Annotated in this window: 52 protein-coding genes (2 of these 52 running past the window's edge); 32 read left to right on the top strand and 20 right to left on the bottom strand. The window is 67.5% G+C overall.

Features of this window, described 5'->3' with window-relative positions:
• The 3 genes in view from wecB to J7346_RS01090 are tightly spaced (at most 24 nt apart) and all read left to right on the top strand, a layout consistent with a single transcriptional unit that may run on beyond the window.
• Window positions 1-1,060 carry the 3' portion of a UDP-N-acetylglucosamine 2-epimerase (non-hydrolyzing) gene (gene wecB / locus J7346_RS01100; protein WP_209116903.1) on the top strand. The gene continues 68 nt to the left of window position 1, outside the view, so only the last 1,060 of its 1,128 coding nucleotides appear in the window; its start codon lies off the left edge, out of view; its stop codon occupies window positions 1,058-1,060.
• Between the two features lie 24 nt (window positions 1,061-1,084).
• Window positions 1,085-2,362, top strand: coding sequence for a Vi polysaccharide biosynthesis UDP-N-acetylglucosamine C-6 dehydrogenase TviB (gene tviB / locus J7346_RS01095; RefSeq protein ID WP_209116901.1), 1,278 nt, complete (start codon window positions 1,085-1,087; stop codon window positions 2,360-2,362).
• Window positions 2,363-2,371: 9 nt separating this feature from the next.
• Complete coding sequence (locus J7346_RS01090) at window positions 2,372-4,330, top strand: acyltransferase family protein (protein WP_209116899.1); 1,959 nt, start codon at window positions 2,372-2,374, stop codon at window positions 4,328-4,330.
• On the opposite strand, the gene J7346_RS01085 is transcribed toward J7346_RS01090, so the two are convergent.
• From J7346_RS01085 to J7346_RS01060, 6 genes are read right to left on the bottom strand one after another with little or no spacing between them, the layout of a single operon-like run.
• Window positions 4,301-6,247 carry an HAD-IIIC family phosphatase gene (locus J7346_RS01085; protein WP_209116897.1) on the bottom strand — a complete coding sequence of 649 codons (1,947 nt, stop codon included), beginning with the start codon at window positions 6,245-6,247 and terminating at the stop codon, window positions 4,301-4,303. The genes J7346_RS01090 and J7346_RS01085 overlap by 30 nt on opposite strands.
• Window positions 6,244-6,669, bottom strand: a complete 426-nt coding sequence (locus tag J7346_RS01080; protein ID WP_209116895.1) for a MaoC/PaaZ C-terminal domain-containing protein — start codon at window positions 6,667-6,669, stop codon at window positions 6,244-6,246. Before J7346_RS01080 ends, J7346_RS01085 begins: the two co-directional genes overlap by 4 nt.
• A 2-nt stretch (window positions 6,670-6,671) precedes the next feature.
• A complete protein-coding gene (locus J7346_RS01075) occupies window positions 6,672-6,920 on the bottom strand; it encodes an acyl carrier protein (RefSeq protein WP_209116893.1) in 249 nt (82 codons plus the stop codon).
• Between the two features lie 13 nt (window positions 6,921-6,933).
• Window positions 6,934-7,860 (bottom strand): class I SAM-dependent methyltransferase, encoded by a 927-nt coding sequence (locus J7346_RS01070; RefSeq protein WP_209116891.1) that lies wholly within the window; start codon window positions 7,858-7,860, stop codon window positions 6,934-6,936.
• Window positions 7,844-8,992: a hypothetical protein gene (locus tag J7346_RS01065; RefSeq protein ID WP_209116889.1), complete on the bottom strand. Its 1,149-nt coding sequence runs from the start codon at window positions 8,990-8,992 to the stop codon at window positions 7,844-7,846. Before J7346_RS01065 ends, J7346_RS01070 begins: the two co-directional genes overlap by 17 nt.
• A gap of 2 nt (window positions 8,993-8,994) precedes the next feature.
• Window positions 8,995-10,575 carry an MBOAT family protein gene (locus tag J7346_RS01060; protein ID WP_209116887.1) on the bottom strand — a complete coding sequence of 527 codons (1,581 nt, stop codon included), beginning with the start codon at window positions 10,573-10,575 and terminating at the stop codon, window positions 8,995-8,997.
• A gap of 298 nt (window positions 10,576-10,873) precedes the next feature.
• On the opposite strand from J7346_RS01060, the gene J7346_RS01055 reads away from it, so the two are divergent.
• From J7346_RS01055 to J7346_RS01030, 6 genes are all read left to right on the top strand, one after another.
• Window positions 10,874-11,539 (top strand): class I SAM-dependent methyltransferase, encoded by a 666-nt coding sequence (locus J7346_RS01055; RefSeq protein WP_209116885.1) that lies wholly within the window; start codon window positions 10,874-10,876, stop codon window positions 11,537-11,539.
• Window positions 11,540-11,589: 50 nt separating this feature from the next.
• Window positions 11,590-12,705, top strand: a complete 1,116-nt coding sequence (locus J7346_RS01050) for a glycosyltransferase family 4 protein (RefSeq protein ID WP_348521435.1) — start codon at window positions 11,590-11,592, stop codon at window positions 12,703-12,705.
• 110 nt (window positions 12,706-12,815) lie between these two features.
• Window positions 12,816-13,814, top strand: a complete 999-nt coding sequence (locus tag J7346_RS01045) for an NAD-dependent epimerase/dehydratase family protein (protein ID WP_209116881.1) — start codon at window positions 12,816-12,818, stop codon at window positions 13,812-13,814.
• A gap of 5 nt (window positions 13,815-13,819) precedes the next feature.
• Window positions 13,820-15,181 carry a GNAT family N-acetyltransferase gene (locus J7346_RS01040; RefSeq protein ID WP_209116880.1) on the top strand — a complete coding sequence of 454 codons (1,362 nt, stop codon included), beginning with the start codon at window positions 13,820-13,822 and terminating at the stop codon, window positions 15,179-15,181.
• Window positions 15,178-16,194 (top strand): GNAT family N-acetyltransferase, encoded by a 1,017-nt coding sequence (locus tag J7346_RS01035; RefSeq protein ID WP_209116878.1) that lies wholly within the window; start codon window positions 15,178-15,180, stop codon window positions 16,192-16,194. The genes J7346_RS01040 and J7346_RS01035 overlap by 4 nt, the downstream gene beginning before the upstream one ends.
• A gap of 33 nt (window positions 16,195-16,227) precedes the next feature.
• Entirely contained in the window at window positions 16,228-17,409 is a 1,182-nt protein-coding gene (locus tag J7346_RS01030) for a DegT/DnrJ/EryC1/StrS aminotransferase family protein (protein ID WP_209116876.1), read from the top strand.
• Here the strand turns inward: J7346_RS01030 and J7346_RS01025 are convergent.
• The 8 genes from J7346_RS01025 to J7346_RS00990 all read right to left on the bottom strand — a co-directional run bounded on the left by J7346_RS01025 (window position 17,400) and on the right by J7346_RS00990 (window position 26,561).
• On the bottom strand, window positions 17,400-18,737 hold the full coding sequence (locus tag J7346_RS01025; RefSeq protein WP_245157535.1) for an MFS transporter: 1,338 nt from the start codon (window positions 18,735-18,737) through the stop codon (window positions 17,400-17,402). The two genes, J7346_RS01030 and J7346_RS01025, sit on opposite strands and share 10 nt — an antisense overlap.
• A gap of 63 nt (window positions 18,738-18,800) precedes the next feature.
• Window positions 18,801-19,808 (bottom strand): sugar phosphate nucleotidyltransferase, encoded by a 1,008-nt coding sequence (locus tag J7346_RS01020; protein WP_209116874.1) that lies wholly within the window; start codon window positions 19,806-19,808, stop codon window positions 18,801-18,803.
• Window positions 19,805-21,739: an acetate--CoA ligase gene (gene acs, locus J7346_RS01015; protein WP_209116872.1), complete on the bottom strand. Its 1,935-nt coding sequence runs from the start codon at window positions 21,737-21,739 to the stop codon at window positions 19,805-19,807. Before acs ends, J7346_RS01020 begins: the two co-directional genes overlap by 4 nt.
• Window positions 21,740-21,816: 77 nt before the next feature.
• Window positions 21,817-22,911: a sugar kinase gene (locus J7346_RS01010; protein WP_209116870.1), complete on the bottom strand. Its 1,095-nt coding sequence runs from the start codon at window positions 22,909-22,911 to the stop codon at window positions 21,817-21,819.
• Window positions 22,908-24,188 carry a TRAP transporter large permease gene (locus J7346_RS01005; protein WP_209116868.1) on the bottom strand — a complete coding sequence of 427 codons (1,281 nt, stop codon included), beginning with the start codon at window positions 24,186-24,188 and terminating at the stop codon, window positions 22,908-22,910. Before J7346_RS01005 ends, J7346_RS01010 begins: the two co-directional genes overlap by 4 nt.
• 2 nt (window positions 24,189-24,190) lie before the next feature.
• Window positions 24,191-24,688 (bottom strand): TRAP transporter small permease, encoded by a 498-nt coding sequence (locus J7346_RS01000; RefSeq protein ID WP_209116866.1) that lies wholly within the window; start codon window positions 24,686-24,688, stop codon window positions 24,191-24,193.
• 35 nt (window positions 24,689-24,723) lie between these two features.
• Complete coding sequence (locus J7346_RS00995) at window positions 24,724-25,725, bottom strand: TRAP transporter substrate-binding protein (RefSeq protein ID WP_209116864.1); 1,002 nt, start codon at window positions 25,723-25,725, stop codon at window positions 24,724-24,726.
• Window positions 25,722-26,561, bottom strand: a complete 840-nt coding sequence (locus tag J7346_RS00990; protein WP_209116862.1) for a 2-keto-4-pentenoate hydratase — start codon at window positions 26,559-26,561, stop codon at window positions 25,722-25,724. Before J7346_RS00990 ends, J7346_RS00995 begins: the two co-directional genes overlap by 4 nt.
• A 185-nt stretch (window positions 26,562-26,746) precedes the next feature.
• Here J7346_RS00990 and J7346_RS00985 point away from each other — a divergent pair, with 185 nt between their 5' ends.
• From J7346_RS00985 to J7346_RS00970, 4 genes are all read left to right on the top strand, one after another.
• Window positions 26,747-28,105 (top strand): pectate lyase, encoded by a 1,359-nt coding sequence (locus tag J7346_RS00985; protein ID WP_209116860.1) that lies wholly within the window; start codon window positions 26,747-26,749, stop codon window positions 28,103-28,105.
• A 90-nt stretch (window positions 28,106-28,195) separates the two neighbouring features.
• Window positions 28,196-29,239 (top strand): LacI family DNA-binding transcriptional regulator, encoded by a 1,044-nt coding sequence (locus J7346_RS00980; protein ID WP_348521430.1) that lies wholly within the window; start codon window positions 28,196-28,198, stop codon window positions 29,237-29,239.
• A gap of 60 nt (window positions 29,240-29,299) precedes the next feature.
• On the top strand, window positions 29,300-30,007 hold the full coding sequence (locus J7346_RS00975) for a hypothetical protein (RefSeq protein ID WP_209116858.1): 708 nt from the start codon (window positions 29,300-29,302) through the stop codon (window positions 30,005-30,007).
• Complete coding sequence (locus J7346_RS00970; RefSeq protein WP_209116856.1) at window positions 30,007-30,477, top strand: hypothetical protein; 471 nt, start codon at window positions 30,007-30,009, stop codon at window positions 30,475-30,477. Before J7346_RS00975 ends, J7346_RS00970 begins: the two co-directional genes overlap by 1 nt.
• Window positions 30,478-30,492: 15 nt before the next feature.
• On the opposite strand, the gene J7346_RS00965 is transcribed toward J7346_RS00970, so the two are convergent.
• Window positions 30,493-31,134, bottom strand: coding sequence for an RpiB/LacA/LacB family sugar-phosphate isomerase (locus tag J7346_RS00965; protein ID WP_209116854.1), 642 nt, complete (start codon window positions 31,132-31,134; stop codon window positions 30,493-30,495).
• 223 nt (window positions 31,135-31,357) lie between these two features.
• Here J7346_RS00965 and kduD point away from each other — a divergent pair, with 223 nt between their 5' ends.
• Entirely contained in the window at window positions 31,358-32,116 is a 759-nt protein-coding gene (kduD, locus tag J7346_RS00960; protein WP_209116852.1) for a 2-dehydro-3-deoxy-D-gluconate 5-dehydrogenase KduD, read from the top strand.
• Here the strand turns inward: kduD and J7346_RS00955 are convergent.
• Window positions 32,113-33,519: a pectate lyase gene (locus J7346_RS00955; RefSeq protein WP_245157534.1), complete on the bottom strand. Its 1,407-nt coding sequence runs from the start codon at window positions 33,517-33,519 to the stop codon at window positions 32,113-32,115. The two genes, kduD and J7346_RS00955, sit on opposite strands and share 4 nt — an antisense overlap.
• A gap of 159 nt (window positions 33,520-33,678) precedes the next feature.
• Between J7346_RS00955 and J7346_RS00950 the strand changes: the two genes are divergently transcribed.
• Complete coding sequence (locus tag J7346_RS00950) at window positions 33,679-36,642, top strand: TonB-dependent receptor (protein ID WP_209116850.1); 2,964 nt, start codon at window positions 33,679-33,681, stop codon at window positions 36,640-36,642.
• An 82-nt stretch (window positions 36,643-36,724) separates the two neighbouring features.
• Here the strand turns inward: J7346_RS00950 and J7346_RS00945 are convergent, their stop codons facing one another.
• Genes J7346_RS00945 through J7346_RS00935 form a run of 3 tightly spaced genes read right to left on the bottom strand, consistent with a single transcriptional unit; the run spans window position 36,725 to window position 42,615 of the window.
• Window positions 36,725-38,173 (bottom strand): TolC family protein, encoded by a 1,449-nt coding sequence (locus J7346_RS00945; protein WP_209116848.1) that lies wholly within the window; start codon window positions 38,171-38,173, stop codon window positions 36,725-36,727.
• On the bottom strand, window positions 38,170-41,391 hold the full coding sequence (locus J7346_RS00940) for a multidrug efflux RND transporter permease subunit (protein WP_209116846.1): 3,222 nt from the start codon (window positions 41,389-41,391) through the stop codon (window positions 38,170-38,172). Before J7346_RS00940 ends, J7346_RS00945 begins: the two co-directional genes overlap by 4 nt.
• A 21-nt stretch (window positions 41,392-41,412) precedes the next feature.
• The gene (locus tag J7346_RS00935; protein WP_209116844.1) at window positions 41,413-42,615 is read right to left on the bottom strand and encodes an efflux RND transporter periplasmic adaptor subunit; all 1,203 of its coding nucleotides are present in this window, start codon (window positions 42,613-42,615) and stop codon (window positions 41,413-41,415) included.
• 176 nt (window positions 42,616-42,791) lie between these two features.
• Between J7346_RS00935 and J7346_RS00930 the strand changes: the two genes are divergently transcribed.
• From J7346_RS00930 to J7346_RS00860, 15 genes are all read left to right on the top strand, one after another.
• Window positions 42,792-43,367, top strand: a complete 576-nt coding sequence (locus tag J7346_RS00930) for a TetR/AcrR family transcriptional regulator (RefSeq protein WP_245157533.1) — start codon at window positions 42,792-42,794, stop codon at window positions 43,365-43,367.
• Between the two features lie 59 nt (window positions 43,368-43,426).
• Window positions 43,427-43,678 carry an aa3-type cytochrome c oxidase subunit IV gene (locus J7346_RS00925; protein ID WP_209116840.1) on the top strand — a complete coding sequence of 84 codons (252 nt, stop codon included), beginning with the start codon at window positions 43,427-43,429 and terminating at the stop codon, window positions 43,676-43,678.
• Window positions 43,679-43,783: 105 nt separating this feature from the next.
• Complete coding sequence (locus J7346_RS00920) at window positions 43,784-44,914, top strand: Re/Si-specific NAD(P)(+) transhydrogenase subunit alpha (protein WP_209116838.1); 1,131 nt, start codon at window positions 43,784-43,786, stop codon at window positions 44,912-44,914.
• Window positions 44,915-45,099: 185 nt separating this feature from the next.
• Complete coding sequence (locus J7346_RS00915; RefSeq protein ID WP_209116836.1) at window positions 45,100-45,474, top strand: endonuclease domain-containing protein; 375 nt, start codon at window positions 45,100-45,102, stop codon at window positions 45,472-45,474.
• Window positions 45,475-45,813 carry an NAD(P) transhydrogenase subunit alpha gene (locus J7346_RS00910; protein WP_209116834.1) on the top strand — a complete coding sequence of 113 codons (339 nt, stop codon included), beginning with the start codon at window positions 45,475-45,477 and terminating at the stop codon, window positions 45,811-45,813.
• A gap of 4 nt (window positions 45,814-45,817) precedes the next feature.
• Window positions 45,818-46,099 carry a hypothetical protein gene (locus J7346_RS00905; RefSeq protein WP_209116832.1) on the top strand — a complete coding sequence of 94 codons (282 nt, stop codon included), beginning with the start codon at window positions 45,818-45,820 and terminating at the stop codon, window positions 46,097-46,099.
• The gene (locus J7346_RS00900; protein WP_209116831.1) at window positions 46,096-46,431 is read left to right on the top strand and encodes a nucleotidyltransferase domain-containing protein; all 336 of its coding nucleotides are present in this window, start codon (window positions 46,096-46,098) and stop codon (window positions 46,429-46,431) included. Before J7346_RS00905 ends, J7346_RS00900 begins: the two co-directional genes overlap by 4 nt.
• Window positions 46,395-46,775 (top strand): HepT-like ribonuclease domain-containing protein, encoded by a 381-nt coding sequence (locus tag J7346_RS00895; RefSeq protein WP_209116829.1) that lies wholly within the window; start codon window positions 46,395-46,397, stop codon window positions 46,773-46,775. Before J7346_RS00900 ends, J7346_RS00895 begins: the two co-directional genes overlap by 37 nt.
• Complete coding sequence (locus J7346_RS00890; RefSeq protein ID WP_209116827.1) at window positions 46,772-48,187, top strand: NAD(P)(+) transhydrogenase (Re/Si-specific) subunit beta; 1,416 nt, start codon at window positions 46,772-46,774, stop codon at window positions 48,185-48,187. The genes J7346_RS00895 and J7346_RS00890 overlap by 4 nt, the downstream gene beginning before the upstream one ends.
• 2 nt (window positions 48,188-48,189) lie before the next feature.
• Complete coding sequence (locus J7346_RS00885; protein WP_209116825.1) at window positions 48,190-48,432, top strand: DUF4160 domain-containing protein; 243 nt, start codon at window positions 48,190-48,192, stop codon at window positions 48,430-48,432.
• Complete coding sequence (locus tag J7346_RS00880) at window positions 48,407-48,664, top strand: DUF2442 domain-containing protein (protein WP_209116823.1); 258 nt, start codon at window positions 48,407-48,409, stop codon at window positions 48,662-48,664. The genes J7346_RS00885 and J7346_RS00880 overlap by 26 nt, the downstream gene beginning before the upstream one ends.
• Window positions 48,665-48,794: 130 nt before the next feature.
• Window positions 48,795-49,700, top strand: coding sequence for an alpha/beta hydrolase (locus J7346_RS00875; protein ID WP_209116821.1), 906 nt, complete (start codon window positions 48,795-48,797; stop codon window positions 49,698-49,700).
• On the top strand, window positions 49,697-50,122 hold the full coding sequence (locus J7346_RS00870) for a cupin domain-containing protein (protein WP_209116819.1): 426 nt from the start codon (window positions 49,697-49,699) through the stop codon (window positions 50,120-50,122). Before J7346_RS00875 ends, J7346_RS00870 begins: the two co-directional genes overlap by 4 nt.
• 104 nt (window positions 50,123-50,226) lie before the next feature.
• Window positions 50,227-52,797 (top strand): TonB-dependent receptor, encoded by a 2,571-nt coding sequence (locus J7346_RS00865; RefSeq protein WP_209116817.1) that lies wholly within the window; start codon window positions 50,227-50,229, stop codon window positions 52,795-52,797.
• Window positions 52,798-52,806: 9 nt separating this feature from the next.
• The gene (locus J7346_RS00860; RefSeq protein ID WP_209116815.1) at window positions 52,807-54,498 is read left to right on the top strand and encodes an alkaline phosphatase D family protein; all 1,692 of its coding nucleotides are present in this window, start codon (window positions 52,807-52,809) and stop codon (window positions 54,496-54,498) included.
• Window positions 54,499-54,505: 7 nt separating this feature from the next.
• Here the strand turns inward: J7346_RS00860 and J7346_RS00855 are convergent, their stop codons facing one another.
• Complete coding sequence (locus J7346_RS00855) at window positions 54,506-54,751, bottom strand: hypothetical protein (RefSeq protein WP_209116813.1); 246 nt, start codon at window positions 54,749-54,751, stop codon at window positions 54,506-54,508.
• A gap of 105 nt (window positions 54,752-54,856) precedes the next feature.
• On the opposite strand from J7346_RS00855, the gene J7346_RS00850 reads away from it, so the two are divergent.
• Both J7346_RS00850 and J7346_RS00845 read left to right on the top strand, forming a co-directional pair.
• Window positions 54,857-55,846: a WYL domain-containing protein gene (locus J7346_RS00850; RefSeq protein ID WP_209116811.1), complete on the top strand. Its 990-nt coding sequence runs from the start codon at window positions 54,857-54,859 to the stop codon at window positions 55,844-55,846.
• 66 nt (window positions 55,847-55,912) lie between these two features.
• Window positions 55,913-56,522: the 5' portion of a hypothetical protein gene (locus J7346_RS00845; protein ID WP_209116809.1), read on the top strand. It continues 827 nt past the right edge of the window; 610 of the gene's 1,437 nt are visible here — the first part of the coding sequence; its start codon is at window positions 55,913-55,915; the stop codon falls past the right edge of the window.

Below are 56,522 nucleotides of genomic sequence, written 5' to 3'. Positions count from 1 at the left end.
GGCGGCGCTGGACCGTCACTGCGACCATGTGATCGTCCACACGGGCCAGAACTACGACTATGAGCTGAATGGCGTCTTCTTCGAGGACCTCGGCCTTCGCAAGCCGGATCACTTCCTCGAGGCCGCGGGCGCCACGGCGGCCGAGACCATCGGCAATGTCATCGCCGCCTCCAGCCGCATTCTGGCCGAGACGAAACCCGACGCCATGCTGGTGCTGGGCGACACCAACAGCTGTCTGGCGGTGATCGCCGCGAAACGCCTCAAGATCCCGACCTTCCACATGGAGGCCGGCAACCGCTGTTTCGACATGCGCGTGCCCGAAGAGATCAACCGCCGCATCGTCGACCATGTGTCGGACATCAACCTGACCTACAGCGAGATCGCCCGCGAATATCTGCTGGCCGAGGGGCTGGACCCGCAGCGGGTCATCCGCACCGGCAGCCCCATGTATGAGGTGCTCAGCCACTATCGCCCGGGCATCGACGCCGCCGATCCGCTGCCGACGCTGGGCCTCAAGCCGCACGACTATTTCCTCGTCAGCGCGCACCGCGAGGAGAACATCGAATCCGATGTCCAGTTCAACGGCCTGATCCAGATCCTGAACGGTCTGGCCGAGCGGTTCGACAAGCCGGTCGTGCTGTCGACCCACCCGCGCACCCGCAAGAAGATCGAGGCCTCTGGTGCGAAGCTGGATGATCGCGTCATGCAGATGAAGCCGTTCGGCTTCCTCGACTATGTGCAGCTGCAGATGAAGGCCCGGGCCGTCCTGTCCGACAGCGGCACCATCACCGAGGAGTCCTCGATCCTGAACTTCCCGGCGCTCAACATCCGCGAGACCCACGAGCGTCCCGAGGGCATGGAGGAGGGCGCCGTCATGATGGTCGGCATGAACCCCGAGCGCGTCTTCCAGGGGCTCGAAATCCTCGAAAGCCAGCCGCGCGGCGACGAGCGCCTGCTGCATGTTGTGCGCGACTATGACGTCGACAACGTCTCGGAAAAGGTGGTGCGGATCATCGTCAGCTACACCGACTTCGTGAACCGCGTCGTCTGGCGCAAATAGATTCCTCTCCGGTCCGGACTTCCCATGATCACCCTCGACACCACCCGCATCGCCATCATCGGCCTGGGCTATGTCGGCCTGCCGCTGGCGGTCGAGTTCGGAAAGCGCTTTCCGGTCGTCGGCTTCGATATCAACGCGGCCCGCATCGCCGAGCTGGAGTCCGGTCACGACAGCACGCTGGAGGTCGAGCCCGCGGAACTGGGTCAGGCCACCCATCTGACCTATGCGTCGGACCCGGCGGCCCTGGCCGACTGCAACGTCTATATCGTCACGGTCCCGACGCCGATCACCGAGAGCAAACAGCCCGATATCACCCTGCTCAAAAAGGCGTCCGAGACCATCGGCCGGGTGCTGAAGCGCGGCGATATCGTCATCTATGAATCGACCGTCTATCCGGGGGCGACCGAGGAAGACTGCGTGCCGGTGCTCGAAGCCACCTCTGGCCTGACGTTCAACGCCGACTTCTTCGCCGGCTACAGCCCCGAGCGGATCAACCCGGGCGACAAGCAACACCGGCTTCCCGAGATCATGAAGGTCACCTCCGGCTCGACCCCCGAGGTCGCCGACTATGTCGATGCGCTCTATTCCAGCATCATCACCGCTGGCACGCACAAGGCCTCCAGCATCCGTGTGGCCGAGGCCGCCAAGGTGATCGAGAACACCCAGCGCGACCTGAACGTCGCCCTGATCAATGAGCTGGCCATCATCTTCAACCGCATGGGCATCGACACCGAGGCGGTGCTCAAGGCGGCCGGCACCAAGTGGAACTTCCTGAACTTCCGGCCCGGTCTGGTGGGGGGGCACTGCATCGGCGTCGACCCCTACTATCTGACGCACAAGGCCGAGGCGGTCGGCCACCACCCGCAGATCATCCTGTCGGGGCGGCGCGTGAATGACGGCATGGGCCAGTATGTCGCCGACCAGATGGTCAAGGCGCTGATCGACCGGAAGATCCATGCGAAGGGCGCGCGCGTGCTGATCATGGGGCTGACGTTCAAGGAGAACTGCCCCGACGTACGCAACACCCGCGTGGTCGATGTGCGTCAGTCGCTCATCGACTGGGGCCTTGAGGTCGACGTGTTCGATCCATGGGTCGCCGCGGAAGAGGTCCGCCACGAATACGGCTTTGACGTCATCGGCGCGCCGCAGGCCGGCGCCTACGACGGCATCATCCTGGCGGTCGCCCATGATGATTTCCGCAAGCAGGGCGCCGCCGCCTTCCGCAAGCTGGGCAAGCCCGACCACGTCCTCTACGACCTGAAGTATCTGTTCGACGCCGCCGACACCGACGCGCGTCTTTAGGGGGCGAGCATGGGCGGGCGTGAGGATCGGTTCGACATTCAGGTCATGCGGGGCGTGGCTGTGCTGGCCGTGGTGCTGTTCCACGCCTTCCCTGCCGCGTTCGATGCCGGTTTTCTGGGTGTCGACGTGTTCTTCGTGCTGTCCGGCTTCCTGATCACGGGCATCATCCTGCGCGGGCTGGAGCGCGGGGATTTCAGCTTCAGGGCCTTCTATGTCCGCCGGGCCAAGCGTCTGCTGCCGGCCAGTCTGACGACGCTCGGCGCCACCGCCCTGCTGGCCATGGTGTTCCTCACGCGATCGCAGATGGCCGACTTCGCCGAACAGCTTCTCGGCTCCCTCGCGTTCGTGGCCAACTTCGTTCTGGCGACCCAGACCGGCTATTTCGAAGGTGCCGCCGAGACCAAGCCCCTGCTGCACATCTGGTCCCTGTCGCTTGAGGAACAGTTCTATTTCGTCGCGCCCTTCCTGCTGTGGCTGACGCCGCTGCGCGCCCGACCGTGGCTGCTGGTTACGGGGCTGATCCTCAGCTTCGCCCTGTGCTTCGTGCTCATGACCGGCCCGTCATGGCTGCCCTTCAGCGCCAAGGGCGCACAGAAGATGGCCTTCTTCATGCTCCCGCCCCGGGCCTGGGAGCTGTTGTTCGGGGCGGTCTGTGCCTGGGTAATGATCCGCCGCCCTGACCTGACCGTTCCCGGCTGGCTCAAATTGGCCGCGCTCGCCGCCATCATCGCCACCTGCGCCATCGGCTTCGACCCCGTCCATCCGCGCTGGGACGCCGTGATCGTGGTGGTGGCGACGGGCGTGATCCTGCTCGGTCGCGACGGATGGCTGCCGAAGACGCCCCTTCAGCCGGTCAAGGTGGTGGGCGACTGGTCGTACAGCCTCTACCTCATCCATTGGCCGCTGTTCTCCTTTGCCTATGTCGCCTGGGGTCAGCACCCGCCGATGGCCGTCATGGTCGGGCTGGCCCTGCTCGCGACCGGTCTGGCTTGGCTGCAGTACCGGTTCGTGGAGCAGACCTTCCGGGGAGACTGGTCGGGCTTTCGCGTCAGCCCGGCGTGGGGCATCGGCGCTGCATCCGCGGCCATCGTCGCCCTGGCGGTGCCGTCCCTGGGTGTGACCAGCCCCGTGGCCGAGGTGCTCAAGCCCAATATCGGCCTCGACCCGAGCTGCGACCAACGGACCGGCCAGTGGATTGACCTGCCCGCCTGTCGCACCTCGGACGAACCCCGCGTCGCCGTCTGGGGCGACAGCTATGCCATGCACTGGGTGGCCGGGCTGGAAGGCATACCCCTCGTCCAGATGACGAAGAGCGCCTGTGCGCCGCTCCAGGGCGTCGCCCATACCTCGGACCGCTACACCGCCAGCTGGTCGAGAGAATGCGTGGGCTTCAACGCCACCGTTCTGGACGCCATCGAGAACATGCCGTCGGTCCGTTATGTCCTGATCAGCTCGCCGTTCGCCCAGGTCCTGGTCGAGGGTGACCAGCGACTCTACGTCGATGGGGAGGTTCAGCCGTTCAGCGACGCGGGTCTGCGCGGCCTGGTGCAGGCGCTGGAGCGGCTGATCGCGGCCGGCAAGACGCCGATCATTCTCGCCCCGCCGCCGCGGGCGCCGTTTGACGCAGGGCGCTGCAATGAGCGGCTGGCCGAGGGGCGCCCGATCCTGGGGCAGCAGGGCTGTGACATTTCCCGCGCCGTCGCGAAGACCGAGAACCTCGGCGTGTGGGACATGCTGGCCGAGGTGGGTCAGCAAACGGGCGTGCAGATCGTCTATCCGGCTGATGTGCTGTGCGACGCAGAGCGCTGCCAGACCCGCGAGGGCGACACCATCCTCTACGTCGACAACGGCCACATGACCCGCGAAGGCGCCCGGCATGTCATCGACCGCCTCGGCTTCAGGGAGACCCTCGCCCGCCAGGGAGAGGGGGCTGAACCGTCAGCCGGCCGGATCCTGCCCGCCGGCTAGCGCGATCTTGTGCTCCTGCCGCGGCCAGGTGCCCGGCTCGGCCACGAACAGCGCGCCCGTATCCGTCTCTTCCAGTCGCTCAAACCCGAGTTTCGGATAGAAGTCGGCGACCATGCCGTTTCGCGCGGTCCGGACATATTCGCCGATGACGGTCCGCACGCCCAACCGGACAGCCTCGTCCATCACGACGTTCATCAGGGCCGCCTCGACTCCGCGCTCCAGCACCCGGCAGGACTGAAGCCAGGTGTCGATCCGCAGATCGGTCCCCCCGCCGTCCACGCTCTCCTGCAAGCGGGCGATGATCACCGCGATCATGCCATGGTCGCTGAAACGGTCCGACAGGCGCGCCTGGAACGTCAGTGTGCCGTCGTCCGCCATTTTCCGGACATCCGCTTCCGAGTACCGGCGCGTGGTCAGGTTGAACTGGTTGGACTTGTTGATCAGCTGCGCGATGCGCGGCAGGCCGACGTCATCAAAGGCCGAAACGGCCAGTGTCATGTCGAGGGATTCGAGGTAGCTGTCGTAGTTGCCCAGCTTCTCGGACAGCTCCAGCCGTTGTGCCTGGGCCCCATAGGCGTCTGCGCGCTTCAGGTCCTCGTCGGTCAGGGGCAGGTGTTCGAACAGGCGGCTGGCCACCAGACGCGGCGTATAGTCGGCCGGGTCGTCGCCGATCTCCGGCACATGGACGGCGGGCAGTTCCTGACGGACGCGGGCGCGTTCGGCGGGGTTGTCGTCCACGAAGACGAAACTGCCGGTTCCGAGGGTGAGGTTGCTGGCGATGGTGGCGATGTTGGTCGCCTTGTCGTTCCAGTTCGCCTGGAGCACGGCGAAATGCTCCTCCTTAAGGACCATGTCGGGGTGGGTCCGGAACGGCTCGCGGGCCACCGCGTCATCGTTCTTCGATGAGGCCGTCAGGACCAGTCCGCGTTCGCGCAGGCCCAGCAGGAATTTCTGGAACTGGGCATAGGCCTCGCCCTCGCTGGAGCCGGACCCGATGCGGATGCCCGCCACGCCGTCGTCGCCGATGACGCCCCCCCACAGCGTATTGTCGAGGTCGAGAACCAGCCCCCGGGGAGCCACGCCGAACTTCGCCGCCAGCACAGCAGACAGGTGGTCCCCCGCCATGTGCGACAGGTCCACCCGGAAGGGCGCCTTGGCATGATGATAGCCGACCGGGTCGAGCCAGCGGTTCAGGCCGACCCGAGCCGCCAGTTCGGCCATGTCCCACAGCAGCCACCGCCGGGCCGCTGCGCCCTCCGCGATGACCTCATTGAGGCGGCGTCTGAGCCGGAGTTTCGATCCGGGCAGGGTCCAGTCGGCGGACGAGACGCTGCCGGCGGCTTCCGGCTGGGTCGCGACGACCAGGGCGGCCCCGTGGGTCTCGGCCATGGTATCGGCCAGGGCGCCCAGCAGGGTCTCGAAAGCCCTGACGGCGGCATCGGCACCGTCCTGATCCGTCAGGGAGACAGGGGCGCCCACGGCGGCCTCGTCCGCGAGGACGACAAGCGCGTCCAGGCCGTCGGGGAAAAAGCCCCTGCCGCCCCCATGCGCCAGCGGCTGAAGGGAGCCATAGGGGGCCTCGGCGGCCTCGATGCACAGGCCGCGTGCCAGACCCGCTCCGGGCAGGGCCCCGGCCAGGAATGACACATTGGCCGACCCCGCCAGTCCAATACGGACCGGGCGAAGCGGCAGGGCCTGCGGCGGCAGCTGTCGCAGCTTGCGGGCCAGCCGGCCGAGACGCATCTGCTCGCGGGGCGACGGCTCTATCCCCGCCACCTGCCGCACCAGATCGCCGATCCGCGCGTCCGCCTCGCCGCCCGACAGGGCCGCGTCCACCATCGCCTGCAGGCGCGCAAACTGATCCGGCCAGGTGTCGTCTGGCCGGGGTAGCCAGGGCATCAGTTGATCGGCCGTCATTCGCCCTGCGATCCCTCGTAGGGGGTGTCCGCCGGCAGAATGCTCTGGGTGGAACCGGTCGCGATCACGCGACCCCCGGAGACGATACGGAAGGACATCTCCATGACGCCGACAGCCGGCGAGACGTGGGTCACCTCGCACGAAAGCTCGGCCGTCTCGCCCACATAGAGCGGGCGCCGGTAGTTGATGCTCCACTTCAGTGACGTGCCGTAGCGACCGGGCAGCAGGCGTCCGAGCACGGACGACAGATGCGCCAGCATCAGTCCGCCATAGACGATCACATCGTCGAAGCCGCGGGAGCGGGCGAACGCCGCGTCCGTGTGAACAAGGCTGTCGTCACCGGTATAGGTCCGGAAGGCCTCCATTGCCGCAGCGTCGATCACGAACTGGTGCTTCGCTGTCTCGCCGACCGCAGGGAGCATGATCAGGCCTGCTTGGCCGCGATCACCTGGGCCATTTCGCCCAGATTGCGGAGCTTCTCGATCTCGGACGTCGAGAAGCGCACGCCGAAGGTCTGCTCGACCATGACGATGAACTGGACATTGGCGAGGCTGTCCCACTGCTCGATGTCGGCGGCGGAGGTCTGCGGGCCGATGGGGCCGTCGTACTCGTCGAACAGGTCCCGCATCAGGGGTTCGATCTTCGCGAGGATATCGGCTTCGGAGCCACTCATGGTCACTTCTCCATTATTCCGGTTTGGTGCCGATCACGGCGACGGAAATTGTCAGGCCCAGACGACGGGCGCGGTCCAGGGTCGCGCCCGTGCAGGGCGCGAACAGGGTCTGCTCGATCTCGAAGCCGCCTTCCTGAACCATGTCCACGACCTGCTCGGGATTGGAGAACAGATAGAGGTGGTCGGGGGCCGGCGAGTTGACGGGCGCATTGATGAAGATGCGACCGCCGGGGCGCACCCGCTGGTACAGGGCGCGGACGGCCTCCAGCGGCTGTTCCAGGTGTTCCAGCACTTCCGAAAACACCACGGCATCGAACGCCACATCGGGCGCATCAAAGATGTCGACGCGCTTCAGATCGATGCGGCTGATGTCGGCGCCGATCTGGCGAAGCGAGTCCTGGGTGTTGGCCAGGCTGGCCTCGCTGATGTCCCAGCCCTCGGCCTTGACGCAGTGCGGCGTACGGGTGGCCATGCCCAGCAGCAGGCCGTGGCCCGGCCCCACTTCCAGGTGGGAGAAGTCGCGCTTGAACCCACCCAGGAAGGCGTCGCGGTAGAAGCCCATGACGGCGGTGTGGTTGCGCCACCAGACCTGGGACATCAGCAGGCCGTTCATATAGCGCGACATATATTCACGCTGGGAGTAGACCTGATCGTACGCCTCCTGGAAGGTCGTCAGCCGGTAGCGACCGTTGCGGCGGAAGAACAGCTCCTCCTCGAGCACGATCTCGCTGAGCCAGGCGTAGTCGCGGCAGTAGGTCTCCAGATCGTCGCCCGCGATCTGACAGATGCGCGCCGCGATATCGTCGGCAAGAGCCATTTCCTCGGCACTGTCGCCGGCAAACCGCTTCTCCAGATAGGCCGCATGTGCCGGAAACACCCGGAGCTGGGTGTCGATCAGTGTGGAGAGGCCCGCAAGCCCGGAATCAACGATCATCGCCATAGCCAAGCACCGAGTTGAAGGGTTTGTAGGAGAGCGCCCGGTCGCGCAGCGTCGCCAGATAGGGATCGACGTTTGTGCGCGTGAGGCGGAACGCCGGATTGTCGAGGTTCTGGAACATGAAGCCTGCGGCCTCCGGATCGTGAAGGTGAACGGGATCACGGTAGCGGCCCATGTCCCCCGTAATCCACTCTTCATTTTCAAAAGCCACGACTTTCACGCCGGGCGTGTCGTCCAGCAGGGTGACCACGCAGCGCCTCGCGGCCAGGTCGCGCTCCATGAAATTCGCCGGATACCGGCCCAGGACGTCCGGCATTGTGGCCCAGTTGCCATACATGGCCACGGAGTAGGCGGGCATCATGATGTCGACGCGGACACCCCGTCGCGCCATCCGGCGGGCAAAGGGGACCAGCACATCCGTTACCGCCGGATAGGCGCTGCAGGAGCGGGGGGCAGGACCGGTCAGGGTCGGCTGCCCCCGCTCAAGACGACCGGCCAGATCGTCCATGGCGGCGGCGGTCTGGAAGTCGCGGTACTTGTCCTCGCGCCGCTGGTCCTCGGACCGCTGCACGGGCGAGTCTCCGTAGGGGGGGCGACCCGCCAGTACATCGCCGGCCAGGGAAACGGAGTGGGGACTGACCAGCTGCAGGTCGTTCAGCCAGTCGTCGTCCAGCAGGTGGACGGGAAAGCCGGATCGCATGCCGCCGCGCGGCTCGGTATAGGAGATGTGATAGGTGATGATGATGTGCCGGGCGTACGAGTGTTTCTCGATCAGGTCCAGCAGCATCTCCTGGTCCCCCGTCCTCGGCGAATAGTAGCTGAGGTTGGCGGGGTTTCGGGTCAGGCCCGGCATCCAGTCCCGAAGCTGACCTTCCGTATAGCCGGCGGTGGTCGAGCCACCGACCAGCAGCAGATCAACCGACGGATCCCTGACGATTGCGGCCAGCAGGTCCTCGTGCGCTTCGGCAGTGGAGCCCGCGCCCCGCGTCACCGGCTTGCCCCAGGGGTAGATGTCCAGCGGATCGACGCCGATCACGAAGGCCGCCGCGGCCCAGTAGCCCGCCATGATGACGAGGAAAACGGTTGTGACCGGTCCCAGCCAGCCGCGGGAATGACGGGATTTGGGGGAACGCATCGTCAGAACCCCTGATACAGGAACGGCGTCTGCCGTGACGTGAAGTAGAGGGCGACCAGCATCGCCGTGCCCGCGAACATGGCCCAGCGCCAGTCGGGCTGCCACTTCAGCCATCTCAGCCACGACGGCCCGGGGTCGCCGCGGTGTTCCGTGAAGGTGTAGATGCCGGGACGATAGTTCCTCAGCAGCTGCATGCTGTTGGGGGCGAGGTAGACGATCAGGGCGGCCATCAGCAGGGCAAACCGGTCTACGAGCGTCGCCCGGAAGAACAGCCCTTCGGCGTCCAGGCCGAACATGACCGACAGCAGCCTCTGATACCCGTCCAGGCTTTCGGCCCGGAACAGCGCGAAGGTCAGGACCATGGGGCCGACGAAGATCGCCCGTCCCAGCAGGGTCCGCAGCCAGTCAGGCGACTCGCGCCGCCACGACTTGAAGGCCTTGGTCCCGCGCGCCTCGGTCTCGGCCACGAACCACAGGCCGTGGATGATGCCGAACAGGATGAATGTGGAATGGGCCCCGTGCCACAGGGCGATGATCTCGAAATTGATCAGCAGGGGTAACCAGATGCTGAGGCCCCGTCGCACACTCTTGGGCAGCCGCTGGCGCGTGGCCATCCGCGTGCCTGACAGGGACAGTGGTGTATAGACGAACCGGACGATGACCCGCGTCAGCGTCATGTGCCAGCGCCGGTAGAAGTCGATGATGCCCACCGCCTTGAGCGGGGAAAAGAAGTTCATCGGATACCGGATGCCGACCAGCCGGGCGAGGCCCAGCGCCACGTCGGAATAGCCCGAGAAATCGAAGTAGAGCTGGAAGTAATAGGCAAATGCGCCGCCCCAGGCTGTGCCCATGCCCAGGGCCGCGCCCATCTCCGCGGCCGAGAAGACGCTCGTGGCCAGTGGCTCCAGATTGTCGGCAATGACCAGCTTCTTGAACAGGCCGATGGCGATCAGGGTCAGCCCGACATCGAAGTCGATACGGCGCGGCTTGCCGAAAGTGTTGCGTTCGACCTGCGGATAGAATTCGCGGAAATAGGTGATGGGGCCGATCACGAGCTGCGGGAAGAAGGTCACGAACGCCGCATAGCGGACATACGAGGCGAAAAATCCGCGCACCGAGCCGACCGCGCTCATCAGCTCCGAGACGGTGGTCTCGCGGTCCCGGGCGTCCGCGAGGAAGGCGGCCTGGTGGAAGGTGTAGAAGGAGATGCCCGCGGGAATGGCGGCCATGACGAACGTCTGGGCCGGAGACGAAGCGCCGTGGAGGATCAGCTGGATGAGCTGGTACTTGAACCAGATCAGGACCCCGAAATTGAATGACTGGCCGCCGAGGTAGAGCGCATTGCGCCCCCTGGCGTTGGTGATGGCCCAGGGTGCGGCCAGCAGCATGCCGATTACGAAATTCAGGGTGATCGAGCCGATCAGCAGCGCCGCCGGCCACACGCCCCAGGGCAGGTAGCAGATCAGCGAGGCGATCAGCAGTGCCGCGATCGCCGCATTGCGGCTCAGCCGGGCGAACAGGAAGAAGAACAGACAGGCTGCGGGCAGGAAGACAAACAGGAAGAGGGGGTTTGTAAACAGCATCCGCGGACCGTCGAGGCAAAGGGCGAGAGGGGCTCAGACAGCAACCGCGACGCAAACCTGCTGAGACCGGTGTCTGTTCGACAATCCAGCGACAGGTTCCGCCCAACTCCCCCGGACCCGATATGCGCTTAAAGCATCACAAGGCGTCGCGGCAAGCTGTCTGGTCGGTTCTGCGCGGGTCAGGCGCCTCCGGCGCGAATGTGACCATGCCTGCGCGAGTCGGATCGCATCGCCGGCAGAAGTGGTCTAAGACCCCGCAGAAACCATACTGCGCGCCGATCCAGGGGGACGCCCGATTATGTCAAATGCTGAAATGGTCAGCGATCACTATGACGCGCGCTATTTTGCGCGGCAGGTCGAGATCGGCACCTTCGGGGGTTGGGCCAACCGGACCAAATTCCAGTCGGAAATCCGGCCGACCGACGATGTCCTCGACTTCGGATGCGGCAGCGGATTCCTGCTCAAGGGCCTGACCTGCGGATCGCGATCGGGGATCGAGATCAACCCGGCCGCCGTGCCGGTGGCCCGGGAAAACGGCGTCACCGTCTACACCTCGGTCGAGGAGGCGCCCGAGGGCGCCTTTGACGTGATCATCTCGAACCATGCGCTCGAACACACCCTGCGCCCGCTGGACAATCTCAAGCAGCTGCGCACCAAGCTGAAGGTCGGCGGCAAATTGGTGCTCGTGGTTCCCTGCGAGGGGCTGTCGAACCATTGGGCACCCGGCGACGTCAACAACCACCTCTATACCTGGAACCCCATGACCCTGGGCAATCTGGCCGCCGAGGCCGGGTTCCAGGTGCGGGAGTGCAAGGCCTATGTCCACAAATGGCCGGTCGGATGGCGCAAGCTCAAGGGCGTCTATCTTCGCAACCGCTGGCTCTTCGACATCCTGTCGCGCATTCGCGGCCAGCTCCACCGCAGCTATTCCCAGGTGCGGCTGGTGGCCGTGCGGGCGGATTGATCGCCCATGATCCGGGTTGAGAATTGACCGCCGCAGGAAAGTCCGGCCCCGTGCATGTGCTCGTGCTCGCCTCGTTCGCGCCTTCGCTCACCGGGTTCCGCGGGCCGCTGATTGCAGAAATGGTACGTCGGGGCTGGCGCGTCACCGCAGCGGCCCCCGACTTTGATGCGGCCAGCCGCGCGGCGGTGACAGCCCTGGGAGCGCGACCGGTCGAGGTCCCCATGGCCCGCACCGGAATGAATCCGCTGGCCGACCTCGCCTATCGCCGCACCCTGATCTCGCTGCTCCGGCGCGAACAGCCCGATGTCCTGCTGGCCTATACGATCAAGCCGGTGATCTGGGGCCTGCTCGCGGCGCGAGCCGTCGGGGTGCCGCGATCGGTCGCCCTGATTACCGGCCTCGGCTATGCCTTTACCGATGGAACCGGGGGCGGCCTGAAGCGGACGATCGCGGGCGTCATGGCCTCGACCCTCTACCGGCTGGCGCTGCGGCACGCCGACCGGGTCCTGTTCCAGAACCCCGATGACCGGGACCTCTTCATGACGCAGGGCCTGTTGAGGGACCGTGGCCAGATTGCCGTGGTCGACGGTTCCGGAGTTGACCTCGACCATTACAGCCCCGCGCCCCTGCCCGAAGCCCCGGTCTTTCTCATGATCGGAAGGCTGCTGGGGGCCAAGGGGGTCCGGGAATACGCGGCGGCGTCCATGGCGTTGAAGGCGCGCCATCCCGGGGCTCGCTTCCAGCTGGTCGGCTGGCGCGACCCGGGACCCGACACCGTGACCGAGGCTGAACTGCAGGGCTGGATCGACGGGGGGATCGAATATCTGGGCCGGCTCGAGGATGTGCGGCCGGCCATCGCGGACGCCCGCGTCTATGTCCTGCCCTCGTATCGCGAGGGCACGCCCCGGTCCGTACTGGAGGCGATGGCCATGGGGCGCCCGATCATCACCACCGATGCTCCCGGCTGCCGCGAGACGGTGGTGTCAGGCGAAAACGGGCTGCTGGTTCCGCCTCGCGATGCCGCAGCGCTGGAGGCCGCGATGGAGCAATTGCTGACCAATCCCGCGCAGACTGCGGCCATGGGGCGGGCCTCCCTGGAATGCGTCCGCGCCCGCTACGACGTACATCGCGTCAACGACCAGATCCTGTCCGCCGTGCCCGACTGACGACACGACGGCTTTCCCCTCCCGTGACACTGGCCCCCCGTCAGGGGGTTTGGTAAGCACGGACCGACGTTCGCCTGCTCGCCGAGGAGCGGGCCGAAGAGGACGACTTCATGCGATTTTTGATCACCGGCACGGCCGGCTTCATCGGCTTCCATCTGGCCCGCCGCCTGCTGGAGGACGGCCATGAGGTCGTCGGCGTCGACAATTTCTCGGACTATTACGACCCCGCCCTGAAGGACGGTCGCAACGCCATCCTCGAGGGCTACGAGGGCTTCCGCGTCGAGCGTGTCGCGCTTGAGGATGCCGAGGCCCTGAACGCCGCCTGGGCAAAGGCGAAGCCCGAGGTGGTGGTCCACCTGGCCGCCCAGGCGGGCGTCCGCTACAGTATCGACCACCCCGAGGTCTATGTGGCCTCGAACCTCGTCGGCACCTTCAATGTGCTGGAGTGCGCGCGCCGGCATCCGGTCCGGCACCTGCTGGCCGCCTCGACCAGCTCGGCCTATGGCGCCAACACCGAAATGCCGTTCCGCGAGACGGACAAGGCGGTGCACCCCATGACCCTCTATGCCGCGACCAAGAGCGCGACGGAGCTGATGGGTCACTCGTACGCCCACCTGTTCGGCACGCCGACGACCTTCTTCCGCTTCTTCACCGTCTACGGCCCCTGGGGCCGGCCCGACATGGCCCTGTTCAAGTTCGCCAAGCTGATGCTCGAGGGCAAGCCCATCGAGGTCTATGGCGAGGGGAAGATGTCGCGCGACTTCACCTTCGTCGACGATCTGGTGGAAGCGATCGTCCGGCTGGTCCCCGTGGTGCCCGGGACAGCCCCGCCGGTCGAGGGCGACACCCTGTCTCACGCCGCCCCATTCCGGCTCGTGAACATCGGCGGCGGCAAGCCCAGCCCGCTGATGGACTACATCGCCGAGCTCGAGAAGGCGCTGGGCAAGCAGGCCGACAAGCAGTTCCTGCCGATGCAGGACGGCGATGTGCCGGATACCACCGCTGCGCCCGACCTGCTGGAGCGCCTGACGGGGTACAAGCCGGAAACGCCGATCAGCGTCGGCGTGCCGGCTTTCGTCGGCTGGTTCCGTCAACGCTATAATCTGTGATGCCGATGGCCGCAGGCAGACCGGTGCGCCCCGCGCCGCTCAAGCGTCTGATCGATGTCGTGGCGTCGGCCGGGGGACTGCTGGTGCTGTCGCCGGTGATGCTGGTCCTGTGGTGGATGGTGCGCCGACGCATGGGCAGCCCGGCCCTGTTCCGCCAGGTTCGCCCGGGCCTTCACGGCCAGCCGTTCGAGATGATCAAATTCCGGACCATGCGCGATGCCACGGCGCCCGACGGCCGGCCCCTTCCCGACGCGGAGCGGCTGACCGATTTCGGGCGCTGGCTGCGCGCCACCAGCCTGGATGAACTGCCCGAGCTCTGGAATGTCCTGAAGGGGCAGATGAGCCTGGTCGGCCCGCGTCCCCTGCTGATGGCCTACGGGCCGTTCTTCACGCCCGAAGAGCGTGAGCGCCAGGATGTCCGGCCCGGCATCACCGGCTATGCGCAGATCATGGGACGGAACACCGCGTCCTGGCAGAGCCGCCTGGCCAATGACGTGTGGTACGCCCGCAACCGGACCGTCCTGCTGGATTTCAGGATCATCTTCCGGACTCTCGCGGCGGTCTTTGCCCGCGAGGGGGTCTCCATCGATCCGCGCGCCGCAATGCTGGACTTCAACGTCGAGCGGGCCGGCCAGCTTCCCGTGCTGCCTCTGGCGGAGGATGATGCGGCCGAAATCGCCGACCTTTTCCGGCGCTGCCTCGCGGGCCCCGCGCGCTGGGGTACGGCGCTGGGGTCGGACCGGTTCCTGGACTTCATAGCCGGTGTCGCAATGCCACAGGACACATTCCTCGGCATACGCTGCAATGGAGCGCTGGTCGCCGCCGTGCATCTGCGCCGCCTGCCGGAGGCCCTGCACATCAACGACATTGCCGTGGACGAGTCCTTCCGGGGATCCGGTCTGGCGCAGCGCCTGATCCGGCATGCCGCTGAAGCCAGCGCGTCCCTTCCGCTCTCGCTTGATGTCGATGCAGCCAACCCGGCGGCCCTGCGGCTCTATGAGGGCCTCGGTTTCAAGGTCGAGCATGAAACGACGCGGGTGGTGCTGCGTCGGGAGGCGACCGTGCCGGACACCGGGGCCGACGACACCCCCACCCTGTCGATCATGGACGACGCCTTTTTCCGCACCTACGGTATCGGATACCTGACCCTGTCCGGTCGAGAGGAGCGGATCACCATCGTCCAACCTGCCCACCTGCGCCTTCCCGACCCGGTTCCCGCAGACCTTGTTTCGGCGGCCCGGGAATTTCCGTATCACTCCGTCCAGGTCAGCCGGACGCTGGCGGACCAGTTCGAGGGCGAGATCGTCTCGACATTTACGACCCTGAGAATGACCCGGGACCCGTCTGCGGGCACGCGGACCGCATGACATTGACTGTCGAAGCCGTCACAGACCCGGCTCGCTGGCGTCAGCTGCTGGCCTGTATGGCCGATCATGACTTCACCCACACCTATGACTTCCACCGCATCAGCGAGCGGAACGGGGAGGGGCTTCCGGTGGCCTTCGTCGTCCTGGACGCGCAGGGCCGCCCCCGGGCCTTCTGGCCCCTTCTGCGGCGGCCGATCGAAGGCACCGGGGATTTCGACTACACCAGTGTCTATGGCTATGCGGGGCCGCTGATCGCGGCGGATGCCTCTGCGGACGAGGCGATGCAGGCTCTGCGGGATCATATCTCGGGGGCCGGCGCCGTGTCCCTCTTCTCCCGGACCCACCCCCTTCACATCGATGCCCTGCCGGAAAAAGAGCGGGGGAAACGTCTCAGCGATGTGGTCGTCATCGCCGTCGGCAATGACGACGATGTCATGACCGCCTACAGGGGCAGCCATCGACGCGAGGTCACCAAGGCGCTCAAGGCCGGGCTGGTCATCGAAACCGGTCACAGTCCCCGCGACGTCGATCAATTCCACGCCCTCTACATGCCGGCGATGAAGGATCTCGGGGCAAAGAATTTCTACCTGTTCGAAAAGTCCTACATCGCCTCCATGGTCGAGGCCGGGGACTTCGAGACGATCTTCCTGACCGCCTGGTTTGAAGGCACCCCCATCTCCTCCGCCATGTTCATCGTGACGGGCCAGACCATGCAGTATTATCTCAGCGGCACCGACAACACCTATCGGAAGCTCTCTCCGGCCAAGGCCATCATCGCCGAGGCGCACAGGATCGCGGTAGAGCGGGGCTTGCGACATCTGGTGCTCGGCGGCGGCGTGGGCTCCTCCCGCGATCCCCTGTTCGAGTTCAAGGCCGGCTTTTCGGACCTGACCCTGCCGTTCCACGTGATTCAGTGGATCATCGATGCTGAGCGCTATCACGACCTTCGGGAACGCGCGGGCGTCTCCCGGACCGAAGCGTTTTTCCCCGCCTATCGCGCGGACGCGAGCTAGAATGGTTCATCGCCCCTTCCGAGGCATACGCTGATGCTGAACACCCCCTTTTCCCCCTGGCCCAGCTTCAGCCCCGACGAGGTCCGGGCCGTCGCCGATGTGCTGGCCTCCAACCGCGTCAACTACTGGACCGGCGACCGGGGCCGCACCTTCGAGAAGCGCTTCGCCGAATGGGCCGGCACCCACCACGCTATCGCGCTGGCAAACGGCACCGTCGCGCTCGATCTCGCGCTGAAGGCGCTGGGCATCGGCCCGGGGGACGAGGTCATCACCACGCCGCGGACCTTCCTCGCCTCTGCCTCCTCGATCGTGACGGCCGGGGCTGTGCCCGTCTTCGCTGACGTCGACCCGGACAGCCAGAACATCACCGCCGACACCATCCGGGCCGTACTGACCGACCGGACCAAGGCGGTCATCTGCGTGCATCTGGGTGGCATGCCCTGCGACATGGACCCGATCATGGCCCTCGCCGAGGAGCGCGGCCTCAAGGTCATCGAGGACTGTGCCCAGGCCCACGGCGCGCGCTACCGCGGCCGCAGCGTCGGCTCGATCGGTCACATCGGGGCCTGGTCCTTCTGTCAGGACAAGATCATGACCACCGGCGGCGAAGGCGGCATGGTCACGACCGACGATCCCGATCTGTGGTCCTTCATGTGGTCCTACAAGGACCACGGCAAGAGCTGGGAGGGCGTCTACGAGCGCCAGCACCCGCCCGGCCCGCGGCTGGTGCACGACAGCTTCGGCACCAACTGGCGCATGATCGAGATGCAGGCCGTCATCGGCCTGATCCAGCTGGAGCGTATGGCCGACTGGACGGCCCGTCGCGGCGCCATCGCGGCCCGCCTGAACGACGCGCTGTCCCGCCATGCGGTGGTGCGCGTGCCCCCGGTGCCCAACCATGTCGATCACGGCTGGTACCGCGTCTATGGCTTCGTCGTGCCCGGGAATCTGGCCGAGGGCTGGACCCGCGACCGCATCGTCGAGGAGATCAATGTCGCCGGTGGCTTCTGCATGCACGGCTCGGCGTCCGAGGTCTATCTGGAGCGGGCCTTCGACGGCACCGGCTGGCGGCCGGCCGAACGTCTGCCGGTCGCCCGGCAGCTGGGCGAGACCAGTCTGTGCTTCCTCTGCCATCCGACCCTGACCGATGCCGAGGTCGAGGTCATGGCCGGCGCCATATCGGACGTGCTTGCCCGGGCAACCCGTCAGGCCTGACGTCGCGCCTCGTCCTCGCGGTCGATCTCGGCCAGCGACGCCCCCTTTGTCTCGCGCATCATCAGGGCGGCGATCAGGCTGACCGCGGCGGCGCCCACGATGTACCAGGCGATCGGCACCCAGCTGTCGGTCTCGCGCAGCAGGAAGGTGCCGATCATCGGCGCCCAGGACCCCGCGAAGATGGCCGTCACCTGATAACCCAGCGACACCCCGGAATAGCGCATCCGCGTGGGGAACATCTCGGTCATGATGGCGGGCTGGGCGGCATACATCATGCCGTGCACGATCAGGCCCAGCACGATGGCCAGCAGGATGGTCGCGGTCTGGCCGGTGTCGAACAGCGGAAAGGCCACGAACGGCCACAGCAGCGACAGCCCGGCGCCGCCGACATAGACCGGCTTGCGCCCCAGCCGGTCGGCCAGCCGCCCGATGATCGGGATCACCACCACATGGGCGATGTGGGCCAGGAACAGCAGGGCCAGGATCCGCGTGGTGTTGACCTCGCGGTGGTGCAGATAGGTGATCGAGAAGGTAACCACCATATAATACAGGATGTTCTCGCCGAACCGCAGGCCCATGGCGGTCAGCAGGCCGCGCGGGTTGTTCCGGAACACCTCGGTCAGGCCGTGGCGGGTCTCGGGCTCGGCCTCGACCTTCTCCTGCGCCGCCTTGAAGATCGGCGAGTCCGACACCTGGGTGCGGATGTAGTAGCCTATGGCGATGATCACGACCGACAGCCAGAAGCCGACCCGCCAGCCCCAGGCGGTAAAGGCCTCCTCGCTCAGGGTCGCCGACAGCGCCAGAATCACGACCGTGGCCAGCAGATTGCCGATCGGCACGGCGGCCTGCGGAAAGCTGCCCCAGAAAGCCCGCGACCGGTTCGGACTATGCTCTGTGACCAGCAGCACGGCCCCGCCCCATTCCCCGCCCAGGGCAAAGCCCTGAATGAAGCGCAGCAGCACCAGCAGGGCCGGCGCCCAGTAGCCGATGCTGGCGAACCCCGGCAGGCACCCCATCAGGAAGGTCGAAACTCCGATCAGGACCAGGCTGAACTGCAACAGCGACTTGCGCCCGATCCGGTCCCCGACATGGCCGAACACCACCCCGCCCAGCGGCCGGGCGATGAAGCCCACGGCATAGGTGGCAAAGGCGGCGATGATGCCGTCCAGCTCATTGCCGGTCTGGGGAAAAAACAGCTCGCCGAACACCAGGGTGGCGACGGTCGCATAGAGGAAGAACTCGTACCATTCGACCACGGTCCCGGCCATGGAGGCCCCGACCACCTTGCGTAGATAGGGCAGGTCGGCGGTCTGTTCGTGCTTCATCATGTCCTCCCGGTCAGGGTGCCTTTGTGGGGCAGGGCAGGGGCGGACTCAAGCACCGCCCCGCCGTCAGCTGCGCTGGATCAGGCGCTTCACGTCCTGGGCCCGGGACAGGTCGCAGACCAGCACGGCATCCGGCTCGACGATGACCGCCAGTCCCGAGACTCCCAGCGTCGCGACCGTCACCCCGTCCGGTGCCCGCACCCAGCATCCCGCGCTGTCATGGGCCAGATGGGGCGTGCCCTCGCCCTGGCTGACCGCGGCCACAGCATCCCAGGCGCCCAGGTCGGACCAGGCCAGCGACAGCGGCAGGACCGAGGCCTGCGCCGTCTTTTCCATCACCGCATAGTCGAACGACAGCCGCGGCGCCGACAGGAAGCCGTCGCCCAGCGGCCCGCCTTCGGCCGGCACGGCCCCCTCCACCGCGCGCCAGATATCCGGGGCGTGGTCCAGAATCTCGGCCTTCAGTGTCCGCGCCGTGGCGATGAAGGCGCCGCTGTTCCACAGGCAGCCCTCCATGATCAGCTGCTGCGCCTGCACGGTATCGGGCTTCTCGATGAAGGTGGCGACGGGCGAGAGGCCCTGGCCCTCCGCGCGGATATAGCCATAGGCCGAGGACGGCTGGGTTGGGGCGACCCCGAGTGTCACGATGCGCCCGTCGTCCGCGGCATCGGCCGCCGTGAGCAGCGCCTGACGGTATCCGGCCTCGTCGGGAATGTGGTGGTCCGAGGCCAGGATCATCACCCGTCCGTCGCGGTCCTGCGCCTCGACCCAGGCGGCGGCGGCGGCGACAGCCGGCCCTGAATCCCGGCCTTCCGGCTCCAGCAGCACGGTGGCCTCGGCACCCAGCGCCGCCAGCTGTTCGGCGATCAGCGGCGCGTGGCCCTCGCCGCCGACGACCAGCAATCGACCGCCATCCTCCACCAGCGGCAGCACCCGCCGCACCGCCAGCTGGAACAGCGACAGCGACCCCGTCAGGTCCAGAAACGGCTTGGGACGGTCCGGCCGCGACGCGGGCCACAGGCGCGTCCCCGCGCCTCCGCACAGGATGACGGGATAGTTCCGGCCTGACGTCACGCGGGCCGACCCTTGACCAGATCGTCGACCACGCCGGGATCGGCCAGGGTCGAGGTGTCACCCAGCGAGCCCAGCTCATTCTCGGCGATCTTGCGCAGGATACGGCGCATGATCTTGCCAGAGCGCGTCTTGGGCAGGCCCGGGGCCCACTGGATGACATCCGGCGCGGCGATCGGCCCGATCTCGGCCCGGACGTGTTTGACCAGGTCGGCCCTCAGCGCCTCGGTCGGCTCCACGCCCGCCGTCAGCGTCACATAGGCCCAGATGCCTTGGCCCTTGATGTCGTGGGGATAGCCGACCACGGCGGCCTCGGCGACGGCCGGATGCAGCACCAGCGCGCTCTCGATCTCGGCGGTCCCCATCCGGTGACCCGACACGTTCAGCACATCGTCGACCCGACCGGTAATCCAGTAATAGCCGTCCTCGTCCCGGCGGCATCCGTCCCCGGTGAAATAGCGGCCGGGATAGGTCGCGAAATAGGTGTCGAAGAACCGCTGATGGTCGCCGTATACCCCGCGCATCTGGCCCGGCCAGCTGTCGGTGATGCAGAGATTGCCCTCGGTCGCCCCGGTCAGCTCCTGGCCCTCGGCGTCCACCACCTGCAACGAAATGCCGGGCAGGGGCTTGGTTGCCGACCCGGGCTTCAGGTCCGTCGCGCCGGGCAGGGGGGTGATCAGATGCCCTCCGGTTTCGGTCTGCCACCAGGTGTCGACGATCGGGCAGCGACCGTCGCCGACCACCTCATGATACCACCGCCAGGCCTCGGGATTGATCGGCTCGCCCACCGTCCCCAGCAGTCTCAACGACGCGCGCGAGGTCGCCTTCACCGGCCCGTCGCCCTCCCGCATCAGGGCGCGCAGCGCCGTCGGCGCCGTGTAGAAGATCTCGACCCGGTGCTTGTCGACCACCTGCCAGAAGCGGCTGGCGTCCGGATAGTTGGGGACGCCTTCGAACATCACCGTGGTCGCCGCATTGGCCAGCGGGCCGTAGACCAGATAGCTGTGTCCGGTGACCCAGCCGACATCGGCCGTGCACCAGAACACCTGACCGGGGCGGTAGTCGAACGTCAGCTCATGGGTCCAGGCCGCCCACAGCAGATAGCCGCCGGTGGTGTGCATCACCCCCTTCGGCTTGCCGGTCGAGCCCGAGGTATAGAGGATGAACAGCGGGTCCTCGGCGCCCATCGGCTCGGGCATGCATTCGGTGCTGGCGGCCGCAGCCTCGGGGCCATAGTCGACGTCGCGCCCGTCGATCCAGTCGATGTCTGCGCCCGTGCGCCGCACGACCAGCACATGGCGCACGCTGACCTTTTCCAGCGCCGCATCGACATTGGCCTTCAGCGGAATGGTCTTGCCGCCGCGCAGCCCTTCGTCGGCGGTGATGACGAAGTCCGACCCGCAGTCCTCGATCCGCCCGGCCAGACTGTCGGGCGAGAAGCCGCCGAACACGACGGAATGGATCGCCCCGATCCGCGTGCAGGCCAGCATGGCATAGGCGGCCTCCGGGATCATCGGCATGTACAGCGTCACCCGGTCGCCGCGCTTCACCCCGTAGGTCTTCAGCAAATTGGCCATGCGACAGACCGCGCTGTGCAGTTCGCCATAGGTGATGGCCGCGCTCTCGGCCGGGTCATCGCCTTCCCAGATGATGGCGACGTCGTCGCGCCGCTCGGGCAGGTGCCGGTCGATACAGTTGACCGAGACGTTCAGGACGCCGTCCTCGAACCAGCGGATATGGAAGTCGTCCTTGTTGAAGCTGACGTCCTTGATCCGGTTCGGGAAGGACATCCATTCCAGCCGCCCGGCCACCCCGCGCCAGAATCCGTCCGGGTCCGTTTCCGCCGCCTTGCACGCGTTCTCATAGCGCGCCCGGTTCACATGGGCCGTGCGGGCCCATTCCTCGGGGACGGGATAGATCGCCGGTTCGTGCATGCATCACCTCTCACTGAGGGGGCATCCAACAGCATGCGGCCGCCTGTTTCCAGCACCGGCGGAAAATCCCGGTGTGATCAGCGTCGGGCGGCGGCGCTTCCGCCCCGGGCGAGGGCCTCGACTTCCTCGAGCGAGGTCATGGCGTTGTCGCCCGGCGTGGTCATTGCCAGGGCCCCGTGGGCGTGGCCCAGCGCCAGGGCCTCTTCCAGCGGGCGCCCGTCCATCAGGCCAAAAGCCAGACCCGAGACGAAGCCGTCGCCGCCGCCGACCCGGTCCAGAATATCGACCGGCACGGGGTCCAGCCTGACCAGCTTGCCGTCGGCCCAGGCCGCCGCGCCCCAGCGGTTCATCGAGGCGGTGACCGGGTCACGCATCGGCCCGGCCAGCAGGCGCAGGTTCGGCAGCTCTTTGGCCAGCCGTTCCGCCGCCGCCGCCATCGGGCGGGGGTCACAGGCGTCGCTCCGGATCTCGGGGGTCTCGATGCCGAGGCATGAGGCCAGGCTGTATTCGTCACCGATCAGCACATCGACCTGTTCGGCGATGGCGCGGTTGGTGCGCCGGGCCGCGTCCGGGTCCGGATGGGCCGCCCACAGGCTGGCGCGATAGTTCAGGTCATAGCTGACCACGGTGCCGTGGCGCCGGGCGGCCGTGACCGCCGCCAGCGCCGTCTCGGCGGTCGTCGCGGACAGGGCCGAGAAGATTCCGCCCGTGTGGAACCAGCGCACCCCCTCGATCCCGAACAGATGGTCCCAGTCGACATCTTCGGGCGCAAGCGTCGAGGTCGCCGAATGCGCCCGGTCCGATACGCCCAGCGCGCCGCGCGGCCCGAAGCCCCGCTCGGTGAAGTTCAGCCCGACCCGGTTCTCGCGTCCGACCGGATCGCCCGCGCGCCAGACGATGTGCGAATCCGACACGCCACCCGTCTGGATCAGCTCATGGACCAGTGCCCCCAGATCGCTGCGGGGCAGGGCGGTCACCACCGCTGTCCGCTGGCCGAAGGTCCGCGCCAGACCGCGCGCGACATTGTATTCGCCGCCGCCTTCCCACACCTGGAACTGGCGGGCGGTGCGGATACGCCCCTCGCCGGGATCCAGTCGGAGCATGACCTCGCCCAGGGCAACGGCGTCCCAGCGGACACCGTCCCGCGACTTCAGATGGGGCAACAGGGTCATTTCATGAGCGAAGGCAGCCACAGTGACAGTGCCGGGATAAAGGTCACCAGCATCAGCACAATCACACAGGCGAAGTAGAAGGGCCAGATCGACCGCAGCGATTGCGTCATCGGAATCCTCGCGATGGCACTGCCCACGAACAGCACCGATCCGACCGGCGGCGTGATCAGGCCGATGCCGCAGCTCAGCAGCAGGATCACGCCGAACTGGACCGGGTCGACCCCGAACGCCTTGGCCACCGGCAGGAAGATCGGCGTGACGATGATGATCAGCGGCGCCATATCCATGAAGGTGCCTAGGAACAGCAGGCAGCCGATGATCATCAGCATGATGATGACCGGGTTGTCGGTCAGGCCGCTCAGCACCTCGATCATGGTGCTGGGCACCTGCAGGAAGGCCATCAGCCAGCCGAACGCCCCCGCACAGCCGATGATGAACAGCACCGCGCCCGAGGTGCGGGCCGCCCCTATGCAGGCCTGCTTGAAGGCCGCCCAGCGCATGTGGCGATAGACCAGACCGGTGACGACGATGGCATAGACCACGGCGATCGAGGCACTCTCGACGGCGGTGAAGATGCCGGCCCGGATGCCGCCGAAGATGATCACCACCAGCAGCAGGCCCGGGATGGCCGCGATCAGCCGCGTCAGCACCGTGCCGAAGCCCGGGAAGGTCTCGGCCGCATAGCCCCGCCGGCGCGCGACCCAGTAGGCGGTGACCATCAGGGCGACGGCCAGCATCAGGGCTGGGACGATGCCGCCGGCGAACAGGTCAGAGATCGACACCCCGCCCCCGGCCGAGGCCGAATACAGGATCATGTTGTGCGAGGGCGGGACCAGCAGGGCGACCAGCGCCGCCGAAATGGTGACATTGACCGCATAGTCGCTTTCATAGCCGCGCTTCTGCATCTGCGGGATCATGGTGCCACCGATGGCCGAGACGTCGGCGATGGCCGATCCCGACACGCCGCCGAACAGGGTCGAGCCGACCACCGTCACCTGGCCCAGACCGCCGCGCACATGGCCGACCAGCGACGAGGCCAGCGCGATCATCCGGTCGGAGAGCCCTCCCTTCATCATCAGCTCGCCGGTGAAGATGAACAGCGGAATGGCCAGCAGGGCGACCGAGGCCATGTCCGACCCCATCTGCTGGAACACCACGATCGGCGGCAGCGCCAGATAGAGCACGGTCGCGAGCGTTGCCCCCATCAGACAGAAGGCGACGGGGACACCCAGAACCAGCAACAGGGCCAGAACCCCGAACAGGATGATGAATTCCATGTTCAGTCCTCCCGGACCGGCTTGGGTGCGCCGGTGAACAGGCGCTCCAGCGCAAAGATCAGGATCAGCACGCCGCCCAGCGCCAGACCCAGGAATTTCAGGCCCGAGGGCAGCGGGGCGCCGGCCAGCGGCACGGTCCAGTCATCCAGCATCAGATAGCCGCCCATGGTCGCCAGCCCGAGGCCGGTCGCCGCCGCGATCAGCCGCGACAGGGTCGCGAGGCCCGCGCGGATCGGTCCCGGCATGGCATGGGCCAGGGTCTGGAAGGCGAAGTGGGTCTCGAAGCGCACGCCCACGGCGGCGCCGAACATAACCGCCACGCTCATCAGGATCAGCGCCACCGGCTCGGTCCAGCCGGGCGAGTCATTCAGCACATAGCGGGCAAAGACCTGCCACGCCTGGATCAGCGCCATGGCCAGCAGGGCGGCTCCCGCCAGTCCCAGAACGATGCGGGACAGATGGTCCAGCAGGCCCTTTCGGGGCGCGTCGGATGATGTCATCGGTTCCTCCCCGGAGCCGTCGGATGTGGGGCCGTTCAGCCGGCCGCTGTGATCTGTTCGTAGAGCGACGCCAGGCCGGCGCCGCGGGTGTATTTCGCGTTCACCGGCTCAACAGCGCGGGCAAAGGCCTCGGTATCGACGGCATTGACCTGGGTCCCGGCCTCAATGACCGCGGCGCGCGCCTCGGCCTCGCGCCGGTCCCACTCGACCCGCATCAGCGGCACCGACCGGCGCGCCACATCGCGCACCAGATCCCGGTCCCCCGGCGCCAGGGCATCCATCGACGCCTTGGAGATCAGCAGGGCGTCCGGCGAATACAGGTGCTTCGTATCGCTCCAGTAGCGCGCCACCTCATACTGGCGGCTGGACTGATAGCTGGGCCAATTGTTCTCGGCGCCGTCAATCAGATGGGTCTGCAGCGACGAGAAGACCGCCCCGAACGTCAGCGGCGTCGGATTGGCCCCCATAGCCCGCACCGTGTCGAGGAAGATGTCGGACTGCGGCGCCCGGATCTTCAGGCCCTTCAGGTCGCCCGGCTCGAATACGGGGCGGCGCACATTGTACAGGCTGCGCGGCGCCGCATCGTAATAGGCCAGGCCCACCAGCCCGCGATCCTCGAACACATTCAGCAGGCGGGTGCCGATCTCGCCATCGACCACGGCCCGCATGTGCTCGACCGAACGAAACACATAGGGCAGGCACAGCAGGCTGGTCTCGGGAAAGGCGTTGTTCAGCGCCGCTGCCGCCACCCGGCAGATGTCGATGGCCTGATAGCGGGCGAGGCCGATCGAATCGTCCTCATTGCCCAGCTGCCCGGACGGGAAGGTGCGGATGCCCAGGCGTCCGTCGGTCAGACGCTCCAGCTCCTCGCCCATCCACTTGACCGCCGTGACGGTCGGATAGTCGGCCGGATGCACATCGGCGGCGTGCAACAGGCGGGTCCCGCCGGTCGTGGCGCGCCCCCCGCAGCCGGACAGGGCTACAGCCCCCGCGCCCGCCAGTCCGCCCGTCAGAAGTCGTCTGCGTGTGGGGATCATCCGGCACCTCCTTCGGCACGGACCGCGCGACAGGCGATGATGCCATGCGGTCCGAAATCGGCCTCGGCCGACTGTCCGGCGATGATCCGGTGGACTCCGGTCGCCGCTCCGGTCGAAATCCACTGGCCCGCCTCTGGCCTGAGGCCGCGACGGTGCAGCGCATTCAGCAGAAAGGCCAGAGAGTCGAACGGCCCGCCGGGAATACTGGTCGTGCCTCCGGTGCCGACCGTCTGTCCGTCGATCCGCATCTCGCAGACCAGATCGGCGAGCGCACCGGGCTGTCCCGCCCAGTCGCGCTCGATCTCGGCGCCCAGGATCAGCCCGGCATTGTTGCCGAAGTCCGAGGCCGTGACCGCCGGGCCATGGTCATTGATGCCGGGGAACGGGCTGCCGGCGATCTCGACGCCGACGCGCACCTGGCTGACCAGACGGGTCGCCTCGGCCGGGGTCCAGCCGTCGCGAAGGGTCGGCGTCTCGGCCATCAGCAGAAGATACTCGGCCTCGACCGCGCCAAAGCCGCCCTCAATGAGCGGGAAGTCGACCACACCCCCGGCCGCCTGAACATTGGCGGCAAAGATCGGTCCGGCCAGTCGCCCGGCGCCAAACCGGGCATCCAGCGGCGGCGGGATGCGGCCCAGCTTCCAGCCCGCGATTGCGTCAGGCACCAGCGCGATGGCTGCATCCTGAATGGCATAGGCGGCGTCCAGACCCTCGGGCTGCTCGCCCGGATAGGTCGGCAGGGCGCGGCCCGAACGGCGCGCCTCGACAAAGGCCCGCGCGATCATCCGTCCCTGTTCCGACAGCGGCGGCGCCACCGGCATGGCAGAGGCCGTCATGACGTCGACTCGGGCGAGAGACGCAGGCAAGTCACTGAATTATATAGGTACACGCGCACGCGACCTCCCGTTTTCTTTTGACATTGCGCAGGAAGGAAACCGGTGTCAATTTGAATCGGGACAAAGGGCGTCACGACGGACCGGGGGTTCGTGCAAAGATGACTCCCGAACCGGGAAGGAAGCCGATGAACCGTCGCCAGTCTCTGATCACCGCCTGCCTCGGCCTGCTCGCCGTCGTGACAATCGGCCTGTCCGGCCCGGCCCCGGCGCGGGCCCAGGATGCCGGCCCGGCCTTCCCCGGCGCCCTCGGCTGGGCTTCCGCCACGCCCGGCGGACGGGGTGGCCAGATCATCCGCGTGACCAACCTCAACAAGGAAGGTCCGGGCTCGCTCCGGGCGGCGATCGAGGCCGAGGGCCCGCGCATCGTCGTCTTCGAGGTCGGCGGCGTGATCGACCTGGAGATGCAGACTCTGCGTCTCCGCAATCCCTTCATCACCATCGCCGGCCAGACGGCCCCCTCGCCGGGCATCACCCTGATCCGCGGCGGCATCGACATCAGCGCCCATGATGTGATCGTCCAGCACATCCGCATCCGGCCCGGCTCGGCCGGACAGGGCTGGATGAGCGGCTGGGACGAGGACGGCATCTCGACCGTCGGCGCATACAACGTCATCATCGACCATTGCAGCCTGACCTGGGCGACCGACGAAAACCTCTCGGCCTCGGGCCCGCGCTTCACCGGGTCGACGCCCGAAGAATGGCGCGCCGGCACCAGCCACAACATCACCTTCTCGAACAATATTGTGGGCGAGAGCCTGGCCTATTCCAGCCACTCCAAGGGTGAGCACTCCAAGGGCTCGCTGATCCACGACAATGTCACCGGCCTGCTGATCGTCGGCAACCTCTATGCCCACAACTATGAGCGCAGCCCGCTGTTCAAGGGCGGGGTGCACGGCATCATCCTCAACAACCTGATCTACAATCCCGGCCCGCGCGCCATCCACTACAACCTCGCACCCGAGGAGTGGGGGGATGTGCCGTTCGAGGTCGGCAAGATGACCGCCATCGGCAACGTCCTGCGCGCCGGGCCGTCCACGCCGACCGACCACATGGCCTTCCTGATGATCGGCGGTGCCGGTGATCTCGAATACTACGGCCGCGACAACATTGCCGTGGACCAGGTCGGCGAACCGCTGCGCATGTTCGGCCGCTACACCACCTCACCCGCCCGCATCATCGAGGTCTCGCGTCCGCCGGTCTGGTGGGACGGGCTTAACCCGATCCCTGCCGTCGACGTCCAGCGCGCCATCCTGTCGAGCGCCGGCGCCCGCCCGTGGGATCGCGACATGCGCGACGTCCTGCTGATCGCCGAGGTGGCCGAGGGCCGGGGCGAGATCATCGACAACGAAAGCCAGGTCGGCGGCTATCCCGAGGTCACCGAGCCAACCCGCAAGCCGTTCAACCCGGACGACTGGAACCTGCACGACATGACGCCGAAGCGTGACGACGTGCTGGACCGGCCTGCCCGTCGTCGCGGTACCTGAGCCCGCCCGACAGTCGTGCCCTGAACACCGGTATGCAGGCCGCGCCGAATTGGCCTATCACGGAGCGAACACCCAGGCAGGATCCCACCCGTGACGGATAGCAAGCGGCCCGGCGGCAAGCCCGTGACCATCAATGACGTGGCACGTCTGGCCGGGGTATCGAAGAAGACCGTCTCGCGCGTCATCAACAACTCGCCCCTGCTTCGGGCCGAGACGCGCGAAAAGGTCCAGAAGGTTATCGCCGAGTCGGGCTTCGCGCCCGACCCCCAGGCGCGGGGGCTGGCCTTCCGCCGGTCGTTCCTCGTCGGCATGATCTACGACAACCCCAGCCCCAACTATGTGGTCAACATGCAGCAGGGCGTGCTGGACGCGGTGCGCGGCTCGGGGCTCGAGCTGGTGGTCCACCCCTGCAACCGGGCCAGCGAGACCTTCCTGTCCGACGTGCGGGGCTTCATCGTCCGGCAAAAGCTGTTCGGCGTGGTCATGCCGCCGTCGGTCTCCGAGGACGAGCGGGTCGTCGCCATCCTCAAGGAGGCGGAATGCCCCTATGTGCGCATCGCCTCGGTGTCGCTGGACGAGCCCCGGCACATGGTCGTGACCAATGACAGCACGGGCGCGGCCGAGGCGGCCCGCCATCTGGCGGCGCTCGGCCACCGGCGCATCGCCTTCATCTCCGGCCCCGACAGCTTCCGCTCGTCGCACGAGCGGGGCCGCGGCTTTGCCGAGGGGCTGGCCGAGCACGGGCTGACGCTGGATCCCGCCTATACCCGCGTCGGCGCCTATACCTTCGAGTCGGGGGTCGAGGCCGCGCGCGACCTGCTCGCCATGGCGGATCGCCCGACCGCCATCTTCGCGGGCAATGACGAAATGGCGATCGGCGTCATGAAGGCCGCGCGCGACGCCGGCCTCGATGTGCCGTTCGACCTGTCCATCTGCGGCTTCGACGACCTGCCCATGGCCTCGCGCGTCTGGCCGAACCTGACGACGGTCCGCCTGCCGATCCGTGACATGGGCCGCATGGCCGCCGAAAAGCTGACCGCCTCGATCCGCGGCCTCGACGCCGCGACCCTGACCCAGCCCGAGGTCCGCCCCTCGCTGGTCGTCCGCGACTCGACCGCTCCGCTCGCGGGGTGAGGCCGTCCGGCCACAGGTCGTGTGCTAGGGTTCCCTGAACCAGAGGGGGAGGGGACCACCATGCTGGGACTGTTGAAGCTTGTCCGCCGGACGATCGAGGGCTCGGTCGTGTCGATCGTGCTGCTGGCCATTGTCGCCGCGCTGGGCGTCTCCAGCACCGTCAATCTGCTGGTCCGGGAGCCTTCCGCGGCATCGCTGCTGTTCTTGCTGGTGCTGGCGATCGTACTGGCCGACCTGATCGGGAAATTCCTGTCGATCCTGTCGACCACCTTCCCGGACCTGATCCCGGCGGTGGATGACGAGGACCTCAAGCGCGCCTCGCTGATCCAGCGCCTGCGCCCCGGCCAGACGGTGGCCCTGCTGTCTGGTGCCTATGCGGCGCGGCTGGTCATGTTCCTGATCATCTTCGCCCTGCTGGGCACCAGCTATGCCTTCGCCCCGGTTGCGGTGCAGGAGACCCTGGTCGGCCCGCTGGGCGCGCTTCAGGCGATCAACATCTTCCTGCGCGAAGGCATCGCCGGCTCGATCGGCTATTTCCTGTTCTTCCTCGGCCCGGACAATCTCAAGCCGGTCACCGATGCCATCCTGGCCGAACCGCTGACCCCGGCCACGCCCAGCGGCGATGCCTTCCTCGTCGGCATCCGCATCTATGGGCTGGCCTTCATGTTCTCGGCCCTGCGCACCCTGGTGATGCCCATCAGCTACTGGCGCGCCCGCAGGCGCGCCCACCGCCTGCCGACTCCTGCAAAGGGGGAGGCGGCGGCCTGATGCAGAATCGGTCAGCGTCCAAGGGATGGAGTCTGGCGGGGGCTCTTCTGATCGCCTTTGGTGTGGCGGCCTGTGAGACACAAGGGCTCGGGCAATCCGATGTCGAACGCCTTGAAGCCAACATCAGGCTGCCGCCCGGCGCCTATCGGCTGGACGCCTATGCCCGCTTTTACGCTCCGCCCGAGGTCTATGCGCTGGATGATCTGCCGTTCACCACGATATTGGACCCCGCCCCCGGCTGGCCCGAGCCGCGCAGCGAGCCTGTCGTCGCCGCAGTCTTTGTCCATGCGGACGGCATAGTCGAAGATTACCCGGCCAAAGCTTATCTCGTGCCGGAGACAGAGCTGCCCGACTTAGTTCACGGGGGCTGTCATGTCGTCAATCTGATCCTCGACCCGGTGACCGGAGAGACCTTGGAGTCGTGGTGCAACTACGACAGTTCGATGCCGGATCGCCGTCCGCCGGAATGAACCGGTAGAGCTTCCTCAGCCCTCGATCACGCTGCGGATGTAGTCGCGGATGCCTTCGTCGGTGGCGTTGGCGAAGAAGTATTCCTGGAAGCGCTCGCCGGCCACGGCGGCCTTCAGCAGGTCCTGGTCGACGGCCTTCAGCGCGGTCAGCATGTCCTTGCAGGTGGCCGCCTTCAGCTCCTTAAGGATGCCGCGGTTGGTGGCCATGATCTGGGCCCGCTCCTTCGGATAGCCCAGCCCGCGCTCGCCCTCGAACAGCTTGCGATAGCAGTCCTGCAGGTTCAGCTCGGCGGCCCAGCCGAAGCCCTTGGCATAGGGCATGGAGATGGCGTTGCCGTCATTGATCTGGCCGAACAGGAAGGCGTCGGTCGGATCGATCACCAGTCCGCAGAACACGCCCGGCATGGCGTTGCAGGCCAGCATCGAGCCCATGCCCGTGCCGCAGCCCGTGACGACGAAATCCGCTGCGCCCGAGTTCAGCAGGATGCCGGTCAGCAGGCCGTTCATCACATAGGTCAGGGACGCCTTATCCTCGGGCGTATACATGCCATAGTGGAACACCTCATGGCCCAGAGGCTCGGCCACGGCGGTCAGGGCCGAGTGGACGATCTCGCTCTTGGCGGCCTGGCTGTTCTCGATGATCAGGGCGATTTTCATGGCATTCCTTGCGGGTCAGCGTCGGGGAGAGAGGGCGATCGCGGGATGTGTCAGGGTCGATGCGGAGGCAGGGCGTTCGAGCCCCGGACCCCGATCGCGGCGACAACCAGAGCCGTCATCGCCATCCCACGGTTTACATTGAAGTATGACACCGGTTACCAGTGCAGACAACGCCCCGGACGCCCAAATCCGTACCTGAACGCCAGATACAAGGCCCGCTGACATGACCCCTTCCTTCGATCTCTCGGGCCGCACCGCGCTGGTGACCGGCGCCAATACCGGACTGGGTCAGGCCATTGCCCTCGGCCTCGCTGCGGCCGGTGCCGACATCGTGGCGGTCGGGCGTTCGGCCCCGACCGGGACGGCGGAAAAGGTCGGCGCGCTCGGCCGCGCCCTGCATGCGATTCCCGCCGACCTGTCGACGACCGGCCCGATCAATGAGGTGGTCGAGCAGGCGCGCGCCGCCGTCGGCGACATCGACATCCTGGTCAACAATGCGGGCATCATCCGCCGCGCCGACAGCCTCGACTTCTCGGAAGAGGACTGGGACGCCGTCATGGACACCAATCTCAAGACCGCCTTCTTCCTCAGCCAGGCCGTGGCCCGTACCTGGGTGGCCGGCAACCGGGGCGGCAAGATCCTCAACATCTGTTCGATGCTCAGCTTCCAGGGCGGTATCCGCGTTCCGTCCTATACCGCGTCCAAGAGCGGCCTGGCCGGCCTGACCCGCCTGCTGGCCTGCGAGTGGGCGTCGAAGGGCATCAACGTCAACGGCATCGCGCCGGGCTATTTCGCCACCAACAATACCGAGGCCCTGCGCGCCGACGAGGGCCGCAACCGTGACATCCTGGCCCGCATTCCGGCCGGGCGCTGGGGCGATCCGTCCGATCTGGCGGGCGCGGCCGTCTTCCTCGCCTCGGATGCCGCCGCCTATGTGCACGGCACCATCCTCACGGTCGACGGCGGCTGGATGGCGCGCTAGCGCGCCTCCGCCAGGGCGTTCAGCCAGTCTTCCAGCAGGGTGTGGCCATCCCCGTCCGGGTCGGTCGGGCCGTCTGCGCCGTCCTGCGGGTCCGAGCCGTGCGCCCGCTCCCAGTCGTCGGGCAGGCCGTCGCCATCCGTGTCGATCCAGGGCGTTCCCGCATCGATGTCCGGCAGGCCACCGACCTCGGCCGGACTGTCGATGATCCGGCCACTGCCGTCCGCGACCCCGGCGATGACGCGCGCATCGACCGCATCGCGGGGCAGGTCGGCTCCTGCCCTCGCCAGCACCGTCGTCACATGGGCGTCCGGATCGAGGGGCGGCGCCCCGGCCCAGTCCGGCCGCACCGCGAGGCGCGTCCCCGGCCCCCCGTCGTTTCGCACCAGACTCCACGGATCGTCGGGCAACACACCCGCCATCCGGTTGGCCTCGAACCAGGCGACCGCCAGCGGATCGGAGTCCTCAAAGGCCCAGCGCCCCTCCGAGTCCGGCCCGGGCAGATAGGCGTTACCGATAAAGGCATAGGTCGACACGCTTTCGGTATCGGCATTGTAGCCTGCGTGCGATCCGCCCCAGTTGTAGAAGACATTGCCGCGGAACTCGATGTACGGCCCCTCCGGATCGACCTCCGGCGGATTGTAATTCCCGGGGCGCGGCATGCGCGCGCGGTGGCTGGCCCAGACATTGTCGATGAAGCTGATGCGCGCGCCATACCCGCCCCGCACCAGCGAGCCATAGCCGTGCTCCCCCTTGGCGTGGGCCGAGGCATTCAGCGATTCCGCGATCAGCGAGTTCTGGACGGTCACGTCATAGACGCCCCGCCCGGCCGGGCTGTACCGGCTGGCGACCGACAGGGTCTCGTCCACAGACCATGACGCCGACACATGGTCGAGGATGATGCGGCGTCCACGCTCGACCGAGACCGCATCCGCCTCGACCAGCGCCTCGGCGCCCAGTCGCGAGCGGATGTGGCGCACGATCACATCGTCGGCCGAGATCACCAGCGGCTGACCGATCAGGGTGATTCCACCGCCCGGCGCGGTCTGCCCGGCCAGTGTCACCTGACCCCGCCGGATGACCAGCGGGGTCTCCAGCCGGATCACCCCGCCGGTGTCAAAGATGATGGTCCGGGGGCCGCGCGCCTCGATCGCCTCGCGCAGGCTGCCCGGCCCCGAATCGCCGGTATGTGTGACCCGCAGCACACGCCCGCCACGTCCGCCCGTGGCAAACCGGCCAGCGCCTTCGGCTCCCGGGAAGGCGAGGGTCTGCCCGGCAGTTTCCTGGGCAATCGCCTGACCTGACGGGCATGCGAGGCCCGCAACCGAGATCAGGCCGGCGGCCAGAAGCGCCGGCACGGGCGCGCGTCGCGCTCCGGTTTTCCACCGCCACAGGGGGCTTGCCATGTCGATCATCATCGGGTTACGCTCGCCATTGATACCGGTGTCATTCAGGTCTGCATCTAGACATGACACCGGTGTCAAAACAAGGTTCAGGATTGAGCCTCAATAAAACATAGACCGGGGGGCACCTCCGGCGTCCTGTATGTCCTTGGGAGGAGGCATATGATGCACACTCAAAAACGGGGTGAGTCCCTTCGTCGTTATCTGTTTGCCGGTGGGTCGGGCATGGCGATCGCGCTGTGTCTGGGCGTCGGCGGGGTCGCCGCCCAGGATGCCGAGCCAGAAACCCGGGTCGACGAGGTCGTCGTTACCGGTTACCGCGCCAGCCTGGACGCCGCGCTGAACATCAAGCGCAGCGAGGCCGGCATCGTCGATGTGATCCTCGCCGAGGACATCGCCGACTTCCCGGACACCAACCTGGCCGAGGCCATCCAGCGTATTCCGGGCGTCTCGATCGACCGCGACGCCGGTGAGGGCCGCCAACTGACCGTGCGCGGCCTCAGCTCGGACTTCACCCGCACCCGCATCAACGGCATGGAGGCCCAGGCCACCACCGGCGGCACCGACTCCTCGGGCGGCGCCAACCGCGGCCGCGGCTTCGACTTCAACGTCTTCGCCTCGGAACTCTTCAACTCGATCAAGGTGCGCAAGACCGCCGCCGCCGAGACCGAAGAGGGCTCGCTGGGCGCCACCATCGACCTGCAGTCGGCCCGGCCGTTCGACTTCAGCGGCCCGCGCATGGCCTTCTCGGTCCAGGCTGGCTACAACGACCTGTCCGAAAACTGGAACCCGCGCGCGGCCTTCCTGGTCAGCAATACCTTCGGTGATCGCGACCAGTTCGGCGCCCTGCTGTCGGTCGCCTACAGCGAAAAGGACTCCTTTGAGGAGGGCTTCAGCTCCGTGCGCTGGGCGCCTGCCGTCGGCAGCGGCAGCTCGGGCGGCTTCTGCAGCCCCGTGGGCGTGACGCCCCAGAACCCGGGCAACAGCGGCTCGAACGGCTCGAATGCCGCGAACTGCGCCACCGGCGTGCCGCGTCCGACCAACACCCCCGGCAACGTCGCGGCCTACAACACGGCCAACCAGGCCAATGTCTTCATTCCGCGCCTGCCGCGCTATGGCCGCCTGACGCACCATCAGGAGCGTCTGGGCCTGACCGGCTCGCTGCAATGGCGCCCGGCTGACTCCACGACGATCAGCCTCGACGTCCTGTATTCGCAGCTGGATGCCACGCGCGAGGAGAACTTCCTTGAGGCCCTGTCCTTCAGCCGCAACGCCGGTGCCGGCGGACAGACCCAGATCATCGTTCGCGACGCCGTCGTCGAGAACAACACCCTGGTCTACGGCCTGTTCGACAACATCGATCTGCGCACGGAGGCCCGCTACGACCAGCTGGAAACCCGGTTCCTGCAGGTCGGCCTGACGCTGGAGCACGACTTCTCGGACAACGTCCGCGGTCGTTTCTTTGCCGGTCGCGCCGAGTCGAACTACGAAAACCCCTATCAGACGACCGTCACCATCGATCGTCAGAACAGCCAGAACTACTCGTTCGACTTCCGCGGCAACCCGAATACGCCGGTCATCAACTACGGCTTCGACGTCACCGACCCGGCCCAGTGGCAGTGGCGCGCGATCGGGAGCAGCGTGCCCCGCTCGGAAATCCGCATCCGGCCGCAGGGCGTGGACACCATCTTCGAGTCCCTCCAGGGGGACCTGGAGTTCGACGTCACCCCGTATGTCACCCTGCGGACCGGCGCCAACTGGAAGACCTTCTCGTCGGAGTCGTATGAGTTCCGGCGCACGGACGAGACCGTCGTTCCGGCCCTGCCGGGCGGTGTCACCATGGCCGACATCACGACCCTGCTGACGGGCTTCGGCAATGGTCTGGCACCCGACGGCAATCCGACCAGCTGGGTCATCCCCGACCTGAACGCGATCGCCGACCTGTTCAACATCTACTGCAACTGTGACACCGGCGCGCCGGGTGGCAACTTCACCCTCGGCAGCATCACGGTCGGCAACGCCCGGGGCGGCAACCGCTTCCTCGAGGAAGAAGACTTCGCCATGTACGTCCAGGCGGACTTCGACGCCGACGTCTTCGGTCGTCCGTTCCGCGGCAACGTCGGCGTCCGCCACGTGTGGACCAGCCTCTATGCCGAGGGCTACAGTTCGACCGGTGGCGGCACGCTGGTGTTCGACACCCACGAGTATCAGGACACCCTGCCGTCGCTGAACCTGACCTATGAGCCGATCAACGATGTACTGGTCCGCTTCGGCGCCGCCATGGTCATGGCCCGTCCCCAGATCAACAACTCCATGTCCGGAGCCAACTATCTGGTGCCGACCACCTCGCTCAACGCGACGGGTCCGAACTACACGGCCACCATCGGCAACGTCGAACTGGAGCCCTTCCGGGCCAAGACCTACGACTTCGCGGTCGAATGGTATTTCGCACCGGAAAGCCTGATTTCCTTCGCCTACTTCTACAAGGACATCGACACCTACATCCAGGTGATCCGTCAGGACCTGACCTATGCCCAGCTGACGGCGCTCAACCCGTCGGCCTTCGATCCCAGCTTCTGCTCGGGCAGCTGTACGCCGACCACCATCTTCGCCCTGACCAGCGCGGTGAACACGGATGGCGGACCGCTGAAGGGTTATGAGATCAGCTTCCAGACCCCGTTCACCTTCCTGCCGGGACCGCTGTCGAACTTCGGCATCCAGCTGAACTACACGAACGTGGAATCGGAGATCGACTACTGCACCAACTCGCTGTGCACGAGCTTCGTCACCAACGACCTCGCCCAGCTGTCGCCCACGGCCTACAACGGCACGCTCTATTATGAGGACGACCGCTTCTCGGCCCGGGTCTCGGCCTCGTACCGTGACGAATATCTCCAGAACGTCCCGGGCCGGAACGGCAACGCCTTCGAAGGCAAGCAGGACACGTTGAACATCGATTTCTCGTCGTCCTACAAGCTGACCGACGATGTCACGATCAGCTTCGAGGGCATCAACCTCACGGACGAGGAAAACCACCAGTGGGTGGGCGACGACGACCGTCAGTCGACATCGGTCTATCACCACACGGGCCGCCAGTTCTTCATCGGCGCCCGCTACACCTTCTAGGGCCTTACATCCCGACCCGAACGTCCGCTCCTGGACGCGACTTGCAGGGCCGCCGGTCTGACCGGCGGCCCTTTCTTTTTGCTCAGTCGACTTCGGGCGGGGTCCAGCTGCCGGCCAGCGCCTTGAACAGCTGGATCTGCAGGTCCGACACCTGGGCCTCGGCCTGGGCCAGGGCCGCCTCGGCCTGCGCCAGGGTGCGTTCGGCATCCAGCACGGTCAGGAAGCTGTCAGCCCCTGCCTCGAACCGGGCCTGGGCCAGCCGTGCCGCACGCGCCGCCTCGTCCCGCGACACTGTCAGCGCCTGCCGGCGATCCAGCGCATGGCCATAGGCCGACAACGCCGTCTCGGTTTCCTGCAACGCCACCAGCACCGTCTGGTCAAAGCGCGCCAGTGCCGCCTCGGCCCCGGCGCCCCCCGCCGCGATGCGCGAGCGCGCCACCGCCACATTGGGGAAGGACCACTGGATCAGCGGCCCGACGCTGAAGCGCAGGGCGCCGTCGTCGCCCAGATCGGACAGGTCGGTGGCCGTCGCCCCGACCGATCCGCCCAGGCTGATACTGGGGTACAGGCTGGCCGTGGCCACATCGACGCGCGCGCTGGCGGCAGCCAGCTGACGCTCCGCCTGACGCACATCGGGGCGGCGGGCCAGCAAGGCCGCGCCGTCGCCGACCGGGATCGGCTGCGTCACGCGGGGCGGTGTGGCACAGTCCAGGACCGTCGCCGGCACCTCGCGCGGCGTCACCCCGATCAGGGTGGCCAGACGGAAGACCGCGGCGTCCTTTTGCGCGCGCAGCGGGGGCAGGGCGGCCTGACTGCCGGCCACGGCGGACCGGGCGCGCGCCACGTCCAGTCCGGTGCCGGATCCGGCCTCCAGCAGGCTCTCGGTCAGCCCCAGCGTGCGCGACTGCAGCTGGATGGTCTGTTCGGCCACGCCGATCTGCACATTGGCGGAGCAGATCTCGGCATAGGCGCGCGCTGTCTCGGCGGCGACGCTGACGCGGATCACATCCAGCGCGGCGGCTGCGGCGTCCGCATCGGCCCGGGCGGCGGCGATGGTCGACCCCACCCGTCCGAACAGGTCGATCTCATAGGCGACGTCCAGACCCACGTCATAGGTCTCGGTTTCGTCCAGTGGCTCGCCGTTCGAGCCCGGCACCGTGGTCGCCGCGACCCGGCCATAGCTGCCTGCGCCGCTGACCTGCGTCGATGGCAGGCGTGCGGCCTGTGCCTCGCCCAGCGAGGCCCGCACGGCGCGCAGATTGGCGACGGCGGCCTCGATCTCGTTGTTGGTGTCCAGCGCCTGCAGCACCAGAGCGTCCAGCAGCGGATCGTCGTACAGGCGCCACCAGTCATCGCGCACCGGCGCCAGCGTCGTCGCGCCGGCCCGTTGCGACAGGAAGGGACCGGCGGCGCTGTCGGGCACGGCCGCCGGGCCGACCTCGGGCGCGGTGGCACAGGCGGATACCGCCAGCCCGAGCGCGAGGGCCGAGGCCGCCACGCGCCCCTTCAGCAGAGAAGACAGGCGGATCATACGATTTCTCCCTGGGCCGGGGCCGGGGCCGAGGCCGGGGCCGAAGTCGCGGTCTTCTTTCCGCCGGGCAGTTTCGAGGCGACCCAGCGCATGAAGACATAGAAGGCCGGGGTGAAGATCAGACCGAAGAAGGTCACCCCCAGCATGCCGGACACCACCGCCGTGCCCAGCGACCGGCGCATTTCGGCCCCGGGTCCCGTCGCCAGCATCAGCGGCAGCACGCCGAAGATGAAGGCGAACGACGTCATCAGGATCGGCCGCAGACGGGTTTGCGACGCGCGGATGGCGGCATCCCACCGGCTCAGGCCTTCCTCTTCGGCCTGTTTGGCGAACTCCACGATAAGGATGGCGTTCTTGGCCGCCAGCGCGATCAGAACCACCAGACCGACCTGCACCAGGATGTTGTTGTCCAGTCCCGCCAGATTGACCCCGACCATGGCGGCGAGAATGCACATCGGCACGATCAGCACGACCGCCAGCGGCAGGGTGAAGGCCTCATACTGGGCGGCCAGCACCAGGAAGACGAACACCACGGCCATGACGAAGACCAGCGTCGCGCCGCCCGAGGCCTGCTTCTCCTGCAGGGCCAGTCCCGTCCATTCGTACGAGAATCCGGGGGGCAGGGTGGCTTCCGCCAGCTGCTCCATCCGCGCGATGGCCTCGCCCGACGAGACACCGGGCGCCGCCTGTCCCTGCAGCTCGGCCGCCGGGAACAGATTGTAGCGCACGATCCGCGACGGGCCGGACTCCTCGCGCAGGGTGGCCACCGAGCCGATCGGCACCATGGCGCCCGACGCCGAGCGGGTTTCCAGCGCCGCGATGTCAGCGATGTCGTCCCGGGCCGAGGGTTCCGCCTGCGCCGTCACCCGGAAGGTGCGGCCCAGATAGTTGAAGTCATTGACGTAGGACGAGCCCAGATAGACCCCCAGCGTGCTGAACACGTCGCCGGGCTGGACCCCCATCATCAGCGCCCGGTCGCGATCGACGTCGGCGGCGATCCGGGGTGAGCCGGTGTTGTAGGTCGAGAAGACCTGGTTGACGGACTCGGGCGCCTGGGCGGCCGCCCCCATCATGGCAAAGGTCGCGCCCTCCAGCGGGACATAGCCCGCGCCGGAGCGGTCCTGCACCATCATCTGGAACCCGTTGCCGTTGCCGAGGCCCTGAACCGCGGGCGGGGCGATGACGAAGATGTTGGCGTCCTGGATGCCCATGGTCGCGCCGGTGATGGCCCCGGCCAGCGAGGCCGCAGCCTGCTCCGCCGTCTTGCGCTCTTCAAAGGCGTCGAGACGCACAAAGATGGTCGCGGCATTGGACCCGAACGAGAAGCTCGACCCGTCCAGACCGGCGAAGGAGACCACGCCGTCCACGCCCTCGGTGTCCCGGATGATCTGCGAGGCGCGCGCCATCACGTCCTGCGTCCGGTCCAGAGAGGCGCCCGGCGGCAGTTGCACGACCCCGATCAGGAAGCCCTGATCCTGCTCCGGAATGAAGCCGGACGGCGTGTTGAACAGGGTGAAGCCCGTGCCGATCAACAGCAGCGCATAGACCCCGAACACCAGCGCCAGCTTGCGGATCAGCCGCGCCGTCAGTCGGCCGTAGCGATCCGACAGCCAGTCAAAGCCCTCGTTGAACTTGCGCCCGGCCGAGCCGAGGTAGTGCAGGCCCGTGCCCAGCACGCCGGGCTTGCGGGCATGGTCGTCGTGGGCCTTGTGCGGCTTCAGCAGCATGGCGGCCATGGCCGGCGACAACGTCAGCGACACCAGCAGCGACACGACCGAGGCCGTGGTGATGACGATGGCGAACTCGCGATAGAAGATGCCGGGGATGCCGGGCACGAACATGGTCGGGACGAACACCGACACCAGCACCAGACCGATCGAGATCAGCGCGCCCGACACCTCCTGCATGGAGCGATAGGCGGCATCCTTGGGCGCCAGGCCCTCGCGGATATAGCGTTCGACGTTTTCGACCACGACGATGGCGTCATCGACCACGATGCCGACGGCCAGCACCAGGGCGAACAGGCTCAGCGAGTTGATCGAAAAACCCAGCATCAATTGCACGGCGAAGGTCGCGACCAGTGCCACCGGAATGGCCACGATCGGGATGATCGCCGCCCGCCAGGTCTGCAGGAAGACCACGACCACCAGCACCACCAGGAAGATGGCCTCGATCAGGGTGTGCTGCACCGACTCGACCGAGGCAGCGACGAATTCCGTCGGGTTGTAGGGAATGGAGACGTCCATGCCGGGCGGCAGTTCGGCCCGGATGGCCTCGACCTCGGCCATGACCCGATCTGCCGTGCCCAGCGCATTGGCGCCCGGCTGCTGGATGATGGCCATGCCGACGCCGCGCTCGCCGTCGAAGAAGCCGCGGATGCCGTAATCCTGCGCGCCCAGCTCGACACGGGCGACATCGCGGATGCGGGTCACCCGGCCCTCGGCGTCGGTCTTGATGACGATGTTCGAGAACTCGTTCGGGTCGGTCAGACGGCCCTCGACCTGCACCGGCAGCTGGAAGGCCGCGGCATTGGTGTCGAACGGGGGCTGGCCGATGGCGCCGGCGGCGGCCTGCACATTCTGGGCGCGCAGGGCGGCGACAATGTCCGGTCCGGTCAGGCCCCGCTGGGCGGCCTTGGCCGGGTCGATCCAGACCCGCATCGAATAGTTGCCACCGCCGAAGATCTGGACCGCGCCCACACCCTCGATGCGCAGCAGCCGGTCGCGCAGCGTCGAGTTCGCATAGTTGCCGACATAGTCATTGTTCAGCGACTGGTCCGGGGACGTCAGCCCCAGGATCATCAGGAACCCGCTCTCCTGCTTGTTCACGGTCACGCCGATCTGGCGCACCTGTTCCGGCAGGCGCGGCTCGGCCAGCGCCACCCGGTTCTGGACCAGCACCTGGGCGGCATCCAGATCCGTCCCGGGATTGAAGGTCACCGTGATCCCGACGGCCCCGTCCGAGGTCGAGGAGGACGAGATGTAGAGCATCCCCTCGACCCCGTTCACCTCCTGCTCGATCGGCGCGGCGACCGTCTCGGCCACCGTCTCGGCCGAGGCGCCCGGATAGGCGGTGTTGATGGTGATCGTCGGCGGCGCGATCTCCGGATACTGCGACAGCGGCAGCAGCGGATAGGCGAAGGCGCCCATCAGGGTGATGAAGACCGCGATCACGGCCGCAAAGATCGGCCGGTCGATAAAGAAGCGGGAGATATTCATAACTGGGCCGGACTTTCCCGCTTAGCGGCGTTGCGACAGGGCACCCGCCGGGGTGGCGGTGGCCGCAGGGGGGGCACGGGTCACCGGCGCCTGGGCATCGGTCGGAGTACGCTCGATCTCGACCACCTTGGGCGTGACCGGCTGCCCCGGACGGGCGCGCAGCTGGCCATTCACGATCACGCGGTCCGTCGGCTCGATGCCCGAGCGGATCACGCGCAGGCCGTCGGACAGCGGTCCCAGCTCGACCGGGCGGGCGACCACTTTGTTCTCGGCATCGACCACATAGACGACGCGACGCGACTGGTCGGTGGCGACGGCGGCATCCGGCACCAGCAGGGCCTGATAGGGGGCGGCACCCGCGACGCGCGCCTGACCGAACAGGCCGGGCTTCAGGAAGCCGTCGCCGTTCGCCACAACGGCCCTCAGGCGAATGGTGCCCGAGGCGGTGTCGACGACGTTGTCCGAGAAGTCGACCGTGCCGGTCCAGCGGAAGCCGGTCTCGTCCTGCAGGCGGATGCGGATGGGCGCAGAGGTGCCGTCGCGGGCCTCGCGCTGATAGCGCAGCATCACGGCTTCAGAGGCCTCGAACACGAAATGGATGGGGCTGGAGGCGACAATGGTGGTCAGCACATCGGCGGCGGACGATCCGCCTCCGACCAGATTGCCGGCGTCCACGCGGCGGTCCGAGACGCGGCCCGAGATCGGCGCGGTGACCCGGGTGAATTCGACGTCCAGCTGACGGCTGCGCACCGCGGCCTGGGCGGCAGCGACCGAGGCTTCGGCTGTGCGCAGGGCGGCGCGCTTCTGGTCCGCCTCGGCCTGCGAAATGGCCTGGATGGCGACCAGCGATTCGGCGCGCTCCAGCTCCGAGCGGGCCAGGGCGACCTGGGCCTCGGCCTGTGCAGCCTGGGCCCGGGCCGAGGCCAGCGCCGCCTGTGCCGGACGCGGGTCCAGGGTGAACAGCAGCTGCCCCTTGCGGACATACTGGCCGTCACGGAAGTGCACGGCCTGGATATAGCCACCCACGCGGGCCCGCACCTCGACGCTCTGCGGCGCCTCGAAGCGGCCGGTGAACTCGTCCCAGTCCACCACCTGCTCCACGATCGGCGTGGCGACCGAGACCTCGGGCGCGGGCGGCGTGCCCTGGGCTTCGCTCGGGGCTGAACAGCCGTACAGCATGCCCGTGATCAACACGGACACGGCCATGATCTTGAAAAGGCGCATGGGCGCGGTCTCCGGCCGGCTGAGACCGGCAATTCAGGTTGGATGGCGGCACGGCGCGCGAGGGGGAGGAGGGCGCAGTGTCAACGACGGATGACTTAATGGTGTTTGCGGTTCCGCTTGTCAACAGCCGATGACAAAGCCATATGGTTCGTGGGGACATTAACCCGGAGACCAGATTGCCCTTATCCGCCTGCGGCCCCCGGCCACGCAATGCGAACGCGACCCGCGCCGCCATCCTCGAGGCGGCCGAAACCCGTTTTGCGCGCGAGAGCTATGACGAGGTGGGCATGCGCGATATCGCCGCGGATGCTGGCGTCGATCCGGCCCTGATCGTCCGCTACTTCGGCTCCAAGGAGGGCCTGTTCCGCGCCGCCCTGGAAAGCTGTCAGGAGGGCTCGACCCTGCTGGAAGGCGATCGCGCCACCTTCGGCACCCGAATCGCCCACGAGCTGGTCTACGGCAGCGCCCGCCCCCGCAAGATGCAGGGCCTGCAGATGATCCTGCTGTCCGCCGCCTCCGCCAAGGCCCTGGAGGTGGTTCGCGCCTCCTCGAAGGAGCGCTTCCTTGACCCGTTCGTCGACTGGATCGGGGGCGACGACGCCATGGTCCGCGGGCGCCTGGCGGCGGCCGTCATGATGGGCATGAAGGTCAGCCGCGAAGTCACCGGCGGGCTGGATCTGTGCGAGGCCCACTGCAAGCTTCTGGAGCAACGCCTGGCCCGCAGCCTTCAGGATATCATTGACGGCGCTTGAGCCGCGCGGCTCCATGGGTATAAGAGCCGCACACCAGACCTTCCGACCGGATGATCCTCATGGCCACCCCCCCGACCGAAACCGCCCATGGTGAGTACCAACGGGGCACCCAGCCGGTTCACGAGCAACAGGCGACCTATTCCCTGTTCATGAGCCTGGCCAAATGGGGCTCGCTGCACATCGCGGTACTGCTGACCTTCCTGGTCATCTCGCTGCAGCCGGGTGGCAGCTTCGTGTTCGGCTTCGTCGCCGCCTTCTTGCTGGCCGTGGTCGGCTACTTCGCGCTGAAGTCCAAGCCCGCGAAGCATTGATCCCGGGCCGGTTTTCCGGCCCCGATCCGCAAAACCAGCGCTTTACCGTGGGGGACCTGACGGCCTAGGCTGTCGCGAAACAGTCCACCCCACGGAGGGATTCGCTTGGCCGTCACTATCGCCGTGACCCGCGAACGCCGAGACGGCGAGACGCGCACTGCCCTGACTCCGGAAACCGTCCGCAAGCTGACCGGTCTGGGCGCGACCGTGCGGGTCGAGGCCGGCACAGGCCAGGGCTCGTCCATTCCCGACGACGCCTATGCCGAGGCGGGCGCCACCGTCGCCCGAGACCTCAAGACCGCGCTCGCCGGGGCCGACATCCTGCTCAAGGTGCGCGGCCCGACCGCCTCCGAGATCAGCGCGCTGCGCCCCGGCGCCGTGGTCGTCGCCCTGCTGGATGCCTGGCGCGAAAAGGAAACCGTCACGGCCCTGGCCGGGGCGGGCGTCACATCCTTTGCCATGGAATTCGTGCCCCGCATCACCCGCGCCCAGGTCATGGATGCCCTGTCGTCCCAGGCCAACCTCGCCGGCTATCGCGCGGTGATCGAGGCCGCCGCCTATAGCCGCGGCTTTCCCATGATGATGACCGCGGCGGGCACGGTTGCGGCGGCCAAGGTGTTCGTCATGGGCGCCGGCGTCGCGGGTTTGCAGGCGATCGCCACCGCCCGGCGTCTGGGTGCGGTTGTGACCGCCACCGACGTCCGCCCCGCCGCCAAGGAACAGGTCGAGTCGCTCGGCGCCAAATTCGTCGCCGTCGAGGACGAGGAGTTCAAGGCCGCCGAGACCGCCGGCGGCTATGCCAAACAGATGTCGGCCGAATATCAGGCCAAACAGGCGGCCCTGACCGCCAGCCATATCGTCAAACAGGACGTGGTCATCACCACCGCCCTGATCCCCGGCCGCCCGGCGCCGCGTCTGGTCACCGCCGACCACGTCGCCTCGATGAAGCCCGGCTCGGTGATCGTCGATCTGGCGGTCGACAACGGCGGCAATGTCGAGGGCATCAAGGCCGGCGAGATCGCGACCACGCCAAACGGCGTCAGCCTGGTCGGCTGGACCAACATGCCCGGCCGCGTCGCCGCCGACGCCTCCAGCCTCTATGCCCGGAACCTGTTCGCCTTCGTCGGCCTGATGGTCAAGGAGGGCGCGCTGGCGCTCGACCTCGATGACGAAATCCTCAAGGCCGCCGCCGTCACCCACGGCGGCGCCATCGTGCATGAGGGGGTGAGGGGATGACCAGGGATCATTCTCCCTTCCCCCTCGAGGGGGGAAGGGCCGGGGTTAGGGGTGAGGATGCTGTCACCACCGGTCAGACTCATGTGACACCGCCCCGGTCCTTCAGGTCGCCGTCACCCGCGCCTCCTGCCAAACGTTCTGCCTCCACCCCCACCCAACCCTCCCCCCTCGAGGGGGAGGGCTCGATGTTTGCAAAAGCCCCTCGCATCAAGGCTGGTGCGACCGCCCGTGCGAGGCGCATGCGCACAGAGCCCACATGGACCGAGGCCAAACTCTGGAAGTCCCTGCGCACGCTCAAGGCCCACTTCCGACGTCAGGTGCCAATCGGCCCCTATGTGGCGGATTTCGCCTGTCACTCCGCACGCCTGGTGGTTGAGATAGACGGCGGTGTTCACCAACTGCCCGAGGTCGCCCTTCGCGATATGGAACGCGATGGCTGGCTGGCTAGCCAAGGCTACCGTGTTCTGCGGTTCGAGGTCCGCCAGATCGAACACGATCTCGACAGCGTTCTGGCGGCCATCCAGTCTGCCCTCGCATCTCCTTCCAACAGGAGTCACTGAATGGAACACGTCGACCCTACCGTCTTTCGTCTGGCCATCTTCGTGCTGGCCATCTTCGTCGGTTACTATGTGGTCTGGAGCGTCACGCCGGCCCTGCACACGCCGCTGATGGCCGTCACCAACGCCATCTCCAGCGTCATCATCGTCGGTGGCCTGATCGCGGCGGCTGCCGTGTCCGAGGCCTCGGGCATGAACGGCTGGATCGCCAAGGGGGCCGGCGTCGCCGCCGTGACGCTCGCCAGCGTCAATATCTTCGGCGGCTTCATGGTCACCCGGCGCATGCTGGCCATGTATCGCAAGAAGGAACGCCCCGCCGCCGCCCCGAAACCGGCCGCCTGAGACCATGCAGCCTGACCCCGTCCGCATTGCCGAGATCGGCGCCTGGATCGCTTCCGGGCTGGGATTCGGCATGTGGCTGTGGATGCTCTTCAAGGAGCGCGATCCCATCCGCCGGGTGCGGCTCAGCGACTGCGGCGTGGTGCTGGTCTTTTCCGCCATCCTGACCCGGGTCGCGGCCGATGGCCGCCCGCTCGGCGCGTTCGACTGGGCCCTGCTGATCCTCAGCCCGCTGTTCATCGGCGCCGCCCTCTGGCGCCTCGCGCGCACACAGGGCATGGGCCGATGAGCGGCCCGGGTATGCAGGAGGGGCGGCGGGTCTTCGAAGGCCCCCCCTTGCTGGATCAGGTCCTCGACGTTTTGCGCGACTATCAGGCCGCAGCCCACGCGGTGGGGGCCGAATTTGTCGGCGTGGTGGGCTCTGTCGCGCGCGGCGAGGCGACCGCCGAGAGCGATGTCGATGTGGTCTTCGACGTCGTGGGCCAGCTGGACTACTGGCGGCTCGGCGGGCTTCAGCAGGATCTGGAGGATGCCGTCGGTCGAAAGGTCGATCTGGTCGACCGGGCGATGATGATTCCGGAACGATGGGCCTGGATGTCGCGGGACCTCGTATCGCTGTGACAAATCCCGCGATCCGCTTCCTGCTTGAGGATATCGTCGCCTACGGGAGCGAGGCGGTTGATTTCGTCGGCCATCGTGATGCTGACGCCATTCTCGCGGATCGCCTTCGCGAGCACGCGGTGTTGCGAACGGTCCAGATCGTCGGCGAGGCCGCCGCCCAAATCCTGAAGGCCCGGCCGGACGGGATCGCAGACCTGGAACTGCGGGACGCCGCCGGTTTCCGAAATGTCCTTGTTCACGGCTACGCCAAGGTCCGTATGGAGCGCGTGGTCGCCATCGTTCGGCAGTCGCTGCCGCCGCTGATCGCGGGTGCCCGCTCCGCTCTGGGGGAAGAAATCGAATGACCGCATCGCTTGCCGCCCTGGCCTATCTGGCTGCCGGTGTCCTGTTCATCCTGTCCCTGCGCGGCCTCTCCAGTCCCGAGACCAGCCGGCGGGGCAATACCTTCGGCATGGTCGGCATGGGCCTCGCCATTGCCGTCACCCTGATCACCCTCGGCATCACCGGTGCACTGGACCCGCTGACGCTCGCTCTGATCGCGGGCGGGGTGATCGTCGGCGGCGGGGGCGGGGCCCTGATCGCCGCCCGCGTCCAGATGACCCAGATGCCCCAGCTGGTCGCCGCCTTCCACAGTCTGGTCGGTCTGGCCGCCTGTCTGGTCGCGGTCGGCGCTGTCTATGCGCCCGTGGCCTTCGGCATCGCCATGCCCGGGGGCGGCATCAAGACCCTGTCGATCATCGAGCTGTCGCTCGGCGTCGCCATCGGCGCCATCACCTTCACCGGCTCGGTGATCGCCTTCGCCAAGCTGAACGGAAACATGAGCGGCGCGCCGATCCTGCTGCCCGCGCGGCACCTGATCAATATCGCCCTGGCGCTCGCCCTCGTCCTGCTGATCGGCATCATGGTGGGCTCGGGCGGCACGGCGACCTGGGCCTTCTGGGGGGTGTTCGCGCTCGCCCTGATCCTCGGCGCCACCCTGATTATCCCGATTGGCGGGGCTGACATGCCGGTCGTGGTGTCCATGCTCAACAGCTATTCCGGCTGGGCCGCGGCGGCGCTTGGTTTCACGCTGGAGAACATCGCCCTGATCATCACCGGCGCCCTGGTGGGCAGCTCGGGCGCCATCCTCAGCTACATCATGTGCAAGGGCATGAACCGCAGCTTCATCTCGGTGATCCTCGGCGGCTTCGGCGGGGACAGCGGCCCGGCGGGCGCCGGCGTCGCCGAGACCCGGCCGGTCAAACAGGGCTCGGCCGACGACGCCGCCTTCATCATGAAGAATGCCTCCAAGGTCATCATCGTGCCCGGCTACGGCATGGCCGTCGCCCAGGCCCAGCACGCCCTTCGCGAAATGGCCGACAAGCTCAAGGAGGAGGGGGTCGAGGTCAAATACGCCATCCACCCCGTCGCCGGCCGCATGCCCGGCCACATGAACGTCCTGCTGGCCGAGGCCAACGTCCCCTATGACGAGGTGTTCGAACTGGAGGACATCAACAGCGAGTTCAGCTCCTGCGACGTCGCCTTCGTCATCGGCGCCAATGACGTCACCAACCCCGCCGCCAGGACCGACCCCCAGTCACCGATCTACGGCATGCCCATCCTCGATGTCGAAAAGGCGGGCACCGTCCTGTTCATCAAGCGCGGCATGGGCTCCGGCTACGCCGGCGTCGAGAACGAACTCTTCTTCCGCGACAACACCATGATGCTGTTCGCCGACGCCAAGAAGATGGTCGAAGGGATCGTGAAGGGGCTTTAGTCATGCCGACGGTTCTCCGCTGGAACGGCTACCGCTTCTACTTTTTCTCCAACGAGGGGTTCGAGCCGCCGCATATCCACATCGACAAGGCCGGCTGCTCCGCCAAGTTCTGGCTGTCGCCTGTCGCGGCAGCCCGCAATATCGGCTATTCTGCGAAGGAGATGGCCGAGCTTGCCCGCAAGGTTGCGGGGGAGCGTGACGGCTTTCTGGAGGCTTGGAATGGCTATTTCGGCCATCAAAATTGATGAGCGGGTTGCCGACGTCGAGGTCACCGACGCCGAACTGATCGTGCGCCTCCACGACGGGCGGCGGTTGGCCGCACCTCTCGACTGGTTCCCGCGCCTGAAGGCAGCCTCACAGGCCGAACGTGCGCATTGGGAACCGGCGGCCGCAGGCCTTGGAATCCACTGGCCTGACGTAGACGAGGACATCAGCGTCGCTGGCCTGCTCCGGGTCGCGGCACCTCAAGCGGCGTAACACCTCCGCACCTCCGCTCATCCCGAAGGTGTTAAGAATGAGCCGTGAGCACGCGACTGGCCATCCAAACCCGCGCCAAAGGACTGGGTGCCGGCTTCCGCCGGGATGAGCGGGTGGATAGTCTGAACCCATGCCCCGCCTCCTCACCTTCAGAAGCCTCATCGCCGGCGCCCTTGTGGTGGCGGGCCTTCTTTATCTGGCCGTGGCGGGTCTGCTGTATTTCAACCAACGCAGCCTGATGTACTTCCCGCATGCCGAGCGGGCCGCGCCCGATGCGGCCGGTCCGGCCATCCAGATCGTGGAGATCACCACGGACGACGGCGAACGGTTGGTCGGCTGGTGGCTGCCGCCTGAGGAGGGACAGCCGACCCTGCTGTTCTTCAACGGCAATGCCGCAGGGCTCGCGGGCCAGCGCGGCCGCTGGCGACGCATCGCCGATCAGGGCGTGGGCTTTCTGGCGATCGGCTATCGCGGCTATGACGGCTCGACCGGCTCCCCGTCCGAGGCCGGCCTGCACGAGGATGCCCGCGCCGCCTGGAACTGGCTTTCGGCCCGCACCGATCCCGGCGACATCGTCATCCACGGCTTCTCGCTGGGCTCCGGAGTGGCCACCCGACTGGCGACCGAACGGCCGGCCCGCGCCCTGATCCTCGAGGCGCCCTATACCTCGACCGCCGATGTCGCGGCCCGCACCTATCCGTGGCTGCCGGTGCGCTGGCTGATGAAAGATCAATACCGCTCGGCCGACATCATCGATCAGGTCGACATGCCCATCCTCGTCCTGCACGGCGACGTCGACGAGGTGATCCCCTACGATCTGGGCCGCACCCTCTATGACCGGGCCCCGGCTCCCAAACAGTTCATCCGCATGATCGGCTCGAACCACAACACGCTCGTCCGCGACGGCGGCTATGATCACATCTGGCGCTTCCTCGGCCTGACCCCCGTGGGGGCCTCGGCGGCGCCGGGCCATCAGGCCGATGTCGAAATCCTGCGCGAGCGCCGCCCCGCCGCCGCACCATCCGAAGCCTCATGACCCCCGCCGACATCATCGCCCTGCTGGACCTTCAGCCCCATCCCGAGGGCGGGCATTACCGCGAGACCTTCCGTGACCCGCGCACCGTCGACGGGCGCTCGGTCGGTACGGCCATCTATTTCCTGCTGTGTGCCGGCGAGCGGTCGAAATGGCACCGCGTCGACGCGACCGAGATCTGGCACCACTACGACGGGGCACCGCTGGCGCTCGATATCGACGGCATCGGCCGCCTGATCCTCGGCCCGGACGTCGAGGCCGGCCAGCAGCCCCAGATCGTCGTCCCGACCGGCAAATGGCAGGCCGCCGAAAGCCTCGGCGACTGGTCCCTGGTCGGCTGCACCGTCGCCCCGGGCTTCGAGTTCGCCGGCTTTGAGATGGCGGACGACCCCGACGGTCCTCCTCCGTCAACGGCGCTTATGTAATCGACGCGTCGACGTTCCGTCGCAGCATCCCCACGGAAGCGTCGCTGCACGGACACTGACGCTGGCTACACGCTCATCCACTGTTCAACGGGGATGGCGTCATCATGAATATCCGGTTCCGGTCCACTCTGCTTCTGACCAGCGCGGCCGGCGCGCTCACGCTCTCGGCGGCACCGGCTCTGGCCCAACAGGCCGATCCCGTGACCCAGCTGGACGAGATCGTCGTCACGGCCCAGTTGCGCGCCCAGGACCCGGTCGAGGTCCCCTTCGCCCTGACCGCCTATTCGGGCGAGCGCCTGCAACAGCTGGGCCTCCAGGACTTCGAGGCCCTGTCGGCCTTCGTGCCGGGCTTCCTCGTCCAGAACCAGTCGCCCAACAACCCCGGCTTTGTGATGCGTGGCATCACCTCCGACGACGGCGCGGCCACAACCGAGCCCCGGGTGTCGGTGTTCCAGGACGGCGTGTCGATTTCCAAGGCGCGCGGATCCTTCGTGGAACTGTTCGATCTCGAGCGGGTCGAGGTGGCCAAGGGGCCGCAATCGACGCTCTACGGCCGGGGCGCCCTGATCGGGGCGGTCAATCTGGTCCAGAACCGCGCCCGCCCGGGCGTGACGGATTCGGCGGCGTCGATCTGGGCCGGCAACTACGGTTCGGTCGGGGCCGAACTGATGATCAATGCCCCCCTGGGGGACTCGGTCGGGCTGCGCTTCGCCACCCGGCTGAAGCGTATGGACGGTACGGTCGAGAACCTGCTGGGCGGACCGGACTACAACAGCGTCAACACCGAGGCCTATCGCCTGGGCCTGGCGTTCGAACCCAACGACGCCTTCCGCTTCGACGTGATCGCCAACTATCAGGTCGATGACACCTCGGGCACTTCGTTCAAGTCGATCGCCTACAATCCCGCCGATCCGGTGACCGGGGCGGTGCTGGGCGGGCGTGACCCGTGGGATGGCGCGACCCTGACGTCCACGGCCGATTTCGACGGCGGCAAGGTGCTGGGTCTGGATCGCGAGGTGTGGGGTGTCACGGGTCTGGGCCGGCTGGAGCTGTCGCCGTCACTGACGCTCAACTCGACCAGCGCCTATCGTCGCTTCGACTCGTACGAGACGTTTGACGCCGACGGCGTCTCCCTGCCGATCCTGTCCGCCGCCGAGGAGGCCTTCGGCGAACAGTGGAGCCAGGACCTGCGCCTGAATTTCGACAACGGCGGCCGCGTATCGGCCTTCGTCGGCGGCGGCTGGTTCCGCGAGGAAGGCTATCAGCGCACCCCCACCCAGTTCGACGAGCGCATGGCCCTGGCCCAGCTGGCCGGCCGGCTCGACGGCAATCCCGCCGCCGTGGGCACCAACACCCTGCCGGCTTCGGTCTATGGATCGTCGGCCCTGCTGAATCCGATCCTGGCCGGCTTCGGCCTGCCCGGTCCGGCCATTCCCGGCATCGCCGCCAATCTCAAACCGGCCCATATCGAGACCGCCACGAACAGCAGCGAGCTGACCTCGTGGGATGTGTTCGGGGACCTGACCTTCCGTCTGACCGACCGGTTCGAGGTCTCGGGCGGGCTGCGCTACACCCGCGATGACAAGACCACCGGCTTCGCCAGCGAACTGAACAACGGCCGCTCCATCCTCGGCGGCCTGCTGGCCGTGCAGCAGCTCCAGGCCCAGATCGCCGCCCTGGTCGCCATCGGCACGCCGGAAGCCCTGACCCAGGCCGCGGCGCTGGGGGCCTTCGCCAATGGCGTGGTCGGCGGGCTGGCCACGCCGGGGGCGGCCGGCCTGCCGCCGTCGGCGGGTTTCCCGCCCTTCGGCCTGACGTCACAGCCGACGCCGAACAACGGCGACTTCGTCTATGGCGATCTCGAGGACGACGGCATGACCTGGCGGTTCACCGCCCGCTATGCCGTCTCGGACAACGCCAGCCTCTATGCCAACTATGCCCGCGGTCGGCGTCCCAAGGTGCTCAGCGCCCGCTCGCCCGCCGCGCCGCTCGCCAACCCGACCTTCACCGAGGTGGATGCCGAAACGGTCGACAGCTTCGAACTGGGTGCCAAATACGCCTCGGCCGACGGGCGGCTGCAGCTGGACGGTGCCGTCTACCGGTACGACTACGAGAATTTCCAGACGACCATCCAGGACGGCACCCGCTTCATCGTCACCAATGCCGGCGAGGCCAGCGCCTGGGGCTTTGAAGGGCAGGTCGCCTTCCTCGCGACCGACACCGTCGAGCTGTTCGGCACCTATGGCTACAACCACTCGCGGTTCGAGTCCGGCATCTACGACGGCAACCGCTTCCGTCTCTCGCCCGACCACATGGCGTCAATCGGCGCCATCTGGACCCTGCCGGTCCGCGGCGGCGCGTTCGAGGTGCAGCCGACCTACACCTGGCAGTCGAAGGTCTTCTTCAGCGACGACAACGACATCCCCGCCCTGCAGGTGTCCAACTTCGTGCCGGACACCACCCAGGATGAGTTCCAGGACGCCTACGGCCTGCTGAACCTGCGCATCCGCTTCCAGCCCGACTCGCGCAACTGGTCGCTCGAGGCCTATGGCGAGAACCTGCTGGACGAGGAATACGTCAAGGATGCCGGCAATACGGGCGACGCGCTCGGCATGCCGACCTTCATCGCCGGGCGCCCGATGACCTGGGGCCTGTCGGCCCGCCTGCGCTACTAGGAGCCCGCCATGAAGATCGACCGCCGCAGCCTTCTGGGCCTGTTCGGGGCGGGGACGGCGTCCTGCGCCACGACCCCCGACCTTGTGTCCGCTGCGGCGGTCGATGTGCGCTTCGACCATGGCGTGGCCAGCGGGGACCCGGCCCCCGACTCGGTCGTGCTGTGGACGCGCGTGACGCCGCCCGCCGGTTTCGACGCCAGCCTGCCGGTGGCCGTGGCGATCGGCGCCTCGCCCGACCTCTCCGATGCCACGATCCGCACCCTGATGACCGGGCCCGACAGGGACTACACCGTCAAACTCGTGGCCGGGGACCTCCAGCCGGGACGCGACTACTGGTTCCAGTTCCGGGTGGGCGAGGCGACCTCCCCCCTCGGGCGGACGCGCACCCTGCCGGTCGGGGCCACCGCGCGGCTCGATCTGGCGGTGGTCTCCTGCCAGCTTCACCCCGGTGGTCTGTTCAACGCCTATGACGCCATTGCGGGCCTCGAGGCGCTGGACGCCGTCGTCCACCTCGGCGACTACATCTACGAATACGGCGCCGGGGATGGCGCCTACGGCATGGCCACCGGTCGCCGGCTGGGCCGCATTCCCGAGCCGCCCCACGAGATCGTCACCCTGGCGGACTACCGTCTGCGCCATGCCCAGTACAAGTCGGACCCCGACCTTCAGGCCGCGCACGCCCGCGCGCCCTTCATCTGCGTCTGGGACGACCACGAGGTCGCCAACGACACCTGGATGCACGGGGCCGAGAACCATCAGCCCGCGACCGAGGGCGACTTCGATGCGCGCAAGGCGGCAGCGCTGCGCGCCTACTACGAATGGATGCCCATCCGCGAGGCCGCGCCCGGCACCCTGCCCGAAGCCATCAACCGCACCTTCGACTTCGGCGATCTCGCCAGCCTGATGATGGTCGAGACCCGTCTGATGGCGCGCACCCCGCCGCTCAGCCACGGCGATCTCGAATTCGTGCCCGGTCCCGACGGCACGCCCGTCCCGGACCTTGAGGCCTTCATGGCCCGGCGCAACGATCCGTCCCGCGAACTGCTGGGCGCGGGCCAGCGCGCCTGGCTCAGGCAGGAACTGACCCGCTCGCGGAGCGAGGGCCGCCCCTGGCAGATTCTCGGCAATCAGGTGGTGATGGCCCGGGTGCGGGGCCCCGACGTCTCGACCCTGATGCCGCCCGCCCAGCTCGAGGCCGTACTGGCCGGGCTGGAGCCCGAGATCCGGGCCCGGGTCGAGGGCCTGATCGCCCTGTTCAAGCTGGATGTGCCCTTCAACCTCGACGCCTGGGACGGTTTCCCCGCCGCACGGGAGCGCCTGTATGCCCTGTTCCGCGAGGCCGGTGTCCAGCCGATCGTGCTGGCGGGCGACAGCCATGCCTTCTGGGTGAACGAGCTGCATGACGAGGCCGGCCAGCGCCGCGCGGTCGAGTTCGGCACCAGCGCCGTGTCCAGCCCGTCCCCGGCCGATGCGCTGGGCGGCATTCCGCTGGGCCTGGCCCTGTCGATGGTCAATGAAGAGGTGCGCTTCTGCGATCAGGCGTCAAAGGGCTTCGTCCTGATGACGCTGACGCCCGACCACGCCGAGGTGGCCCTGATGGGCGTATCGACGATCTTCGCCAAACCGTACGACCTGAAGCCAGTCAAGCGCTACCACCTCCCGCGCGAGACGGGCGGCCTCGGCGCGCTGACCGAAGTCTGACGGGCGATCAGGCGGCCAGCGCCGGAATCCAGTCGTGCTGGTCGCTGATGCCCGGGGTCCAGTGGGCCTCGTCCCACAGCTGGTCCTCGACCGTATAGCCGGCGCTGGCCGACAGGCTGATCACATCGACGACCTGCTCTTCCTGACGGTCCCAGATCACCGCCAGATCGCTGCACCCGTCCGCGTCGCACGGAACGGTCAGATAGCGGTCGGTCAGGCGGGTGGGGCGGGCGGCGGGGGCGGACTGGAACATGGGTCTGATCCTCGTTGGCGGGGGCCGGATCGGTCCGGCGCTTGATGACAAGGATAGATTGGCGCACACATACGTCAGAAACGGTCGTATCAATCCGGAGCCCCCATGCGCCACGACAAGGCCGCGATGATTCTGGACCTGGCGCGTCGCATGGCCGCCAGCTCCGAAGGCCTGTCGCTGGACGAGATGGCGCGGGATCTGGCCGTCAGTCGCCGCACGGCCGAGCGCATGCGCGACGCTGTCCTGATGACCTTCCCGGCCGCCGAGGAGGTGTCCGACCCGCCGCACAAGCGCTGGCGCATCCGCGGCGGCCTGTCCGCCTTCGAACAGGCCCCCACCGCCGGCGAACTGGTCGAGCTGGCCAAGGCGGCCTCGGCCCTCCGGTTATCGGGCGAACCGTCGCGGGCCTCGGCGCTGGAATCGCTGGAGCGCAAGCTCAAGTCGGCCATGCGCTCGACCACCCTCAACCGTCTGGCCCCGGATCTCGAAGCCCTCGTCCGGGCCGAGACCATCGCCGTTCAGGCCGGCCCCCGCCCCACGGCGGACGAGGCCGAGCTGACCCCCATCCGCCACGCCGTGCTGGCCGAGCGTCCGCTGGGCTTTGTCTACAGCCGCCCCGGCGCCCCTTCGCGGCGGCGCATCGTCACTCCCTGCGGCCTGATGTTCGGCCGGGCCAACTATCTGGTCGCCGCCGACCGCGAGAGCGGCCGCATCCAGACCTTCCGCCTTGACCGGATGAGCGCCATCACGGTCGAGGAGGGCACAGCCCGCCCGCCCGAAGGCTTCGACCTCCAGGCCTTCGCCTCGCGCTCGTTCGGCATCTATCAGGACGAGGTCGAGCAGGTGGAGCTGCGGGTCCTGCCCGAGGGCGCGGACGAGGCCCGGGCCTGGCGCTGGCACCCCACCCAGACGCTCGAGGACCTGCCCGACGGATCGGTCCGCGTGCGCTTCACCGCCTCCGGCATGCGCGAGCTGGCCTGGCACCTGTTCACCTGGGGCCATCAGGTCCGCATCCTCGCCCCCGACCGCCTCAGGACCGCCATGGCCGAGGCGCTGGAGGCCGCCCAACAGGCCCTTGATCCGTCCCAAGCCTGACCAAAGCGTAAGGTGACGCTTGATCGCTGCCCGCTAGGGTGTCGCCCACCATCGAGAGGGACCTTCATGCGCACGCTGTCTGCCGCAACGGCTCTGGCCGCCTTCCTGACGCTGGGCGCCTGCGCGCCGACCTCGCCGCTGGCCCCGACCGCGCTCGCCGAGGCCGATATCCCCGGTGCCGATGTGTCCGTCACGCGCGACGGCCAGCAATGGACGGTCGACTACACCTTCAGCGAGGACGCCCCCGTCTGGGCCTTCATCCGCTCGTCGCTGCTGATGGAGTCGCGCCAGCCCTGGCGCCCGGCTGACTGGACCGTCGTCACCCCCGGCGTGGTGCTGGAGCGCGTCGGCCACCTCGACGTTCTGCGCAGCGTCGACGGCGGTCCCGTGCCCCGTCAGGTCCGGCTGCAACTGGCCCCCCGCAATCACAACCTCGAGGCCGACTATCCGGTGCTGGCCTTTACCGACGGCTCGGTCGCCCTGTTCTCCGGGGCCTTCGATGTCTTCGCCCTGCCGTCGCTGGAGGTCGCCCGCGACCTGCCCGAGGACCTGAACGGTCAGGACATCGCCATCCGCAACGCCCGCATCACCTGGCGGGATCGCAGCGCCCCGGTGCTGGTGCAGGGCGAGCGCCGGCGCGAGGCCGTCACCGAGGACGGCACCCTCTACGTCCTGT

It is taken from the genome of Brevundimonas sp. A19_0, from assembly GCF_017744255.1.
Taxonomy (GTDB): Bacteria; Pseudomonadota; Alphaproteobacteria; order Caulobacterales; family Caulobacteraceae; genus Brevundimonas.
The sequence above is the reverse complement of the archived record's forward strand: the minus strand, read 5'-3'. Positions and strand labels throughout refer to the sequence as shown.

Excerpts from the sequence above, each read along its gene's own strand:
- tviB (WP_209116901.1), top strand. The coding sequence starts at position 1,085 with ATGATCACCCTCGACACCACCCGCATCGCCATCATCGGCCTGGGCTAT.
- J7346_RS01090 (WP_209116899.1), top strand. The coding sequence starts at position 2,372 with ATGGGCGGGCGTGAGGATCGGTTCGACATTCAGGTCATGCGGGGCGTG.
- J7346_RS01085 (WP_209116897.1), bottom strand. The coding sequence starts at position 6,247 with ATGACGGCCGATCAACTGATGCCCTGGCTACCCCGGCCAGACGACACC.
- J7346_RS01080 (WP_209116895.1), bottom strand. The coding sequence starts at position 6,669 with ATGCTCCCTGCGGTCGGCGAGACAGCGAAGCACCAGTTCGTGATCGAC.
- J7346_RS01075 (WP_209116893.1), bottom strand. The coding sequence starts at position 6,920 with ATGAGTGGCTCCGAAGCCGATATCCTCGCGAAGATCGAACCCCTGATG.
- J7346_RS01070 (WP_209116891.1), bottom strand. The coding sequence starts at position 7,860 with ATGGCGATGATCGTTGATTCCGGGCTTGCGGGCCTCTCCACACTGATC.
- J7346_RS01065 (WP_209116889.1), bottom strand. The coding sequence starts at position 8,992 with ATGCGTTCCCCCAAATCCCGTCATTCCCGCGGCTGGCTGGGACCGGTC.
- J7346_RS01060 (WP_209116887.1), bottom strand. The coding sequence starts at position 10,575 with ATGCTGTTTACAAACCCCCTCTTCCTGTTTGTCTTCCTGCCCGCAGCC.
- J7346_RS01055 (WP_209116885.1), top strand. The coding sequence starts at position 10,874 with ATGTCAAATGCTGAAATGGTCAGCGATCACTATGACGCGCGCTATTTT.
- J7346_RS01045 (WP_209116881.1), top strand. The coding sequence starts at position 12,816 with ATGCGATTTTTGATCACCGGCACGGCCGGCTTCATCGGCTTCCATCTG.
- J7346_RS01040 (WP_209116880.1), top strand. The coding sequence starts at position 13,820 with ATGGCCGCAGGCAGACCGGTGCGCCCCGCGCCGCTCAAGCGTCTGATC.
- J7346_RS01035 (WP_209116878.1), top strand. The coding sequence starts at position 15,178 with ATGACATTGACTGTCGAAGCCGTCACAGACCCGGCTCGCTGGCGTCAG.
- J7346_RS01030 (WP_209116876.1), top strand. The coding sequence starts at position 16,228 with ATGCTGAACACCCCCTTTTCCCCCTGGCCCAGCTTCAGCCCCGACGAG.
- J7346_RS01025 (WP_245157535.1), bottom strand. The coding sequence starts at position 18,737 with ATGATGAAGCACGAACAGACCGCCGACCTGCCCTATCTACGCAAGGTG.
- acs (WP_209116872.1), bottom strand. The coding sequence starts at position 21,739 with ATGCACGAACCGGCGATCTATCCCGTCCCCGAGGAATGGGCCCGCACG.
- J7346_RS01010 (WP_209116870.1), bottom strand. The coding sequence starts at position 22,911 with ATGACCCTGTTGCCCCATCTGAAGTCGCGGGACGGTGTCCGCTGGGAC.
- J7346_RS01005 (WP_209116868.1), bottom strand. The coding sequence starts at position 24,188 with ATGGAATTCATCATCCTGTTCGGGGTTCTGGCCCTGTTGCTGGTTCTG.
- J7346_RS01000 (WP_209116866.1), bottom strand. The coding sequence starts at position 24,688 with ATGACATCATCCGACGCGCCCCGAAAGGGCCTGCTGGACCATCTGTCC.
- J7346_RS00995 (WP_209116864.1), bottom strand. The coding sequence starts at position 25,725 with ATGATCCCCACACGCAGACGACTTCTGACGGGCGGACTGGCGGGCGCG.
- J7346_RS00990 (WP_209116862.1), bottom strand. The coding sequence starts at position 26,561 with ATGACGGCCTCTGCCATGCCGGTGGCGCCGCCGCTGTCGGAACAGGGA.
- J7346_RS00985 (WP_209116860.1), top strand. The coding sequence starts at position 26,747 with ATGAACCGTCGCCAGTCTCTGATCACCGCCTGCCTCGGCCTGCTCGCC.
- J7346_RS00975 (WP_209116858.1), top strand. The coding sequence starts at position 29,300 with ATGCTGGGACTGTTGAAGCTTGTCCGCCGGACGATCGAGGGCTCGGTC.
- J7346_RS00970 (WP_209116856.1), top strand. The coding sequence starts at position 30,007 with ATGCAGAATCGGTCAGCGTCCAAGGGATGGAGTCTGGCGGGGGCTCTT.
- J7346_RS00965 (WP_209116854.1), bottom strand. The coding sequence starts at position 31,134 with ATGAAAATCGCCCTGATCATCGAGAACAGCCAGGCCGCCAAGAGCGAG.
- kduD (WP_209116852.1), top strand. The coding sequence starts at position 31,358 with ATGACCCCTTCCTTCGATCTCTCGGGCCGCACCGCGCTGGTGACCGGC.
- J7346_RS00955 (WP_245157534.1), bottom strand. The coding sequence starts at position 33,519 with ATGGCAAGCCCCCTGTGGCGGTGGAAAACCGGAGCGCGACGCGCGCCC.
- J7346_RS00950 (WP_209116850.1), top strand. The coding sequence starts at position 33,679 with ATGATGCACACTCAAAAACGGGGTGAGTCCCTTCGTCGTTATCTGTTT.
- J7346_RS00945 (WP_209116848.1), bottom strand. The coding sequence starts at position 38,173 with ATGATCCGCCTGTCTTCTCTGCTGAAGGGGCGCGTGGCGGCCTCGGCC.
- J7346_RS00940 (WP_209116846.1), bottom strand. The coding sequence starts at position 41,391 with ATGAATATCTCCCGCTTCTTTATCGACCGGCCGATCTTTGCGGCCGTG.
- J7346_RS00935 (WP_209116844.1), bottom strand. The coding sequence starts at position 42,615 with ATGCGCCTTTTCAAGATCATGGCCGTGTCCGTGTTGATCACGGGCATG.
- J7346_RS00925 (WP_209116840.1), top strand. The coding sequence starts at position 43,427 with ATGGCCACCCCCCCGACCGAAACCGCCCATGGTGAGTACCAACGGGGC.
- J7346_RS00915 (WP_209116836.1), top strand. The coding sequence starts at position 45,100 with ATGTTTGCAAAAGCCCCTCGCATCAAGGCTGGTGCGACCGCCCGTGCG.
- J7346_RS00910 (WP_209116834.1), top strand. The coding sequence starts at position 45,475 with ATGGAACACGTCGACCCTACCGTCTTTCGTCTGGCCATCTTCGTGCTG.
- J7346_RS00905 (WP_209116832.1), top strand. The coding sequence starts at position 45,818 with ATGCAGCCTGACCCCGTCCGCATTGCCGAGATCGGCGCCTGGATCGCT.
- J7346_RS00900 (WP_209116831.1), top strand. The coding sequence starts at position 46,096 with ATGAGCGGCCCGGGTATGCAGGAGGGGCGGCGGGTCTTCGAAGGCCCC.
- J7346_RS00895 (WP_209116829.1), top strand. The coding sequence starts at position 46,395 with ATGGGCCTGGATGTCGCGGGACCTCGTATCGCTGTGACAAATCCCGCG.
- J7346_RS00890 (WP_209116827.1), top strand. The coding sequence starts at position 46,772 with ATGACCGCATCGCTTGCCGCCCTGGCCTATCTGGCTGCCGGTGTCCTG.
- J7346_RS00885 (WP_209116825.1), top strand. The coding sequence starts at position 48,190 with ATGCCGACGGTTCTCCGCTGGAACGGCTACCGCTTCTACTTTTTCTCC.
- J7346_RS00880 (WP_209116823.1), top strand. The coding sequence starts at position 48,407 with ATGGCTATTTCGGCCATCAAAATTGATGAGCGGGTTGCCGACGTCGAG.
- J7346_RS00875 (WP_209116821.1), top strand. The coding sequence starts at position 48,795 with ATGCCCCGCCTCCTCACCTTCAGAAGCCTCATCGCCGGCGCCCTTGTG.
- J7346_RS00870 (WP_209116819.1), top strand. The coding sequence starts at position 49,697 with ATGACCCCCGCCGACATCATCGCCCTGCTGGACCTTCAGCCCCATCCC.
- J7346_RS00865 (WP_209116817.1), top strand. The coding sequence starts at position 50,227 with ATGAATATCCGGTTCCGGTCCACTCTGCTTCTGACCAGCGCGGCCGGC.
- J7346_RS00860 (WP_209116815.1), top strand. The coding sequence starts at position 52,807 with ATGAAGATCGACCGCCGCAGCCTTCTGGGCCTGTTCGGGGCGGGGACG.
- J7346_RS00855 (WP_209116813.1), bottom strand. The coding sequence starts at position 54,751 with ATGTTCCAGTCCGCCCCCGCCGCCCGCCCCACCCGCCTGACCGACCGC.
- J7346_RS00850 (WP_209116811.1), top strand. The coding sequence starts at position 54,857 with ATGCGCCACGACAAGGCCGCGATGATTCTGGACCTGGCGCGTCGCATG.